This is a genomic window from Streptomyces sp. NPDC018833, from assembly GCF_044390825.1.
Lineage (GTDB): Bacteria > Actinomycetota > Actinomycetes > Streptomycetales > Streptomycetaceae > Streptomyces.
Genome location: NZ_JBIRZM010000022.1, coordinates 1 through 56,587 on the forward strand (window position 1 = coordinate 1; position 56,587 = coordinate 56,587).

49 protein-coding genes and 2 pseudogenes (1 of these 51 cut by a window edge) are annotated in these 56,587 nt (G+C 70.6%); 29 read left to right on the forward strand and 22 right to left on the reverse strand.

The features are described from left to right. Positions 1 to 184 precede the first annotated feature (184 nt). Positions 185 to 709 (reverse strand): hypothetical protein, encoded by a 525-nt coding sequence (locus tag ACH5AF_RS31510; RefSeq protein ID WP_398906420.1) that lies wholly within the window; start codon positions 707 to 709, stop codon positions 185 to 187. Between the two features lie 169 nt (positions 710 to 878). Continuing rightward, entirely contained in the window at positions 879 to 1,382 is a 504-nt protein-coding gene (locus ACH5AF_RS31515) for a MarR family winged helix-turn-helix transcriptional regulator (protein WP_398906422.1), read from the reverse strand. A gap of 75 nt (positions 1,383 to 1,457) precedes the next feature. Here ACH5AF_RS31515 and pip point away from each other — a divergent pair, with 75 nt between their 5' ends. The 4 genes from pip (at position 1,458) to ACH5AF_RS31535 (ending at position 6,861) form a co-directional block, all read left to right on the forward strand. Beyond that, positions 1,458 to 2,411, forward strand: coding sequence for a prolyl aminopeptidase (pip, locus tag ACH5AF_RS31520; protein ID WP_398906424.1), 954 nt, complete (start codon positions 1,458 to 1,460; stop codon positions 2,409 to 2,411). A 232-nt stretch (positions 2,412 to 2,643) separates the two neighbouring features. Further along, positions 2,644 to 3,630 (forward strand): SCO0930 family lipoprotein, encoded by a 987-nt coding sequence (locus ACH5AF_RS31525; protein ID WP_398906426.1) that lies wholly within the window; start codon positions 2,644 to 2,646, stop codon positions 3,628 to 3,630. Between the two features lie 259 nt (positions 3,631 to 3,889). Beyond that, complete coding sequence (locus ACH5AF_RS31530; protein ID WP_398906604.1) at positions 3,890 to 4,702, forward strand: SAM-dependent methyltransferase; 813 nt, start codon at positions 3,890 to 3,892, stop codon at positions 4,700 to 4,702. Then, the gene (locus tag ACH5AF_RS31535) at positions 4,699 to 6,861 is read left to right on the forward strand and encodes a putative bifunctional diguanylate cyclase/phosphodiesterase (RefSeq protein WP_398906427.1); all 2,163 of its coding nucleotides are present in this window, start codon (positions 4,699 to 4,701) and stop codon (positions 6,859 to 6,861) included. Before ACH5AF_RS31530 ends, ACH5AF_RS31535 begins: the two co-directional genes overlap by 4 nt. A gap of 406 nt (positions 6,862 to 7,267) precedes the next feature. Here the strand turns inward: ACH5AF_RS31535 and ACH5AF_RS31540 are convergent, their stop codons facing one another. Then, on the reverse strand, positions 7,268 to 8,149 hold the full coding sequence (locus ACH5AF_RS31540) for a LysR family transcriptional regulator (RefSeq protein ID WP_398906430.1): 882 nt from the start codon (positions 8,147 to 8,149) through the stop codon (positions 7,268 to 7,270). Positions 8,150 to 8,243: 94 nt separating this feature from the next. On the opposite strand from ACH5AF_RS31540, the gene ACH5AF_RS31545 reads away from it, so the two are divergent. The 3 genes from ACH5AF_RS31545 to ACH5AF_RS31555 are packed head-to-tail and all read left to right on the forward strand — an operon-like array spanning position 8,244 to position 11,735. Further along, a complete protein-coding gene (locus ACH5AF_RS31545) occupies positions 8,244 to 8,951 on the forward strand; it encodes a succinate dehydrogenase (protein ID WP_398906432.1) in 708 nt (235 codons plus the stop codon). A 1-nt stretch (position 8,952) separates the two neighbouring features. After that, a complete protein-coding gene (locus tag ACH5AF_RS31550; RefSeq protein WP_398906433.1) occupies positions 8,953 to 10,992 on the forward strand; it encodes a fumarate reductase/succinate dehydrogenase flavoprotein subunit in 2,040 nt (679 codons plus the stop codon). Beyond that, positions 10,989 to 11,735: a succinate dehydrogenase/fumarate reductase iron-sulfur subunit gene (locus ACH5AF_RS31555; protein WP_398906435.1), complete on the forward strand. Its 747-nt coding sequence runs from the start codon at positions 10,989 to 10,991 to the stop codon at positions 11,733 to 11,735. The genes ACH5AF_RS31550 and ACH5AF_RS31555 overlap by 4 nt, the downstream gene beginning before the upstream one ends. Here ACH5AF_RS31555 and ACH5AF_RS31560 read toward each other — a convergent pair. Then, the gene (locus ACH5AF_RS31560) at positions 11,725 to 12,744 is read right to left on the reverse strand and encodes an MBL fold metallo-hydrolase (RefSeq protein WP_398906437.1); all 1,020 of its coding nucleotides are present in this window, start codon (positions 12,742 to 12,744) and stop codon (positions 11,725 to 11,727) included. The two genes, ACH5AF_RS31555 and ACH5AF_RS31560, sit on opposite strands and share 11 nt — an antisense overlap. Before the next feature lie 84 nt (positions 12,745 to 12,828). Next, on the reverse strand, positions 12,829 to 13,671 hold the full coding sequence (locus tag ACH5AF_RS31565; protein ID WP_398906607.1) for a serine hydrolase: 843 nt from the start codon (positions 13,669 to 13,671) through the stop codon (positions 12,829 to 12,831). A 101-nt stretch (positions 13,672 to 13,772) separates the two neighbouring features. On the opposite strand from ACH5AF_RS31565, the gene ACH5AF_RS31570 reads away from it, so the two are divergent. Next, positions 13,773 to 14,717: a LysR family transcriptional regulator gene (locus tag ACH5AF_RS31570; protein WP_398906609.1), complete on the forward strand. Its 945-nt coding sequence runs from the start codon at positions 13,773 to 13,775 to the stop codon at positions 14,715 to 14,717. A gap of 327 nt (positions 14,718 to 15,044) precedes the next feature. Here ACH5AF_RS31570 and ACH5AF_RS31575 read toward each other — a convergent pair whose 3' ends face one another. From ACH5AF_RS31575 to ACH5AF_RS31585, 3 genes are all read right to left on the reverse strand, one after another. Continuing rightward, on the reverse strand, positions 15,045 to 15,521 hold the full coding sequence (locus ACH5AF_RS31575; RefSeq protein WP_398906439.1) for a hypothetical protein: 477 nt from the start codon (positions 15,519 to 15,521) through the stop codon (positions 15,045 to 15,047). 148 nt (positions 15,522 to 15,669) lie between these two features. Further along, a complete protein-coding gene (locus ACH5AF_RS31580) occupies positions 15,670 to 16,260 on the reverse strand; it encodes a flavodoxin family protein (RefSeq protein WP_398906440.1) in 591 nt (196 codons plus the stop codon). A gap of 227 nt (positions 16,261 to 16,487) precedes the next feature. Continuing rightward, the gene (locus ACH5AF_RS31585) at positions 16,488 to 16,856 is read right to left on the reverse strand and encodes an HGxxPAAW family protein (protein ID WP_398906441.1); all 369 of its coding nucleotides are present in this window, start codon (positions 16,854 to 16,856) and stop codon (positions 16,488 to 16,490) included. A 107-nt stretch (positions 16,857 to 16,963) separates the two neighbouring features. Between ACH5AF_RS31585 and ACH5AF_RS31590 the strand changes: the two genes are divergently transcribed. The 8 genes from ACH5AF_RS31590 to ACH5AF_RS31625 all read left to right on the forward strand — a co-directional run bounded on the left by ACH5AF_RS31590 (position 16,964) and on the right by ACH5AF_RS31625 (position 29,444). Beyond that, complete coding sequence (locus tag ACH5AF_RS31590) at positions 16,964 to 17,470, forward strand: MarR family transcriptional regulator (protein ID WP_398906442.1); 507 nt, start codon at positions 16,964 to 16,966, stop codon at positions 17,468 to 17,470. A 951-nt stretch (positions 17,471 to 18,421) separates the two neighbouring features. Beyond that, positions 18,422 to 18,694 (forward strand): HGxxPAAW family protein, encoded by a 273-nt coding sequence (locus tag ACH5AF_RS31595; protein WP_398906443.1) that lies wholly within the window; start codon positions 18,422 to 18,424, stop codon positions 18,692 to 18,694. Between the two features lie 745 nt (positions 18,695 to 19,439). Continuing rightward, complete coding sequence (locus ACH5AF_RS31600) at positions 19,440 to 21,173, forward strand: protein kinase (protein ID WP_398906445.1); 1,734 nt, start codon at positions 19,440 to 19,442, stop codon at positions 21,171 to 21,173. Between the two features lie 20 nt (positions 21,174 to 21,193). Continuing rightward, complete coding sequence (locus tag ACH5AF_RS31605; protein WP_398906447.1) at positions 21,194 to 21,931, forward strand: hypothetical protein; 738 nt, start codon at positions 21,194 to 21,196, stop codon at positions 21,929 to 21,931. Between the two features lie 661 nt (positions 21,932 to 22,592). Continuing rightward, positions 22,593 to 22,904 carry an ATP-binding protein gene (locus ACH5AF_RS31610; protein WP_398906449.1) on the forward strand — a complete coding sequence of 104 codons (312 nt, stop codon included), beginning with the start codon at positions 22,593 to 22,595 and terminating at the stop codon, positions 22,902 to 22,904. Positions 22,905 to 23,044: 140 nt separating this feature from the next. Next, positions 23,045 to 25,852, forward strand: coding sequence for an ATP-binding protein (locus tag ACH5AF_RS31615; protein ID WP_398906450.1), 2,808 nt, complete (start codon positions 23,045 to 23,047; stop codon positions 25,850 to 25,852). 41 nt (positions 25,853 to 25,893) lie between these two features. Beyond that, positions 25,894 to 26,703: an SDR family oxidoreductase gene (locus tag ACH5AF_RS31620; RefSeq protein ID WP_398906452.1), complete on the forward strand. Its 810-nt coding sequence runs from the start codon at positions 25,894 to 25,896 to the stop codon at positions 26,701 to 26,703. Continuing rightward, the gene (locus ACH5AF_RS31625; RefSeq protein ID WP_398906454.1) at positions 26,700 to 29,444 is read left to right on the forward strand and encodes a LuxR C-terminal-related transcriptional regulator; all 2,745 of its coding nucleotides are present in this window, start codon (positions 26,700 to 26,702) and stop codon (positions 29,442 to 29,444) included. Before ACH5AF_RS31620 ends, ACH5AF_RS31625 begins: the two co-directional genes overlap by 4 nt. Before the next feature lie 282 nt (positions 29,445 to 29,726). On the opposite strand, the gene ACH5AF_RS31630 is transcribed toward ACH5AF_RS31625, so the two are convergent. Further along, positions 29,727 to 30,401 (reverse strand): enoyl-CoA hydratase-related protein, encoded by a 675-nt coding sequence (locus ACH5AF_RS31630; RefSeq protein WP_398906455.1) that lies wholly within the window; start codon positions 30,399 to 30,401, stop codon positions 29,727 to 29,729. A gap of 959 nt (positions 30,402 to 31,360) precedes the next feature. Here ACH5AF_RS31630 and ACH5AF_RS31635 point away from each other — a divergent pair. Beyond that, positions 31,361 to 31,552: a hypothetical protein gene (locus ACH5AF_RS31635; RefSeq protein ID WP_398906457.1), complete on the forward strand. Its 192-nt coding sequence runs from the start codon at positions 31,361 to 31,363 to the stop codon at positions 31,550 to 31,552. 18 nt (positions 31,553 to 31,570) lie between these two features. On the opposite strand, the gene ACH5AF_RS31640 is transcribed toward ACH5AF_RS31635, so the two are convergent. Then, entirely contained in the window at positions 31,571 to 31,861 is a 291-nt protein-coding gene (locus ACH5AF_RS31640) for a transposase (RefSeq protein ID WP_398906611.1), read from the reverse strand. Between the two features lie 19 nt (positions 31,862 to 31,880). Between ACH5AF_RS31640 and ACH5AF_RS31645 the strand changes: the two are divergent. Both ACH5AF_RS31645 and ACH5AF_RS31650 read left to right on the forward strand, forming a co-directional pair. Next, positions 31,881 to 32,522 (forward strand): annotated as a pseudogene (locus tag ACH5AF_RS31645) (tetratricopeptide repeat protein); the annotation flags it as partial. After that, positions 32,522 to 33,124, forward strand: coding sequence for a DUF998 domain-containing protein (locus ACH5AF_RS31650; protein WP_398906459.1), 603 nt, complete (start codon positions 32,522 to 32,524; stop codon positions 33,122 to 33,124). The pseudogene ACH5AF_RS31645 and the gene ACH5AF_RS31650, both read left to right, overlap by 1 nt. Positions 33,125 to 33,449: 325 nt before the next feature. On the opposite strand, the gene ACH5AF_RS31655 is transcribed toward ACH5AF_RS31650, so the two are convergent. The 3 genes from ACH5AF_RS31655 to ACH5AF_RS31665 form a co-directional block, all read right to left on the reverse strand. Continuing rightward, positions 33,450 to 34,670 (reverse strand): alpha/beta hydrolase, encoded by a 1,221-nt coding sequence (locus ACH5AF_RS31655; protein WP_398906462.1) that lies wholly within the window; start codon positions 34,668 to 34,670, stop codon positions 33,450 to 33,452. A gap of 138 nt (positions 34,671 to 34,808) precedes the next feature. Then, positions 34,809 to 35,483, reverse strand: a complete 675-nt coding sequence (locus ACH5AF_RS31660; protein ID WP_398906464.1) for a response regulator — start codon at positions 35,481 to 35,483, stop codon at positions 34,809 to 34,811. Continuing rightward, positions 35,480 to 36,613, reverse strand: coding sequence for a sensor histidine kinase (locus ACH5AF_RS31665; protein ID WP_398906466.1), 1,134 nt, complete (start codon positions 36,611 to 36,613; stop codon positions 35,480 to 35,482). Before ACH5AF_RS31665 ends, ACH5AF_RS31660 begins: the two co-directional genes overlap by 4 nt. Positions 36,614 to 38,068: 1,455 nt before the next feature. Between ACH5AF_RS31665 and ACH5AF_RS31670 the strand changes: the two genes are divergently transcribed. Together ACH5AF_RS31670 and ACH5AF_RS31675 are read left to right on the forward strand one after the other, a co-directional pair. Further along, positions 38,069 to 38,539, forward strand: a complete 471-nt coding sequence (locus ACH5AF_RS31670) for a hypothetical protein (protein WP_398906467.1) — start codon at positions 38,069 to 38,071, stop codon at positions 38,537 to 38,539. Between the two features lie 422 nt (positions 38,540 to 38,961). Then, the gene (locus tag ACH5AF_RS31675; protein WP_398906469.1) at positions 38,962 to 41,607 is read left to right on the forward strand and encodes a LuxR C-terminal-related transcriptional regulator; all 2,646 of its coding nucleotides are present in this window, start codon (positions 38,962 to 38,964) and stop codon (positions 41,605 to 41,607) included. Positions 41,608 to 41,772: 165 nt separating this feature from the next. Here ACH5AF_RS31675 and ACH5AF_RS31680 read toward each other — a convergent pair. Then, positions 41,773 to 41,949, reverse strand: a pseudogene (locus tag ACH5AF_RS31680) (IS5/IS1182 family transposase); the annotation flags it as partial. 26 nt (positions 41,950 to 41,975) lie between these two features. Between ACH5AF_RS31680 and ACH5AF_RS31685 the strand changes: the two are divergent. Next, a complete protein-coding gene (locus tag ACH5AF_RS31685; RefSeq protein WP_398906471.1) occupies positions 41,976 to 42,446 on the forward strand; it encodes a GNAT family N-acetyltransferase in 471 nt (156 codons plus the stop codon). A 406-nt stretch (positions 42,447 to 42,852) separates the two neighbouring features. Here ACH5AF_RS31685 and ACH5AF_RS31690 read toward each other — a convergent pair whose 3' ends face one another. Beyond that, positions 42,853 to 43,890 (reverse strand): MsnO8 family LLM class oxidoreductase, encoded by a 1,038-nt coding sequence (locus tag ACH5AF_RS31690; protein WP_398906472.1) that lies wholly within the window; start codon positions 43,888 to 43,890, stop codon positions 42,853 to 42,855. A 106-nt stretch (positions 43,891 to 43,996) separates the two neighbouring features. Between ACH5AF_RS31690 and ACH5AF_RS31695 the strand changes: the two genes are divergently transcribed. Further along, positions 43,997 to 44,491 carry a hypothetical protein gene (locus ACH5AF_RS31695; protein WP_398906474.1) on the forward strand — a complete coding sequence of 165 codons (495 nt, stop codon included), beginning with the start codon at positions 43,997 to 43,999 and terminating at the stop codon, positions 44,489 to 44,491. 27 nt (positions 44,492 to 44,518) lie between these two features. On the opposite strand, the gene ACH5AF_RS31700 is transcribed toward ACH5AF_RS31695, so the two are convergent. Continuing rightward, a complete protein-coding gene (locus tag ACH5AF_RS31700) occupies positions 44,519 to 44,734 on the reverse strand; it encodes a dodecin (RefSeq protein WP_398906476.1) in 216 nt (71 codons plus the stop codon). Between the two features lie 415 nt (positions 44,735 to 45,149). Beyond that, entirely contained in the window at positions 45,150 to 45,737 is a 588-nt protein-coding gene (locus ACH5AF_RS31705; protein WP_398906478.1) for a tetratricopeptide repeat protein, read from the reverse strand. Positions 45,738 to 45,905: 168 nt separating this feature from the next. On the opposite strand from ACH5AF_RS31705, the gene ACH5AF_RS31710 reads away from it, so the two are divergent. The 3 genes from ACH5AF_RS31710 (at position 45,906) to ACH5AF_RS31720 (ending at position 49,448) form a co-directional block, all read left to right on the forward strand. Continuing rightward, complete coding sequence (locus ACH5AF_RS31710; protein ID WP_398906480.1) at positions 45,906 to 47,153, forward strand: extracellular solute-binding protein; 1,248 nt, start codon at positions 45,906 to 45,908, stop codon at positions 47,151 to 47,153. A gap of 607 nt (positions 47,154 to 47,760) precedes the next feature. Next, positions 47,761 to 48,582, forward strand: coding sequence for a GNAT family N-acetyltransferase (locus tag ACH5AF_RS31715; RefSeq protein WP_398906482.1), 822 nt, complete (start codon positions 47,761 to 47,763; stop codon positions 48,580 to 48,582). Then, positions 48,579 to 49,448, forward strand: coding sequence for a lysophospholipid acyltransferase family protein (locus ACH5AF_RS31720; RefSeq protein WP_398906484.1), 870 nt, complete (start codon positions 48,579 to 48,581; stop codon positions 49,446 to 49,448). The genes ACH5AF_RS31715 and ACH5AF_RS31720 overlap by 4 nt, the downstream gene beginning before the upstream one ends. Here the strand turns inward: ACH5AF_RS31720 and egtD are convergent. Genes egtD through egtA form a run of 4 tightly spaced genes read right to left on the reverse strand, consistent with a single transcriptional unit; the run spans position 49,343 to position 53,644 of the window. Continuing rightward, entirely contained in the window at positions 49,343 to 50,305 is a 963-nt protein-coding gene (gene egtD, locus ACH5AF_RS31725; protein ID WP_398906486.1) for an L-histidine N(alpha)-methyltransferase, read from the reverse strand. The two genes, ACH5AF_RS31720 and egtD, sit on opposite strands and share 106 nt — an antisense overlap. Next, positions 50,302 to 51,057, reverse strand: a complete 756-nt coding sequence (egtC, locus tag ACH5AF_RS31730; protein ID WP_398906487.1) for an ergothioneine biosynthesis protein EgtC — start codon at positions 51,055 to 51,057, stop codon at positions 50,302 to 50,304. The genes egtD and egtC overlap by 4 nt, the downstream gene beginning before the upstream one ends. Continuing rightward, positions 51,057 to 52,373 carry an ergothioneine biosynthesis protein EgtB gene (gene egtB, locus ACH5AF_RS31735; RefSeq protein ID WP_398906489.1) on the reverse strand — a complete coding sequence of 439 codons (1,317 nt, stop codon included), beginning with the start codon at positions 52,371 to 52,373 and terminating at the stop codon, positions 51,057 to 51,059. Before egtB ends, egtC begins: the two co-directional genes overlap by 1 nt. Further along, positions 52,370 to 53,644: an ergothioneine biosynthesis glutamate--cysteine ligase EgtA gene (egtA, locus tag ACH5AF_RS31740; RefSeq protein ID WP_398906491.1), complete on the reverse strand. Its 1,275-nt coding sequence runs from the start codon at positions 53,642 to 53,644 to the stop codon at positions 52,370 to 52,372. Before egtA ends, egtB begins: the two co-directional genes overlap by 4 nt. A gap of 139 nt (positions 53,645 to 53,783) precedes the next feature. Here egtA and ACH5AF_RS31745 point away from each other — a divergent pair, with 139 nt between their 5' ends. From ACH5AF_RS31745 to ACH5AF_RS31755, 3 genes are all read left to right on the forward strand, one after another. Continuing rightward, positions 53,784 to 54,623, forward strand: a complete 840-nt coding sequence (locus ACH5AF_RS31745) for a TIGR02452 family protein (RefSeq protein ID WP_398906493.1) — start codon at positions 53,784 to 53,786, stop codon at positions 54,621 to 54,623. 236 nt (positions 54,624 to 54,859) lie between these two features. Then, positions 54,860 to 55,882: a LacI family DNA-binding transcriptional regulator gene (locus tag ACH5AF_RS31750; protein WP_398906495.1), complete on the forward strand. Its 1,023-nt coding sequence runs from the start codon at positions 54,860 to 54,862 to the stop codon at positions 55,880 to 55,882. Between the two features lie 184 nt (positions 55,883 to 56,066). Beyond that, positions 56,067 to 56,420 carry a hypothetical protein gene (locus tag ACH5AF_RS31755; protein WP_398906497.1) on the forward strand — a complete coding sequence of 118 codons (354 nt, stop codon included), beginning with the start codon at positions 56,067 to 56,069 and terminating at the stop codon, positions 56,418 to 56,420. Positions 56,421 to 56,573: 153 nt separating this feature from the next. Here ACH5AF_RS31755 and ACH5AF_RS31760 read toward each other — a convergent pair whose 3' ends face one another. Continuing rightward, on the reverse strand, positions 56,574 to 56,587 hold the 3' portion of the coding sequence (locus ACH5AF_RS31760; protein ID WP_398906499.1) for a MaoC family dehydratase. The gene runs 385 nt beyond the window's last position; the window shows 14 of its 399 coding nt (coding positions 386–399); the start codon falls outside the window, past its right edge; the stop codon is at positions 56,574 to 56,576.

Here is a 56,587-nt window from a genome sequence, read left to right on the forward strand (position 1 = left end):
GTCCCGTGCTCGCCCCCGCGGGCGTCCCCGTCAGCGCTGGTCCCCTACCCCCCACCCGCCCGCCGCCCCCGGCGCGCCGGCCGCGGTTCTGCCCCCCCCGGGGGGCGACGGGCGGTTGGCTCCGACTGGTTGCGGAGCCGGTACGGCGGGTACGGCAGGGAAACAGCACGGCGGTGGCCGCTCATCAGTGACGGCGATCCGACGAGCGCCTGCGGACGACGAAGACGGTCGCCGTGGCCGCAGCCGCGACCAGAGCGCCGCCCGCCGCGATCTCGGCGCCGTTCATGCCCTCGAAGCTGCCGCCGGTGCCACCGCGGACGCCGGAGGGGGCGACGGTCGTGACGGACCGGGTGGAGCTCGCGGTCGGCGTGGCGGTGCCGCCGGAGATGGTGAGATCGAGCGTGCCGATCCGCCCGATGCAGTTGAACTGGACCGAGTACACGGCGCCCGGCCTGGCGTCCCAGTCGACCACGGCCGTGGCTGCGCCGTTTTGGGGAATCGTGACGGTGTCGAAGATTCCGGACGTCACGGTGGTCGTGCTGGGGCAGCCACCCGCGGTGAGGGTGACACGGCCGCCCGCGGCGACGGTCGAGGGCGTCACGGCGAAGTCGTACGGAGTGTTGTTGACGGCCAAGGCTGCGGTGGGAACGGTCAGGGCGAGTGCGGCCGCTCCGAGCAGAGCGGCGGACGCGGCACGTATCGCGCGCATGGTCGGACCTCCGGGTCCCCGAGGAGCAGTAGCGGAACCGTTCCGCAGAGGTCGGGGAGTGCTCCTCGATCACCGAAACGCTAAGAGCGGCGGGGCACGCACGCGATCGGTGTAGGGCAAATGGGGCATGATGCTGCGCCAGGCGGGCGAAAGGCAGCATGTCGGGGTGTCAGTCCCGGCCGCGGATGGGATGGGGGAGCGCGGCCGCGATCCGTTCGCGCATCGGACGCCGGTCGAGCGCTTCGAGCGCCTCGGTGATCAGCTCGCTCAGCGGGTGGGACAGCTCGGCCTCGAACGCTGCCGCGGCGGCCGAGGTCGCCTCCCACTCGGTCTCCAGGGCGGGCAGCAGCTCCCGGGCCGCGGGGGTGAGCGACGTGAGGCGGCGGCGTGCGTCCTGGCCGGGACCGACCCGCACGAGCCCCTCGCGGGCCAGCTGCGCGACCGTCTGGCTCGCGGCCGAGTGCGTCACGCCGACCGTGGTGGCCAGGTCCTGGATCGAGGAGGGGCCGTCGGCTGCGAGGGTGCGCAGGAACGGTACGTAGCGCGGGCGCATGCCCGCGAGGCCCAGGTCGGCGTGGACCGCCGCGACATCGGCCTCCAGGCGGCCGAGCAGCAGACGCAGCCGGGTTCCGAGCAGTTCGGGGCCGGGATCGTCCGGTGCGGAGCGGGTCATGCCCATAATGTAACAGCGCTGTTGTATTTTGGGGGCCGCCGCGGCGGACCGCATCAGGGGAGAGGACGCCTGGTCATGGCTGAGCTGTATCCGCCCGTCGAGCCCTACGACGAGGGCATGCTGGACGTCGGCGACGGCAACCTCGTGCACTGGGAGGTGTGCGGCAATCCCCACGGCACGCCCGCGCTCGTCGTGCACGGCGGGCCGGGGTCGGGCTGCACGCCGGGGATGCGGCGGTACTTCGACCCCGACGCCTATCGGGTCGTCCTGTTCGACCAGCGCGGCTGCGGGCGCAGCACTCCGCACGCGGCGGAGCCCGGCACCAGCATGCGGCACAACACCACCGCGCACCTGCTCGCCGACATGGAACTGCTGCGGGTCCACCTCGGGGTCGAGCGCTGGGTGCTGCACGGCGGGTCGTGGGGCTCGACGCTGCTGCTCGCCTACGCCGAGCGGTATCCGGAGCGGATCGCCGGCATTGTCATCAACTCCGTCACCACGACCCGGCGTTCCGAGATCGACTGGCTCTACCGGGGAGTCGGGCGCTTCTTCCCGGAGCAGTGGGACCGGTTTTGCGCGGGCGTGCCCGAAGCCGCGCGGCCCGAGGACGTCGTGACCGCGTATGCACGCCGGATGGACGACCCGGATCCCGCCGTACGGGAGAAGGCGGCCGCCGACTGGTGCCGGTGGGAGGACGCCGTACTGTCGCTGGAACCGCACGGCGGACCGGACCCGTACAGCGGACGGCCCACGAAGGCGCGGCTGGCGATGGTGCGGATCGCCTCCCATTACTTCGCGCACGGCGCATGGCTGGAGGAAGGCGCACTACTGCGGGACGCCCATCGGCTGGACGGAATCGAGGGCGTGCTCTTCCACGGCCGTCTGGACCTGAGTTCACCGCTGGACACCGCCTGGGAGCTGGCGCGGCAGTGGAACGCCTGCGAGCTGGTCGTCATGGCGGATTCGGGGCACAAGGGGAGCGACGAACTGCGCTCGCGGGTGCGGGCCGCACTCGACCGCTTCCGCTGACGCGGCGGCTCGGGAGCGACACGCCGCATCGTTGAGTTGAGTTCAAGCCATTTCCCGTGCGGTGGCTCAGGGGGCGAATTCGCCTGGTGCCAACGGGATTTCCACCATTCGTGTCCACGGCTTCGAAGTTTTTCTCCCGCGCATTGAACACGGGCACGTCTTCCGTCCGTACCTAGGGCCATGAACGGCGCCTCCGGGCGCCGCACCGGATGGAAGAACTACGGGAGTGGACATGAACACCTGGCGGAACGCCTCGCTCGCGGTGACCGCGGCGGCCGTACTCGCGCTGACGACGGCGTGCGGTCAGGACCAGGGCACCCAGACCCCCAACGGCCAGGCGGTCGGCGCCGCGAACCCAGCGGCGCCCGGAAGCGGAGGCTACGACTCGGACGCCGGGTACGGCTCCGGCGCCGGCGGCGAGGCCGCCGCGGCGAAGCCCGCGGGCCAGCTCGCCGTCTGGGAGAGCAAGGACCTCGGCAAGGTCGTCACGGACAGCGAGGGCTTCACCCTCTACCGGTTCGACAAGGACACCGCCAAGCCGCCGAAGTCCAACTGCGAGGGCGACTGCGCGAAGGCATGGCCCGTCGTGGCCGCAGGCGGCGCGACGGCAGCCCCCGGTGTCGACCCGTCCCTGATCGGCGAAGTGACCCGGGCGGACGGCTCCAAGCAGCTCACCATCGACGGCTGGCCCATGTACCGCTACGCCAAGGACACCAAGGCCGGTGACGTCAACGGCCAGGGCGTGGGCGGCACTTGGTACGCATCCGCCCCGGACGGCAAGAAGGCGGCCCCCGGCGGAGGCGCGGGCGGTGGCGAGGAGGCAGGCGGCGAGGAGGCAGGCGGCGAGGCCGCGGATCTCGCGGGCCTCTCCGTGCGCAAGGACCCCAAGCTCGGCGAGATCGTGGTCGACAAGAACGGCATGACCGTCTACCGCTTCATGAAGGACTCCGCCTGGCCCATGAAGACGGCCTGCACCGGCGACTGCCTCGAGAAGTGGCCCGTCGTCGAGCCCGTCGACAAGAACGACACCGTGGGCATCCTCAAGAAGGGCTTCGTCACCTTCGACCGGCCCGACGGAATCGAGCAGCAGACCATCGACTGCTGGCCCATCTACACCTTCTCCGGCGACGCCAAGCCCGGCGACACCAATGGCCAGGGCGTCGGCGGCACATGGTACGCCGTGTCGCCGGAGGGCAAGCCGGTCGGAGCGCCCAAGTAGTCCCCACATCGCGCCTCCGGCCCCGCCGGCCCGCCGTTCACCTCCCGGGTGTGACGGCGGGCCGGCCGCATGTGCTGGGGGCCCTTACCGGGGGCCGGTGACGATCGGTCATGACCCGCGTACATGACCCATACGTGTGACCAAGAACGGACCGCTAATTTCCGTTTGGGGTCGCCCTCTTGGCGGGCGATCAGTAGCCTCGGCTCGAACGCTGGCCATGGACATGGCCGACCGCCGTGGCGACTTGTTGGAGACATCGATGGAGCGTCCCGCCTGGGCCCCGCAGAGCATCGACATATCGGTGCCGAGCGTGTCCCGCATTTACGACTTCTACCTGGGCGGCTCGCACAATTTCGAGGCGGACCGGGAAGCGGCGCGCAAGGCGATGCGGTTCCTGCCGGGCCTTCCCAAGATCATGCAGGCGAACCGGGCGTTCATGCGCAGGGCCGTGAATTACGCGGCGGGCCGGGGCGTCACCCAGTTCCTCGACATCGGCTCCGGCATTCCCACCTTCGGCAATGTGCACGAAGTGGCCCGCGCGGCGAACCCCGGGGCCCGCGTCGTCTACGTCGACCACGACGCCGTGGCCGTCGCCCACAGCCGCAACCTCCTCGACGGTGACGAGCGGTCGGCCGTGGTCTGCGCCGACCTGCGCAAGCCGCGGCAGATCCTCGACAGTCACGAGGTCACGGACCTGCTCGACCCGGAGCAGCCGGTGGCCCTGCTGCTCGTGGCCGTCCTGCACTTCCTCCCCGACGAGGACGACCCGTACGCGGCGGTGGCCGAGCTACGGGACGCGCTCGCCCCCGGCAGCCTGCTGATCCTCACCCACGCCTCGTACGAGGGGATACCGGTCCCCGAGGATGTGGCAGGCGGCGCCGTCGGCGTCTACGAGGACATCCGCAACCCCCTGATCATGCGCACCCGCGAGCAGATCGCGGCCTTCTTCGAAGGATTCGAAATGGTCGAGCCCGGCCTGGTCGCCATGCCGCACTGGCGGCCCGACGCACCCGTCGACCAGGAGGACCCGTACGCCTTCTCGGGCTTCTCCGGGGTGGGGCGCAAGGCGTGAAGCCGTCGTCGCAGGCGACCGGTACCGAGGCGGAGCCGGACGCTCTTGAGGACAGACTCAGGCGGTTCGCGACGATCTGGAGCCGGGCCATCTTCCCGGTGACGGCCACGTCGATGACACGACCCGAGTTCGAACAGCACCTGCTGCCCGTCGCGCGGGACCTGTGCCGCGCGCTGCGCGAGCGCCCGTTCGACACGCAGGCGGCCCAGCTGATCGGCAGGGCGCTCGTCGACGCGCACTGCACGAACCCCGACGCACTCAGCCGCACGCTCGGCGTGGTCGACTCCTACCTGGTCCTGTACTGCGGCGACTCGGAGCAGGCCGCCGAGGAGAACAGGGCGCGCTGCGCCCGGCTCCAGCACGCGGTCGCCGCCGGATTCGCCCATGCCCTGCGCGAACGTACCCTCGCCGAGCAGGAGGCCATCGCCCGTTCCTCGCTGCTGGCGCGCAACGACGCCCTGGATGCGATGCACGCCACCGAGGTCCGCTTCCGTGCGGTGTTCGACGGGGCCGCGATCGGCATCGGGATCGCCGACCTCGACGGCAATCTGCTGGAGGTCAACGACACCCTCATGCAGATGTTCGGCGGCCTGGAGCACCATGTGCGCGGCCGGAAGGTCACCGAGTGGGTGCATCCCGAGGACCGGCCCCAGGTGTGGGAGCTGTACGGGGAACTGGTGCGGGGCGAGCGTGAGCACTACCGGACGGAGAAGCCGTTCTACCGCAACGACGGAACGGTTCTGTGGACCAACCTCACCGTCTCACTGCTGCGCGACGCCGAAGGAGCCCCGCAGTACCAGCTGGTCCTGCTGGAGGACACCACGGAACGCCGGCTGCTCAACCTGCGGCTGCGCTACGAGGCCACACACGACGCGCTGACCGGGCTGCCCAATCGCAGCCTGTTCTTCGAGCGGCTGGACAAGGCCGTCTCGGCGGGCAACGGCACCCGGTTCGGGCTGTGTTATCTCGACCTCGACGGCTTCAAGGCCATCAACGACAGCCTCGGGCACGCGACCGGCGACCGGTTGCTCGTGGAGGTGGCGGACCGGTTGCAGAGCTGTGCCACCGCGCCGGGCGAGATGGTCGCGCGGCTCGGCGGGGACGAGTTCGTCGCGCTCACCACCGGCCCCGACACCGAGCGCGAGGTGGATGAGCTGGCCTCCCGTATCCTCGGCGCCCTCGCCACCCCGGTCGCCATCGACGGCCGTGAGTTCACCGTGCGCGGCAGCATCGGCATCGTCGAGGGACCGGCGGGCGAGCGGACGAGCGCGGAGGTGCTGCGCAGCGCCGACATCACCATGTACCGGGCCAAGTCGGCGGGCGGCAACCGCTCCGAGCTGGCCGACCCGGAGGCCGATGCCCGCGCCATCACCCGGCACGGGCTGACCAACGCGCTGCCCGCCGCGCTGGAGCGCGGCGAGTTCTTCATCGAGTACCAGCCGCTGGTCCATCTCGGCGACGGCAGCGTGCACGGCGCCGAGGCACTCGTGCGCTGGTGCCACCCGCAGCACGGGGTGCTCGGCCCGGACCGGTTCATCCCGCTCGCCGAACGGACCGGGCTGATCGTGCCGCTCGGCCGCTGGGTGCTCCAGGAGGCCGTACGACAGGCCCGGTACTGGAGCAGACGGCACACCGACGGCGGCCCGCTGCGCATCAACGTCAACCTCTCGCCCGCCCAGCTCCAGCACCCGGGGCTCGTCGCGGACACGGTCGACGTACTGGAGCGCTCCGGCCTGGAGCCCGGCGCCTTGTGCCTGGAGGTCACCGAGTCCGCGCTCATCGGAGCCGACGAGGACCTGCTCAAGCCGCTGCGGCAACTGGCCGAGATGGGTGTGGACATCGCGCTGGACGACTTCGGCACCGGCTACTCGAACCTGGCCAATCTGCGCCGGTTGCCGGTGAGCGTGCTCAAGCTGGATCGTTCCTTTACACAGGGCATGCAGCAGCACCCCGCCGACCCCGTCGATCTGAAGATCGTCGAGGGCATCGTGTCGCTGGCGCACAGTCTCGAACTCGCCGTGACCGTGGAGGGCGTGGAGACCGGCGCCCAGGCCGAGCAGCTGCGCGAGATCGGCTGCGACACGGCTCAGGGCTGGTACTACGCCCGGCCCGGCGCGCCGGACCGCATCCACGCGCTGGTCCTGTCGGACGCGGTCTGACCCCGGGGCGCTGCCCCAGCGGGGCTTGTTGTGTGCGACGCGCTCGTTGGGGCTCCGCCCCAAGCCCGGCGCCTCAATCTCCCCCTACAGCCTAGCGGCTGTGGGAGGTGCCCCCAGCGGGGCTGACAAGTCAGCCCGTCCGGCGTTTGAGGACACCGCGCGAAGCGCGGTACGGGGTCCGGGGCTTGCCCCGGTTTCAGGATGGGGGTACCGCCCACGGCCGCAGGCCGTAGGGGGAGGGCGGGGTGGGGAAGCCGCCCGGTGGCCCGCCGGCCGCGGTCCGGACCTGCCGGCCCCGGTCCGGGACTGTTCCGGGCGCCGGAGGCCCCCCGGCGCTCCGCCGGGGCCGTCCCGGGCGCGGCCGCTCTGGCGCTCGGATCACCGGCCGCCCTCCGGCCGCACGCGCTCAGGCCCGCGAGTCGAGCAGCACCCGCTGCAGCTCGCGGGCCGACCGCGGCGGCGCCACGTCACTGCGGTGGGCGAGTGCGATCGTGCGCCGCAGGCCGGGAGGGGCGAGCGGGGTCACCCGCAAGCCGCCTCGGGCACCCTCGGCGACCATGCTCGGCACGACGGCGACGCCGAGGCCGGCCCGTACGAATCCCAGCACGGCGTCCATCTCGCCGCCCTCCACCGTGAACGTCGGCTCGAAACCCTCTGCCCGGCACGCGGCGACGGTCAGCTCCCGCAGGTCGTAGCCGTGCCGGAACATCACCAGCGGTTCGCCCGCGAGGTCCGCGATCCGCACCGGCGCCGCCGGGGCAGCGGCCGCGGGCGCGGAGATCACCACGAGGTCCTCCCGCAGCAGTTCCACGGTGGTGAGCGCCGGCGAGGGGGAGGGGAGGGGCAGCACGACGAGCGCCAGATCGAGGGAACCGCGGGCCAGTTCCCGTACGAGATCGTGCGAGCCGGACTCCTCGATCAGGATCTCGATGCCCGGGTGCAGATCGTGGAAGGTCCGCAGTACCTGGGGCAGCAGCCCGGTGCACAGGCTGGGTGTGGCGCCGAGGCGGACCCGCCCCCGGCGCAGCTGGGCCAGCTCCTGCACCTCGCGGCGGGCCGTCTCCGTGTCGGCGAGGATGCGGCGGGCCAGCGGGAGCAGCGCCTCACCGGCGTCGGTCAGGGCGATGTTGCCCCGGGCTCGGCCGAAGAGATCGGCACCGAGCTCCTGCTCAAGGGCCCGGATCTGCTGGGACAGGGACGGCTGGGAGACATGGACGCGCTCGGCGGCGCGCGTGAAGTGGCGGGCTTCCGCGACCGCGACGAAGTAGCGGAGCTGCTGGAGCTGCATGCCACCACAGTAGAGGGTTGATAGGGGATGACTATCGATATGAGCCGGATCATGTCTTGGACCTCTCATGGTGTCCGGCCCTAGCGTCGACGGCATGGCTCTGGCAACGCGGACGGAACCGCAACCGTCCAGGACGCGCACCTTCTGGGCATCGACCATCGGCAAGAAGACCGTCATGGCCGTCAGCGGTCTGATCATGCTCGGCTATCTCGTCGCCCATATGTTCGGCAACCTCAAGATCTTCTTCGGCCCGGGGGAGTTCAACGAGTACGGCCACTGGCAGCGCACCATGGGCGCTCCCGTCCTGCACGAGTCGTGGGCCCTGTGGCTCGTCCGCGTCGTGCTCCTCGCCGCGGTGATCGGGCACGCCGTATCCGCGTACCAGCTCAGCAGGCGCGACATCAAGGCGCGCCCCAGCCGCTACGTCCACAAGCGGCCCCGCGCGAGCTACGCCACGCGCACCATGCGCTGGGGCGGCATCATCCTCGCCCTGTTCATCGTCTGGCACATCCTGGACCTGACGACCGGCAGCGTGCACACGGGCGGCTTCCAGGAGGGGCACCCGTACCAGAACGTCGTGGACACCTTCTCCACCTGGTACGGCAACGCCGTCTACATCGTCGCCATGCTCGCCGTCGGACTCCACATCCGCCACGGCTTCTGGAGCGCCGCCCAGACACTCGGCGTCGGCAGCGCCGCCCGCGACCGCGTCCTCAAGACCGCCGCCAACGTGCTGGCGCTCGCGCTGACCGCCGGATTCCTCTCCGTACCCGTCGCCGTCATGACCGAAGTGGTGAGCTGAGATGAGCTTCCTCGACTACCGGACCGGCACTCCGCTGGCCGACACCAAGGCGCCCGGCGGGCCCGTCGCCGAACGCTGGGACACGCGGCGCTTCGAGGCAAGGCTCGTCAACCCCGCCAACCGCCGCGGCCACACTGTCATCGTCGTCGGCACCGGGCTCGCCGGCGGGGCCGCGGGCGCGACACTCGCCGAACAGGGCTACCACGTCGAGCAGTTCTGCTACCAGGACTCCCCGCGGCGCGCGCACTCCATCGCCGCCCAGGGCGGCATCAACGCGGCCAAGAACTACCGCAACGACGGCGACTCGATCCACCGCCTCTTCTACGACACCGTCAAGGGCGGCGACTTCCGCGCCCGCGAGTCCAACGTCCACCGGCTCGCCCAGATCTCCGTCGAGATCATCGACCAGTGCGTCGCGCAGGGCGTCCCGTTCGCCCGCGAGTACGGCGGACTGCTCGACACCCGCTCCTTCGGCGGCGTCCAGGTCTCGCGCACCTTCTACGCCTGCGGGCAGACGGGCCAGCAGCTCCTCCTCGGCGCCTACCAGGCACTCTCCCGGCAGATCGCCGCCGGCAACGTCACCCTGCACGCCCGCACCGAGATGCTCGACCTGATCGTGGTCGAGGGCCGCGCCCGCGGCATCGTCGCCCGCGACCTCGTCACCGGCGAGATCTCCACGTACTTCGCCGACGCCGTCGTGCTGGCGACCGGCGGCTACGGCAACGTCTTCTACCTGTCGACGAACGCCATGAACTCCAACGCGACCGCGATCTGGCGCGCCCACCGGCGCGGCGCGTACTTCGCCAACCCCTGCTTCACCCAGATCCACCCCACCTGCATCCCCCGCACCGGCGACCATCAGTCCAAGCTGACGCTGATGAGCGAGTCGCTGCGCAACGACGGCCGCATCTGGGTGCCCAAGGCGCGCGGCGAGACCCGCCCGCCGCACGAGATCCCCGAGGACGAGCGGGACTACTACCTGGAGCGGATCTATCCCTCCTTCGGCAACCTCGTGCCGCGCGACATCGCCTCGCGCGCGGCGAAGAACGTCTGCGACGAAGGACGCGGCGTCGGCCCCGGCGGCCAGAATCAGGGGGGCGGAGCCGAAGGCTCCTCGGTTGAGGGCGGTGGTGGGCGACGGGAGGGCGTGTACCTCGACTTCGCCGACGCCGTCGCCCGCATGGGCCGGGCGAAGGTCGAGGAGAAGTACGGCAACCTCTTCGACATGTACGAGCGGATCACCGCGGAGAACCCGTACGAGGTGCCGATGCGGATCTACCCCGCCGTGCACTACACGATGGGCGGACTGTGGGTCGACTACGACCTCCAGACCACCGTCCCGGGCCTCTTCGCCATCGGCGAGGCCAACTTCTCCGACCACGGAGCCAACCGGCTCGGCGCCTCCGCCCTCATGCAGGGCCTCGCCGACGGTTACTTCGTGCTCCCCTCCACCATCAACGACTACCTGGCCCGCAACCCGCACAAGGAGCCGGTCACCGTCGAACACCCGGTCGTGCGGGAGGTCGTGGCCGAGACCGAGGACCGGATCAGCCTGCTGCTCTCCGTCGACGGCGACCGCACCCCTGACTCCTTCCACCGCGAGATCGGTGAACTCATGTGGGAGTACTGCGGCATGGCCCGCACCGACACCGGTCTGCGCAAGGCGCTGGAACGGATCCCGCAGATCCGTGAGGAGTTCTGGTGCCGCATCAAGGTCCCCGGCAGCGGCGAGGAGTTCAACCAGTCGCTCGAGAAGGCCAACCGCATCGTCGACTACCTGGAACTCGCCGAGCTGATGTGCCTCGACGCACTGCACCGCACCGAGTCCTGCGGCGGCCACTTCCGCGAGGAGTCCCAGACGCCGGACGGCGAGGCGGCCCGCAAGGACGAGGAGTTCTCCTACGCCGCGGCCTGGGAATACCGGGGGTCCGGGGGTCGTCCCCCGGGAGAGCACAGCACCGACACGGGCCGAGCCCCCGTCCTCCACAAGGAAGGCCTCGTCTTCGAGTACGTCCACCCCACCCAGCGGAGCTACGCATGAAGCTCAACCTGCGCGTCTGGCGGCAGAAGAACGCCGACGCCCCCGGCGCCATGGCCACCTACGAGGTGGACGGGATCTCCCCGGACATGTCCTTCCTGGAAATGCTCGACACCCTCAACGAGGACCTCATCCTGCGCGGCGAGGAGCCGGTCGCCTTCGACCACGACTGCCGCGAGGGCATCTGCGGCGCCTGCTCGCTCGTCATCAACGGCGACGCCCACGGCCCCGAGCGCACCACCACGTGCCAGCTCCACATGCGCTCCTTCCAGGACGGCGACACCATCGACGTCGAGCCGTGGCGGGCGGCCGCCTTCCCGGTCCTCAGGGACCTGGTCGTCGACCGCACCGCCTTCGACCGGATCATCCAGGCCGGCGGCTACATCAGCGCCCCCACCGGATCGGCACCCGAGGCCCACGCGACGCCGGTGCCGAAGCCCGACGCCGACCTCGCCTTCGAGCACGCCGAGTGCATCGGCTGCGGCGCCTGCGTGGCGGCCTGCCCCAACGGCTCGGCCATGCTCTTCACCTCGGCGAAGATCAACCACCTCAACGTGCTCCCGCAGGGCGCCCCGGAGCGCGAGACCCGCGTGCTCGACATGGTCGCCGCCATGGACGCGGAGGGCTTCGGCGGCTGCACGCTGACCGGCGAGTGCGCGACCGCCTGCCCCAAGGGCATCCCCCTGCCGTCGATCGCGGCGATGAACAAGGAGTGGCTGCGGGCGAACCGCAAGGTCAGGAGGTAGGCGTCAGGTCCGCCCCGAAGACCGTCGCGTAGTCCGGGACGACCACCCGGGAAGCGGGGCTGCACCGGCGGACCTCGGCGACGAAACCGTCGAGGTCCATCACCGGATCCCGCAGCGGCGGCTCGCTCAGCGGCCTCTCGAAATGGTCCCAGTGCACCGGGACGACGGTCGCGGGGCCGCCGAGCGCACCCAGCAGCCGCGGGACATAGCGGTGCGTCGCCCGGCTGGAGGGCACCGCCGCCATCAGGACGTCCGGGCGCAGCCCGGCCACCGCGCGCTCGTCGACGTCGCTCGCGCCCATGAAGAACACCGAAGGACCGCCCGCCACCGACAGCTGGAACGCCAGCGTGTCGCCCTCCGGCAGGTCCGTGACGGTGCGCGGGGCGCGCGGCGGCGGCGCGTTCAGCGTGCCCGGGGCGAAGTACGACCAGTTCGCGTTGCGGCTGTGCCGACCGGAGACCACCTCGACCGTGTAGTCGCCGAAGTCCAGCACCTCGCCGCCCTTGACGACGCTGATCCGCGCAGCGTCGACCCCGAGGGACCGCAGCACGTGGTACGTCGTCTCCGTGCCGAAGACCCGTGCGCCCGTGGACTTCGCGATGTACGGGACATCGTTGACGTGGTCCCAGTGGGTGTGGCTGACCAGGACGGTCTCCGGCCTGCCCGCGTGCCGGGCCACCAGGTCCTCGTCACAGGTCAGCTCCGTCGCCGGGTCGAAGCTGCCCTTCGGGCCGAACAGGCCGGTCTCGAAGCGGGTGATGTACGGGTCGAAGAGGACGCCGCGGCCGCCGATGTCGACACGCCAGCCCGAGGTGCCGAGCCAGCGCAGGGTCGCGCTGTCCGCCCGGATCCGCTCGGCCGCGCCGCCGCTCCGTTCCGCCGCCACTGCCGCCTTTGCTGCGGCGGGCAGCAGGGGCGCCGTCGCTCCGAGCGCGGCGCCGCGCAGCAGCGTCCTGCGGACGAACGACCGTCGGCCGCCTTCCTCCGTGGTGTTCTCGAATTCGCTCATGGCACGCAGAAGATCAGCCCCGGGCCCTGCGCGTCCAAGACCGGAGCCGCCCACGACCCATACCGTCAGGTGTATGACACCTGGTCACCTGCTCCGTCCACCGGACGGGGCGCGCAGGAAATCCACCGCCGTCCACGCGGCCGTGCCGATCGCCACGTCCGTTCGCGTGCGGTTCGCCACCGGATCGGGCGTACGGGCGAAGACCGCGACCGCGTACCGCCCGCCGTCCGGGTACGCGGCCACACCGACCTCGTTGTGCAGTCCCGGCAGCGTTCCCGTCTTCGCCGCGATCCGCACGCCGTCCCCGAACCCCGCCGCGAGGCGGTGCCGGAATACCTGACCTGTCATCAGGTCCCGTACGTGGGCGCACGCCTGCGCGGGACCGGCCTCGTCGCGCCAGATCATCCGCAGCAGCCGGGTCATGTCCCGGGGTGTGCTCGCGTTCGTACGCGCCGGGTCGAAGACGCCGAGGGCGCCGACCTCGGCGGGGGACAACGCCGGGAACAGGGCGGCGAACTCCCGCTCGTTCCGCGCACCCACCTCAGCGAGCATCGACTCCAGCAGCTGCCGGGGGCCGCCCACGATCCGGGTGCGCACGAGCCCGAGCTCCTTCGCCAGCAGGTTCAGGGTGTCCACGCCCACCCGCTCCAGCAGGAGATCCGCGGCCGTGTTGTCGCTGACCGACATCGCGAAGTGCGCGAGGTCCCGCAGGGAGACCTCCACGTCGTCCAGGCACCCCGCCGTGCCCCAACCGCCGAGCCGGTGCCCGGCCGTGACCAGCACCCGCTCCCGCGGATCGAGCTGACCGGCCGCCGCCTGCCGGGCGAACTCCAGCACCAGCAGCACCTTGAACACCGAGGCGACCACGACCGGTTGGTCGGCGCCGCACCCCACGTCCCCGCCGTGGTCGATGTCGAGCGCGTGCATCCTGCCCTCCGCACCCGCCGCCGCGAACACCGCGCCCAGCCGCTCCTCGATCCGCACCCCGAGCCCCCGTTCCCCTCGCCTACTCTCGTCCCGTGGATCTCCTGCGCCACCTGCGTATCTTCCTCGCCGTCGCCGACGAGATGAACTTCGGGCGGGCCGCCGAGCGACTCGGCATGGCCCAGCCGCCGCTCAGCCGCGCCGTCCGCAGACTGGAGGACGAATTCGGCGCCGAACTCTTCGACCGCTCACGGCGACAGATCCGGCTCACCCCGGCCGGCACGGTCCTCCTGGACGAGACGCGGGACCTGCTGGCGCGCGAGGAACGCACCCGGGTCCTGATACGGCGTGCCCGCGACGGCGATCTCGGCACCCTGCGCGCCGGAGTGCCGCCCGACACCTCGGCGGCGGTCCTCGGCGCCCTCCTCGCGGAGTGCGCCGACCGGGCGCCCGCGCTGCGGGTCGACCTCCAGGAGGTGACGACGGACGAGCAGGTACGCCTGCTGGCGTCCGGCGGGCTGGACGTCGGCCTGGTGCACGCCCCCGTCGACGCCACCGACATCGTCCTCGGTCCCGAGACCGGCGTCGACCTCGGAGTCGTGCTGCCGAGGACCTCGCCCCTCGTCCGGCTGCCCGAGGTGGCTCTCGCCGAACTGGCGGGCCACGACCTGGTCCTCTTCCCGCGCTCCACAGCCCCCGGCTGGTACGACAGGACGCTCGGCATCTGCCGCGCGGCGGGGTTCGTGCCCGGCCGCGTACGCCACGCCCGTAACCCCGAGTTCCTGATCGGGCTCGTCACGGCGGGCCACGGAGTCGCCTTCGACCAGGGGCCGGTGGCCCGCAAGGAGCCCAGGGTGGCGTGGCGGCCACTGGCCGGGCGGCCGCTCACCCAGCGGATCCGCGCGGCCTGGCCGCGGCGGTCACCGCACCCTGGCGCGCGGGAGTTCGCCGCGGTCGCGGCCGACGTGCTGGCGCGCGACCACACGACGGCGGTGCCGACGGGCGACGCGGGGGAGGCACCCCGCCCGTGGTCCGTGGTCTTCGGCTGAGCGGGGCCCGGCCCTGCCGAGGGCCTCTGCCGCCGGCACGCGCCCTGACCTTCGCACGCCCCCGGCCCTGCACGGGCGACAGACTCTTGGAGCGAGGCCAGGTCGACCGGCCCGCCATTCGGGCCGGGACTGGCGTGCCGTCAGCCGGCGGGGTGCGCCGGCCTGGAACGGGGACCGCCCCCGGCCGGAGGTTCCGGTCGGGGCGGTCGGGTCGGGGTCTGCGGCCAAGCGCCGGGTCTGCGGCCAAGCGCCGGGTCTACGGCGGGGCGCCGGGGAGGCCGCCGACCGTGAAGGTGTCGTAGATGTCGAGGAGGTCCTCCTCGGCGTTCAGCCAGAGGTCGGCGGCATCCGGCAGACCAGGGCCGTCAGTCGGAGCAGGGCGGTGAGGCCCGGCAGGCGGTCGCCCTGATCGGCAGGCAACGGCTCCGCCTCGGGCCACTCGTCGGCGAGCGCCCGCAGGCAGTCCCGCCGGGCCCGGGCCTCGTCAGTGTCCGGCCGGTCGTCCGCGACGTGCCACAGGCCCGCGGTTGGGACGGGCCGGCACGCGGCGACGAACCGCCGCCGCAGTGCCGGGTCAGCTCCCCGCCACGAGGCGGGGAGGGGCCGGCCGACCAGGGCCGTCGCGGCCTTCTCCTCCGCCTCGGACAGGCGGTCCGCGTGGCCTGTCGACGGGTCGTACTGACGGACGCCCATCAGGATGACGCCGGACGGCGTGTCCGCGTCCCGCTGGTGGGCAGCCAGCCAGTTGTAGCGGGCCGAGGCCGTGCCCTCGCGGACGTTGCCGTGCTCGTCGGTGTCGGCCACCGACAGCGGCTTCGCCGGGTCGAGCGGCAGGGCGACACCGGCGTCGCCGTGCAGGTCCCCGCGCGGCCACAGCAGGCGCCGGTCATCCAGAGCGAAAGGGCCCGTCCCTCGGTGACGGGCCCTTCCGCTCTGTGCGGCCGTGTACGGCTCAGACGGCGACGGCCGCCCGGCCTGCGATGAACGTGCGAGCGGTCTCCGCCACCCGGCCGCCGAGGTGCTGTGCGGTCGCGATGTCGGCCTTGTGCACGCCCTCCGGACCCTCGTCGGAGTTCGTCTGGGCGGCGGCGCCGAAGAAGAAGCCGAGGCGGTTGAGGTCGTCCTCGGAGCCCTCTGTGGAGTTCCATCCGGGCTTCAGACCGAGGTTCACCCAATGCATGCCGTGCTGAGCGGCAAGCGTCGCGAAGTACTGCAGGGTGTGCAGCTTGTCGCCGCTCTTGGAGCCGGAGTTGGAGAAGCCGGCCGCCAGCTTGTTCTTCCAGGCGTCAGTGAACCAGCGCTTGGAGGAGTCCTCGGCGAACTTGTGGAACGCACCCGAGGCGGTCCCCATGTAGGTGGGCGACCCGAAGACGATGGCGTCGGAGCGATCGAGCAGCTCCCACTGGGCCTCGTCGATCTCGTCGACCTTGATCAGGTGGACGGTGGCACCGGCGGCGGCCGCTCCGTCGCGGACGGCCTCGGCGATGACGGCGGTGTGGCCGTAGCCGGAGTGGTAGGCGATCGCGACAACAGGGGTGGTCACAGTAGAAGGCTCCTCGAAAGGGATGTGCTCGGCGTTGAACCCCAGAGAAGCACTAACTTTTATAAAGCGCAACCCCAGGGTTAGCGCTCGTGCCCCGAATGCGGGTGGTCTTCGACCGTTCGGCCCTTCTGGCCCGGGCTTGTCCGGCATGAAGCGGGCCGTGGAGCGGCAGCCGGTCGGCATGGGTCGGTTGGTCGAGCACTGGACGGTGCTCGGTGGCGAGTTGGCTACGACGGTTGTCCCGCGGGTGCGGGCTCGACCGCGACGGTAGGGGCGGCGACCGGGGCAGCGGCGGGGCTGCGTCCCGCCAGGCGGCAGCCGAGGCAGTCGGGGTGGCCCCGGCGTGCCGCCGTGTCGCGGACGCGCCAGGGCTGCTGGGCGACCGGCCGTGGTCCAGTGGCCTTGCCCCACCCTGCCAGGTGAAGAAGCCAGCTGCTGAGCGCGGCGAGAGCGACGACGGCGCCACCCAGCACCAGTCCCGTGGTCGAGCCGGCGACGAACGCCACCGCCATCTCCGTGCTGCCGACAGTGGCTATGGCGGTGCCTGCCCAGCCGGCGACCGTGTGGCCCATGTCGTGGTCTCCGTGCATGCTCATGGCCGTCTCCTCGGAAAATGGGATGCTGGAGCGGCTGGCCGGGGCTCACCCGCTCAGGGATGGCTTATCTCGCGAGATAATTTACTTAGATGCTAAGGGGATGTTTGGTGCAGGGCAAGGCGCGTCCGGCGGCGACCGCTGATCAGGCGCTGTACGCGATGGACCGAATGATCGCGACCGCGCAGTTCGGACAGCAGGACATCGCGCGGCGGCTCGGCCTCAATGTCACGGATCTCACCTGTCTCGGCTTCCTCATCGAGGCCGCCACGGCCGGCGAGTCCCTCGTGGCGGGCGACCTCGCCGACCGGGCCCGGCTGACCACCGGAGCGGTGACTGGTGTCCTCAACCGCCTTGAGAAGGCCGGCTACATCCGTCGCCAGGCGGACCCGCGGGATCGCCGACGGGTCCAAGTGGTCATGGAGGAGTCCGCACTTGAACGCATCCTCGAGGTCTACGGCCCCTTCTACGAGCGCCTGGGCATGCTCTTCGCCGACTACAGCCCGGACGAAATCGCCGTACTGGCGGATTGGTTCACTCGCGCCAAAGCCCTGTTCCAGGATTCATTGGACGAGCTCCGCCAAGGCGTCTCCGAGTGGCCCCCGCCCGAACGCTGAACGCCGCACGGCTTCCCGCGCACGTGGCGCCGGACCACCGGCTTCAGCTGCTGGCGTCGCGGAAGCAGCGATGGTGAGGGCGGTATGGCGGCGAGCTTTTCGGTACTGCAAACGGTCTTTTGCGTGACAGTGGTTAGTTCGTGGTGGTGTGTGGCCTCGTCGTTTGCAGTGGCTGGTGCCGGCTTGGTGTTGTCTGCGGCGGCGCCAGGTGGACCAGTGCAGGGCGTGCTGGATGCCCGGGCGGGGTCGGGTGAGCCGGCTGATCAGGGCTGGGAGTTCGGCAGGGTGAGGTGTATGAGCTGGGAGGATCCGTTTCTGCTTCTGCTGGCGTCCGGCTCGCGGGCCCGCAGTCGGTGATTTCGCGCGTGACGAGTGCCACATGCAGGGGCGTGCCGGTGAAGCAGCGTTTTGCAGCACGGGTGCTGTCTGGGGGTGGATGGGACGAGAGAGCCTGTCTGCTCCGGTCCCGGTGGCTGGAGGCTGGGGCTGTTTGATCTACAGGAGTGCTGATGACTTCCATCGGTTCGCACAAGCGGAAGCGCGGGTGGGGGGCTGTGGTTGCAGGCGCTGCGGTGCTCGCGACGGGGGCGGGAATGGCGGTCGCATCGTCCGTAAGCGCATCGCCGGTGTCGGCAGCGCCCGCAGGCGCCTCCGTCCGGATGGCCTCCGCGGCCGGTGCCGTGCAGGTGGTTGCGCCGGGTGAGGGGATCGCGGTGCCGGAACGAACGACATCACCATCACCGTCCAGGGTGCCGACGGCGCGATCCTGGCGTCGCTGGCCAAGTCCGGCAAGGGCTGAACCGCCCTACAACCCCTACCGCCCCATAAGGGTCACGGAGGTTTGTCTCAACTCCACCAGCAGCGGCGTGCGGACGCTCCAGTCAAAGACTTCACCCACTCATCTGGCGCCTGGCGGGGCTTCGAGTCATGAGCGCACATGGTGATGTAGACATGGGTCACACGGTGGCTGAGTGGACCGGAACCTCCTTCGCAACCTTGGGCTTTGGCGTCGCTGGCCTTGGCATCGTCGTTGTCTCCGGTCCTGTGATCGTCGCGGGCGTCGCGGCCATCGCCCTGTCCGTGATCGTCACCTGGGTCCTCCACCTGGCCGGTTGGGGCAAGCCGAGCGGCCCTCGTCCGGCTGACCAGTGGGACTGGCGCGTAAAGGACCTCACTGCTCGTCGTGGGCAACCCAACTGCGTTGGCTGCCGGATAGCCGGATAGCCGGACGGCGGGCAGCGGCCGCAGCTGAAATCGGTAAGTCGGTGCCCGAAACAGTTGGCGCCCAGCTGTAGAGCAGTGCTCTGACAACCAGTGCCATCCCCGGGCGTCGGGATCAGATCGCCAACCGAGCCCTTCGTGCAGGCAAAAGCGGTCGACCGCCGACCTTCGACGAGACCGCGTACCGGGGACTCGTCGAACGGTGCTGCACGCGGCTCATGCAGTTCCGTGCCGTGGCCGAGAGCTCACGGCGGCAGTCTTCTCGATCGCCGGCCGCCAGTTCAACGACTATGCGTCCAGCCCCCTCAGAACCGCCGCCCCGCGGGAGGGTCGCGAGTCAGACGTGCTGTATGTCAGCGAGGATCCCGTCATCACGTGGGTTGGCACCGCCGTCGGCCCACTGGCTGGTTGCATAGCGCCACCGCTGAATTTCGCCGTCACAGGCGGACGGTGAGCGCGTCCTCGACGATCGAGGATCTTCCGCCGAATCCCACGGGCCAGCCGATGGGCTGGTGGCCAAGATCAATCCGCGGCGACCGCTGTACCGATGTCCCACGACCGGTGCGGCAGAAGTGAGTAGCGATCACTCATGCGCACCGGCTCCCGTACGGTCACGCTGAACCGTGCTGCCTGTTCCTGGCCTCCCCTCCGCGGCGGAGCGTGGGGCACGGAGCATCACCGCCCGGCACGGGCTCACAGTGAAGAAAGGCAGACGGGTCACGTGAAGAATTGGTCGATTTCCGGCTTCGTGGAGACTCGTGAACTGGGGGCCGGCAGCAGCGGACGTGTGGTGATGGCTGTGGAGCAGTCCACGGGTGACCCGGTGGCGATCAAGTACCTGGATGCCCGGCTCGCAGGGGACTCCCGATTTCTCCATGCCTTCCGCACCGAGGCGGGGCTTCTGAGGGACCTGCGCTCTCCGCATGTGGCCCGCTTCCATCGGTATGTGGAGAGCGAGGAGGGCGCCGCGCTGGTGATGGAACTGATCGACGGCCCTTCCCTGAGGACGCTGCTCCGGCAGGAGGGAGCCACCACCCCGGAGGCAGCTCTGACGGTCCTCAAGGGCTCGCTGCTCGGCCTCTGTGCCGCGCACGGGGCCGGCATCGTGCACCGCGACTACAAGCCGGAGAATGTGCTGGTCACGGGCGAAGGCCTGTCAAAGCTCGTCGATTTCGGGATCGCGGCCCGCGACGGGAGCACCCCCAGCGGGGCAGGAACCCCCATGTACATGGCACCTGAGCAGTGGCAGGGAGAGGCAGCCTCCCCGGCCACGGACGTGTATGCCGCCACCGCCACGTTTTTCGAGTGCCTCACCGGGGTGCGGCCGTTCCACGGTGAGCACCTGGCGGAGATTGCCGTGCAGCACCTGTCGGCGGAGGTACCCGTCCGGTCCGTGCCGGAGCCGGTTCGGCCCCTGATTGAGCGCGGTATGGCCAAGCGCCCACTGGACCGGCCGGCATCGGCAGCCGACTTCCTCGCTGAACTTGAGGCGGTGGCTGTCGCGGGCTATGGGGACGAGTGGGAGGAGCGGGGCCTCCACGCACTGGCGCTCTGCGCTGCGGGACTGATGGTGGGCTTGTCGGAGCCTTTCGCCGGTGGGGGCGAGGAGGCGACGACGTCACTTGCCACCACGGACCTTGACGGGCCGGATGGCGCCCAGGCCGTACGGCGGCCCGGTCGGCCCCGGTCCGGGGGCGGCGCCGTGCCTGCCGGCCGGTCCGCCGGGGCGGCACGTCGCCTGCGCGTCCCTGTACTCGTCGGCGCAGGCGTGCTGATGGGTGTGGCGGTGCTGACTGCCGTCGTGGTGAGCGGGGGTCCCTCCTCGCATGAGGCGTCCTCGTCGTCACCAGGGTCCAGGACCCGTCCGGTGCCCGGCAGGACGACTTCGCCGTCCGCCCCAGGGCCGGCGGAGGTTTCGGCGTCCGCCTCCTCCTCGGTGTCCCCTTCCGTCTCCACTTCACCTGGCCCACCCTCGGGCGGAGCCGATGCGACCCCCTCCGGAGGAGGCACCGCAGGCGGTGCGGCTGGGGAGGGGAAGTCCGGCGCGCCCTCCCTCGAACCCGTCGGTCCGGGAGAGCCGGCAGCGGCCACTCCCACCGGTGGCGGGCTGCAGACGCCCGCGGCGGGCTCCGTGGCGGTCAGCGGTGCGGAGATCACCCGGCTCGGTCCGGCGTCGTCGGGGCGCGCAGCCGATGCCACGATCGCGGTGACCACGACAAGCCCCGAACCAGTCACCCTCACCCTGACCTGGTACAACAGCGACGAAAGTGACACTCCGGGAGAGCAGGACGGCGCCACGGAGACCTATGTGCTCAAGGGACGCACCTCGTACGACCTCCGCTACACGCACACCTTCCGCAGCGACAGATGCCCGCGGTACTGGGGCCTGCGGATATCCACGACGCCGGGAGCCGGGTCAGGTGAGCCGTACCGGGACACGGGCGCCCTGGCATGCATCATCGAATTCCCCGAACTGGGCTGAGCGCTGTGTCTGGAGCTACCATGCCGGATTCCCCCGACTGGCCCGCACAGCGTCGGGGCGGCCCCGTGGGGCGGCCGCCCGCGCCCCAGGCCCCGGCCGACGACGACCCTGAGTACCTGACGACAGGCTGGAGTGTCAGCTCCGGCGACTCCTCCGCCTCCCGGAGCGACGTCCTTCCCACAGCCCCGACGTTGTGGAAGACGGGTCTGTACTCCCTGAGCCCTCCCGGGGCGGGCGGTCAGGCGCCGACGGTGCGACTGGCCGACCGGGAGCAGGCCGGCGGAACCGCCGTCACCGCCGTGTGGCGGGGTGGCCCGCAGGTCATCCCGCCACGCCGGCGCCGAAAGGGCGCGCGGATACGGAGATGGGTTCTGCCGGTCCTGCTCGTCGCGGCCGTGACCGCGGTCTTCCTTGCGCTGCGGGTTCTCCCGGAGCAGGCTGCCACCCAGGTCACCCAGGTCACCGAGGTCACCGTTCGCGCCGAGCCAACCGAGGTGGGCTGCAACGGCACCGCCGAGGTGGTCGCCACGGCGAGGACCAACGGTGCCCCCGGCATGATCCGCTACCGCTGGCTCCGCAGCGACGGCACCGTCTCCGGGGAGCTGAACCAGTCCGTCTCGGCCCACCAGAAGGAGGCGCGGCTCGTCCTGCGCTGGACCTTCAACGGCCGGGGCACGCAGCGGGCCGGCGCCGTCGTCGACATCCTCTCCCCGACCCCGCACACGGCCAAGGCTGCCTTCACCTACCGCTGTCGCTGAAGCCGCGTGCCGCAGTCCGGGAAGCCGTCGCGCTGCTACGGCCGGTCCGGCAGGTCTCGCGCTGGTGCCGTCACCGGCGCGCGATCAAGGTCCGTTGGTGTCTGCGTTGTGTTTCTCCCTGTGGCTGGATTCGTGGGCCTCCTTGCCGATCCCATCGGCGGCGCGTGGTTGTGGGCTGGCTGACTCGGGGTGGGTGGGGCAGGGGGAGCGCTGGGACTGGCACTGTCGATGATCGTCCTGCGGACCGACGATGCCACCACAGCGGCCAGCCTCTCTGCCATGGCCGAAAGGCGTGGGACCAGAAGATCGCCAGACGGCACAGGACAGGAACGAGTCATGAGTGCTCTGCTTCACCCTGCCGCCTGTCGGCGAAACCGGATGGCGATGTCAAGGGGGGATGCCAGGGGTGGCCCGGGTGCCGACGGTGCGTCCGTGGCCGTACAAGGGATGAGACGACGGAAGCCGGATACCGGCCCTCCCAGAAGATGTCCAGGATGCCTCGCCATGTACCACCGAAGCAGCGCAGCAGTTGTCCGTCACCTCTTCAAGCCGTTCGCCTCGCGAAACCTTGGCAGGCGGCAACTGCGCACCGGCGATGGCTCGACGCCGGGGCGACGGGAGGCTGCGGGCATGGAGTCTTTCCTCCGTACAGGACGACGCAATGGTGATTGTCTCCGAGCTCGTCAGTAACGCCATCAGGGTGGGGGGCCCGGTGCCGGTGGACATGTGTGTGACGCGGTGGTCGTCGGGGCGGCCCGTGCTGCGTATCGATGTGGTCGACGGCGGCCGGCGACTCCCCGCACGCACGAGATGGGGCAGCTTCCCGGATGACGCCGCATGCCACGGCCGGGGACTTCCCCTGGTCGACATGCTCGCCGACCAGTGGGGAAGCGAGCACAGGCCGGATGGGCATCACGTGTGGGCATGCGTCCGCGACTGCAGCCGCGATGACAGCGCGGGAGCAGTCGCATGATGCCGACAGGCAAGACATGTGTCGACCCTGCTCGTACCGTGGGGGTGAGTGGACCTGCCCGAGTGGTTCGCGACCGTACGGATACCGAGCTGGGACGACGCCGCCTCGGAAGGTCTGACCGACCGATTGGGAGACGGCGCGTGCTCCTCGAGCGTGACGACGAACTGCAGACCCTCAGGGCCGCCATCAACAACCTGGGGGAGGCGGTGCTGGTCCGGGGCGGCCCCGGTCTGGGCAAGACGGTGCTCCTGCACCAGGCCGAGGAACTCGCGAAAGAATCCGGGCTGCAGGTCCTGAGCGCACGCGGTACGGAGATGGAAAGCAGCTACGCATTCGGCGCCGTGCGTCAGCTGTTTGAGAAAGCTCTTGCCGACCGTCCCGGCCTCCTGGAAGAACGCGCGATTGCCCCGGGGCTTGCCGCTGTCCACACAGAGACAAAGGGAGCGGGGCCTGGCGATTTCGCAGTCCTGCACGGCCTCTACCGTCTCACCGCCCTACTCGCGCAATCCGCGCCGCTCGCCCTTGTCGTCGATGACCTGCACTGGGTGGACAGCGAATCGCTGCGGTTCCTGGCCTACCTCCTGCCGCGGCTTCGTGGCGCCCCCATCGTGGGTATCTGGAGCACACGCCCGGCCACCGGGAGTGCTGATGCCGCACTTGCTCAGCTGCTCGAAGACCCAGCCTGCCGTGTGCTGAGGCCTGCCCCCCTGACCCTGCCGGCGGCCGGGAGGCTGCTCGCCACGGATCTCGGACTCCACCCCGAGGCGGCCTTTGTGGAGGCATGTCACACCGCATCCGAAGGCAATCCGCTCTTGTTGTCAGAACTCGCCCGTGTTGCAGCAGCCGACCGCCTCGCACCAACGGCCGTCAACGCCCGCCGGATCGCCGGCCTGGGTGCCGAGGCGGTGCGGCACCGAGTCTCCCTGTGGTTCGGCCGCCTCACCATGGCGGCGGTGAGCGTCGCACGCGCCATTGCGGTACTGGGCAGCGACGCCACACTGCGCCATGTCGGCGCTCTCGCCGGCCTGAGCCTGGATTCGGTTGCAGAGGCAGTCGACGTGCTGAGGGAAGCCGACTTGGTTGTCACGTCCTCTGCCTCTTCCAGTCCCGTCGACCAACTACGGCTCGAATTCGTACATCCCTTGGTTCGCGAGGCCATCTACGAGGACATGGGGATGGTGGCCCGGATCAACGGGCACCGTACGGCGGCCGCACTGCTCCTGGCAGCTGGTGCTCCCACCGAACACGCCGCGTCGCATCTGATGCGCACCCCACCGCAGCATTCTTCCCACCATGCGTTCGTCCTGAGGCGCGCGGCCGATGAGGCAATGCGGCGCGGGGCGCCCGCAGCGGCCTTGGACTACCTGCGTCGATGCCGCATGGAGGCCGTGCCTGACCAGGACGAGCGGGAATTGCTGATGGCCCTGGTGACCGCAGCCGAACTCGTAGACGGTGACACGACCGTCACATACGTCGATGAGTTGCTGAGGACAACGCGGGATCCCATGGAGCGGACTGCGCTGATGGTGAGGGCGGGCAACGCTCTGCACGGTCTTGGGCGCGCGGATGAACTCACGGCCATGGCCGCAAAGGCAATCAATGAATTGCCCAACACTGATGAGGCTGCGCCCATGAGGCAGTACATGGACGCCTGCATTGTCGCATCGTCATTGCTGGGTCAAGGGCAATCTCGAAGAGTGCAGGAGATCCTCGCTTCCTGGAGACAGGATCCTCCGCACGAGGGCTGGGCCGGTGCCGTCGTGGACGGGGTATGGGCAGGCGTTGAGCTGCATTCATGCTCCCCCCGCGCCGTGGACCTGGCGCATCGGGTTCTCACAGGGAATGACGTTCTTGAGGGGTCATTGGCCTCGGCTTGGTTCGCGCTCATCCTTGCGGACGACGAGTCCGCCCTGGCCAGCATGGAAGAGGTGCTGCAGGACACTCGCCGCCGCGGAGCGTCCCGTGGCCTGGCAGCAGTGCTGTGCTCACGCGCATTGGCACGGCTGCGAATGGGACGACTTGCGGGGGCACGGAGCGACGCGCAGGAGGCGGTGGGCGCTGCGCTTGCCTGTCGTCACCGTCTGCTGCACATGCTGGGCCTGCACGTGCAGGCGGAAGCCGACCTGGAAAGCGGCAGGACGCAGCAGGCTGCGCAACTGCTCGCCGGATCGGCGGCCATGCAGGTGAACGAGGTACCGCTGAACATCTTCACGGCTCCGCTCAAGGGAACCTACTGTCGGCTGCTGTCCACTCAAGGTGCCTTCGAACAGGCAGCTGAGGCATGGCAGCGGCTCGGAGCCACCTACCAGAACGAAGCCATCCGCGGGCGCAATCCCGCTTTTCTGCCCTGGCGGTCCGCGGCCGCCGAGTGCCTGATCACGATGGGACGCATGGCGGAGGCCGAACGGCTGGCGCTGAGCGAGGTGGAGGACGCCCGAACGTGGCGCGGTCCAGGAGCCCTCGGAAGGGCGCTCCGCGTGCTTGGACAGACGCGGAGCGGGAAGCGGAACCTTGCCTGCCTGGCAGAGTCGGACGCTGTGCTGAGCCGCTCTCCGGCGGCCCTTGAGCGGGCGAAGACCCAGCTTGCCTGGGGGGCCTCACTACGCCGGGCCGGACAACGAGGCGATGCCCGGCGATTGCTGGCCCAGGCCCTCGCTCAGGCCGTGCGAAGTGAGGCCTCGGCCCTGGCGGAAGAAGCCAGGCGGGAACTTCGGGCCGCCGGCGGCAGGCCGGCTCCGATCGGAGCGCGAGGAATCGCGTCTCTGACGCCGGCCGAACGACGCGCTGCCGAGCTGGCATCGCGAGGGATGAGCAACCGCGAAATCGCCGACCAATTGTTTGTGACCCCCAAGACGGTGGAGGGACACCTTGCGGCCGTCTACCGCAAGTTGGAAATGGACCGTCGAGGACTGATCGCCGACCGCGCCGCGCTGTTCGGCTGCGTTTGAACACACGACGCTACGAGCTCGAGAAGAAGAAGGACAACCAGATGCACAAGATCACTTTGGTTACGGGCGGCACGGGAAACCTGGGCGGCCATGTCGTCACACAGATGGTGGGCCAGGGCCGGCCGGTACGAGCTCTCTCTCGACGCCCGCCGGCCGCGGGAGAGGCTCCCGGCGTTGAGTGGTGCCAAGGTGACCTGGCTGCAGGAGAAGGGCTGGAGCGCGCACTGGAAGGCGTGGACACCATCGTGCACTGCGCCACGGACGGTCGCACACGCCGCGGCGACGTCGTGGCCGCGCAGAACCTGGTGGAAGCCGCCGCTCGTGCCGACGGTCCTCACATTGTGTTCGTATCCATCATCGGTGTCGACCGTCATCCGCTGGGTTATTACCAAGCCAAATACGACACCGAACTGCTTATCGAAGCCTCGGGGCTGCCCTACACGATCCTGCGCGCCGCCCAGTTTCACGACATGCTTCACTACGCCCTTCACCAGGCATCCCGTCTGCCGGTCATGCCCGTACTGGCCCGCACGAGCTTCCAAAGCGTTGACACGGCACACGTCGCCTCCCGCACAGTGGAACTCAGCACTGGAGACCCGTGCGGACGCGTCGCGGATCTCCCAGGGCCGCACACCCTGACGATGACCGACATGGCCCGGACCTACCTCCGGCTCACCGGGCGTCGGCGACCGATCCTGCCGCTGGTCGCGCCCGGCAGTGTCCCCAGGGCATACCGGCAGGGTCTGCACTTGGCCGCAGCGCCCCAACCCGGTAGCCGCTCCTTCGAAGACTTCCTCAGAGAAGGCCCCGCCGTGAAGGTGCCCGCAGCGGCTCGAAAGACAGCTCGTTGAACGACGACAGACTCCCTGCATGCCATGCGTCACCGTCCGACTTCGCCGGCTGGGAGCGACCTTGGCCCCTCATCGGACGCGACGGGACGCTCGATGTCTTCACCCGGGCACTGCGCCATCGCCGCGTACAGGGAGTCCTGATCCACGGGCCCGCAGGCGTGGGAAAGTCCCGGCTCGCGGAGGAATGCCTCGGCCGTGCCGAACAAGCCGGATTCCGCACTGCCTGGGTGGTCGCCACCGCGGCGGCGGCTGCCGTACCGCTGGGCGCCATGGCGCACGTGATCCCCGTCGGCGTCGACCTGTCGGATCCAGTCTCCGCATTCGCTGCAGTGGACGCCGCCCTCGGTCAAGGCGGCCAAGGCAGGGTGGTCATGCTGATCGACGACCTCCACCTGCTGGACGCGACCTCCGTGATGCTACTGCGACAGCTGATGGATTCGGGCACCGTGCTTCTCATCGGCACTGTGCGGACCGGCGAGCCCTTCGACATGGCATCAGCCTTCGGCAGCGCAGACGCGATCCACAGGGTGGACATCGAGGCATTCACGGAAGACCAGGTCGCCGATGTACTCCGCGCCGCGCTCGGCGGACCGGTGAGCGGACACAGCGTCCACGAGCTGTACACGGCCAGCGGGGGAAACGCCCTTTACCTGCGGGAGTTGGTCCTGGGTGCGCTCAGGAGCCGGTCACTGCAGAGCGACGGTGAGGTCTGGCAACTGACGACCGGCCGGCGGCTGGCAACCCCCCGACTGAGAGAGCTGATCGAGGCCAGACTGGCTCAGGCTTCAGAGGCTGGTACCGGAGCACTTGAACTGCTCGCCTTGTGCGAACCGGTTGCCCTGGCCGACGCGCAGGCCGTTGCCGGACTGGCGGAGCTCATCAAGCTGGAACGGCTCGGTTACCTGAGAGTGGTCACAGAGGGCCGGCGCCACGTGGCACTGCTTGCCCACCCCCTCTACGGCGAAGTCGTGCGCGACGCAATCCCCCAGCTGCGCCGCCGCACCATCCTGCTCGGCCAAGCCCAACGAGCCGAAGCACGTGGCGCACGCCGACAGGACGACCCGCTGCACATCGCCTCATGGCGACTCGCCGCAACGGGAACCGCCGACCCTGAACAACTGAACCTCGCCGCCACCCTCGCCCGTCACAGTCACGACTACCCGCAAGTGATCCGGCTGCTCCAGGCACTGCCCCTGAGCGAACACACCGTACACAACCGCCTGCTGCTCGCCGATGCACTGTTCGAGCGGGGAAGCCCAGGTCAGGCGGAACACGTACTCGACCAGGCGAACGCGCTGGCAACCACGGAGAAGGACAAACTTGCCGTGGTCGTGGCCCATTCGGTAAACGCTCTGTGGGGCATGGCACATGCGTCACGAGCGCTGTCTGTGAGTACCTCGAGCCGCGCATACCTGACGTCACCGGAAGCGGCCAGGATCCTCACCGTCAACGAAGGCTGCATCCACGCCGCATGCGGCCGGCCCGCCGAAGGCCTCAAACTGCTGGACGCCCTGGAGCAGGGGGCCGACGCGGCGCCGGACATCAATGTCTGGCTGATCGCAGCAGCCGTCAAGACCAGAGCGCTGCAGATGACCGGCCAGATCACGCAGTCCCTGTCGTGGGCCGAACACGCCTACGCCACACATCAACGTGTAGACAGAAGAGCGCTCGCAGCACCACATCCGGCGATACAGCAGGCACCAGTGGTCCTTGCGCTCGCCGAAGACGGTCGGATTCGTGACGCCCGAACGCTGGGCAGGCAGCTTTTCAGCGAACTCGTCAATTCGGAAGCCAGGCTGGCCCGCATGTGGGTCGCCTTCTTCCTGGCCCGCACCGAATGGCTGGCCGGGCACGCCACATCCACGCGACGCTGGTACGCCGAGTGCATCGCGCTCGCCCGCTCGCACCACAAGACTCGGCCGATGCGAGAGGCGCTGGGCGGACTCGCCGCCTCCATCGCCCTCCTCGGCGACGCTGATGCGGCCGTCGCAACACTGGCCGGCCTTGACGAGGCCGATGCCTCGATGGTCGAGCGCGAGTACGTCAGCGCGATCGCTTCCCCGGGCAGAGCCCTCGGTGAGGCATGGACGCTGGCGGCCGCCGGACACTTGGCGGGGGCCCGCAAGACCTTGCTCCACGCTGCGAGCAGCCTCAAGAACAGCGGAAACCTCTCTTCAGAAGGTCTGCTGCTCATGGACGTGGCACGGCTCGGAGGGGCGGCGGATGTTGTCGGCCGACTCGCGGCCATCGCCTCCCAGTCCGACGGCCGACTAGCCCGGGCTCATGCGGCCTTCGCTGCCGGCCTGGCAGGGAACAACGCCGAGGCTCTGATGCGGATCTCGGACGAACTCGAGGACCTCGGCTGCGACCTTCTGGCCGCGGAGGCTGCCGGAACGGCAGCCTCCGTATATCGCAGGACAGGGAGTTCACGGAACGCCACCGCGGCCGCCGTGCGGTCGAGCGCTCTCGCGGAGCCCTGTGAAGGCGCGCGCACTCCCATACTGGCCACGGCTGACATGACAGTGCCGCTGACCCGTAGGCAAACGGAGATCGCATGGCTGGCTGCTGCCGGGGCTACCAGTCAGGAGATCGCGGACCAGCTGGTGTTGTCCATACGGACGGTGGACAATCACCTGGGGCAGGTTTACAGCAAGCTGGGAGTGACAAGCCGTCGCGAACTGGCTCAGGTGCTGTCGTCGGCGCCCGCTCTGAAGGCGCGGCAAACCACCGGCACGCCGTGACATGCGCTGAGGCGCTCGGACCCGGGTGGGTGCCCGTGAAGCCGGTGGCGGTGCCGTCCCGGAAAGCCCCGCCGATCGCGACATCCACACCGCCGGCCCTGAGGCCTTCCGGACTCAGGCAGACCCGGAGCTTCAGGCACGTCTGGATGCCGCTCCAAGCCGTCTCGTGCTCGGTCCGGTTGATCTTGAGGGGACCTGGCCGGCGCTCGCCGTTGGCCATGGCTCGCCGTCCGTTTCCCCGGAGTGAGGTCAAAGAGCCGACGCGATGCGCTTCGTCGCACGTCAAAGGGTGTTCGCAGCGTCGTCGGTCAGCACGTCCAACGCGTCTGCGAACAGCCGGGCCTTGATCGTGCCCAGTGTCTTGGCGTCCTTCCCTCCCATGCTGCGCGCAAGGTCGGTCGCGGCAGGCAGCAGTCCGTCCTCGGTGGTGGCCATATGGACCAGACCTGCCGTCGCCGCGTGGTCTCCTCCGTAACGTCGTCCGGTGGTCATGGCCTCGTGCACGACGGGCCGGGGGAGACGTGCGGTGATGAGCGCCGTCATTCCCGGACTGAAGGGGAGGTGCAGGTCCACTTCCGGCAGACAGAAATAGCCACGATCGCCGCGCATGACGCGGAAGTCGTGAGCGAGGGCGAGCATGGCGCCGGCCGCGAAGGCGTGGCCTTGGATGGCGGCGATGGTGAGGACAGGAAGCGACAGCACGCGCGCGAACAGCCGGTGCGTGGCGATCATCAGATCGTTGAGCAGCGCGGGGTTGGCCCCGATCCAGTCCAGGTTGAGCCCTGTGGACCAGCACTTGCCACTGGCCACAGTGATGAGTGCCCGGGGTGAGTTCGTTGCCTCGAGCCGGTCGAGCGCCTGGTTGCACGCTGCGATCCAGTCCAGGTCGAACCGGTTCTCGTCGTCGCCGAGGTCCATGAGGTAGGTGTTGTCGTCCATCTGCTGGAGGGCAGGCATGGGATCGTCCTTTCGGTTGGTGTTCTGCGTGGTCTCGCAGGGGGGTTCAATCGACACGGGTGCCGCTCGGCCGGTTCCCGCCGACGTTCCGGCTTGTGTGTACGGGAAGCCGTGATCGGTACCGTCGCAGGGCGCGCTTGCGGCAAAGGAGGTCGAGAATGAACGCGGCCGCTGGTGAAGCCGACGGCGTACCGGCCCGGCCGTCCGCGAGGCGCCTCAACTGGTGCCTGACGAATGTCTGTCGTCCTGCGGCGGCCAGCGTCTTGTCATTCCGTGCCTGGGCCATTGGCTCGGGTTCCGCAAACCGCTTTGAACGCCTGCCCAGCTCCATGGGAACGGCCGAAGGAGACCAGGCCACGCCCGGCACGTCGGACTGAACCTGCCGACCGGGGTGGTTGATCTGTATCCACGCTCGTGCGCCGCCCGACTTCGCCGCCTCGGCCCACAGCCGAAAGGGCTCCAACGGCGTTCTCGACTCCCTCACGACGCCGGCCGGACCAGTCAAGGCCCGCGCGTCGATCACGACGTTTCCCGTGATGATCAGCCCTGCTCCGCCTTCGCTCCACCGGCGATGGGGCCGGTGAATCCGCGGACCCGGCAACTGGCCAGGACCTGCCGGATTCTCTTCCACGGCCGCCCCGGCGAGCCGGTTCGGAGGGAGCACTCCACCGGCAAGCCGGAGAGGCGTGAAGAGTTCGTTCATGAATCCGGGGACGCCTCCCTGTGAGTCTGTGCAGGTATTGGCCTGAGGTTCAGGGGTTGCCGTGCTCGAGCGGAACGCCCCCCATCACGACACGGCCGTGAGGGAATGACCTGGGTAGTCGGTACTCATCTCGGCCCGCAGTTGCCGGTCTGTGTTGCCGAGCCATGGCCCCTTGAGTACCGACTGCTCATACCGGCGGGCGAGCGAACGCCGTAGCTTCCAGGGGTCCGCGGAACGACACACGGAAGGAAAACTCATGGAATCCGGATCGCACAATCACAACGAAATCGTCCTCGAAGTCCCCGAGGGGTCATCGCTTCCCGACCAGAAGGCCGCGTCAGATGCCCAGGAGGCGGTCACACTCAGCGCGGGGCCGATCGGCTGCAATCGCAACGAAATCGGTGCGCTCAACCACAACGAGATCGTCCTCCCGCAGCCCATCGCCTGACGAGGGCGGGCACGCCCCTCACGTGTGCCGGCGGCGCGGCGCCCTTGCTCGGCGGCGTAGCAGATACGTCCACAGGAAAACGGCACTCGGGGCGTGGTGTCGGACGCGGCATGCAGGCTCACTGCGACCTGGCAGTTGGACTGCTTGCCCAAGGCACCCGCACCACTGCCGAGCCACGGCCACCGACATCTTCCCGTCCTTGGGGAACGACACATCGTCGATCACCCACACCATCGGATCGACGACGGGAACCGTCTTGACGGCCACCGCGCGCAACACCGCCACGTGGTCCCACGGCGACTGATTCACAAAATATGTCGGGGACTTCGACAACGCCGAAACCCGTTACCGCAGAGCGCTGGACATCTATGAGGGAACATTCGGCTCCGATCACGACACAGTAGCCACTGTCTGCCACAACCTGGGGGGTCTTTCCCATGCGCGCGGTGATTTTCTTGAAAGAGAGCCATGGGCCGCCCGCGCCGTACGGATCCGCACCCGGCTCCACGGCCCCAACCACATCCTGACCGCACTCGACACCGCCGCGTGGGCGGCGCTCCTGGACGGCTGCGGTCGTGCGGATGACGCCGAACGTTGCCTGCGACATGCGCTTGCCGTCTTTCACGACACCTACGGCACCGAGCACTACGAGATCGCGGTCACCTTGCACAACCTCGCGGCACTGCAGCACCGACGCGGCGATCTGGACCAGGCCGCGTCGAACTGTCTCACTGCCCTGCAGCTCAAGGAGCGCTTGCTCGGCTCAGGTCACCCGGACCTTTCGACGACGCTCGCCAACCTGGCGGCGCTCCACGGGACCCTCGGCGACACCGAGAAGGAGCAAGAACTGTACGAGCGGGTGGCCGCTCTCCTGACGCACAAGGTTCGCGAAACACACCCGACGCTGACACTGGCGCGAACGGCACTCGCCCGGCTCGCCGCCGCTCCCCATCTTCGAAGAAGGCCGTGATGAAGAGATCCCCGTCCGCGGCGCGCGCAGCGCTGGCAGAGGCCGCCATCTGGCTGTCCGCCGTGTCGGTGTCACTGCTTCACCTCCTGCCGACAGGTCTCAACCCGCTGACCGACATGGTCAGCGAATACGCGCTCGGTCGGTTCCCGCTGTTGGCGGACGCCTGCTTCCTGCTGGTTGCCGCTGCCGCCCTTGCACTGGCCGCATGTCTGCGCGGCGTCCTTCCATCGGAGCGTGCGACCGTCACGGGAATTGCTGGACTCACCGTCACGGGTCTCGGCTCCGCCGCGCTTCCTTTCTTCCTCACGGATCCAGAATCGCCCCCCTCCTCAATGCACGGAAAGATTCACGTGGCCGCTGCACTGGTTTCCATGGCAGCGCTCATGGCGGCGATATTCACTCTCGCAATGCGCTTCCGGACCCTCCCGCGATGGAATCGTCTTGCCCTGCCGAGCCTCATCTGCGCAGTCGTCATGAGCGCAAGCTTTCCGCTCATGCTCCTGCAGGTCTTGCCAGGACTCACGGAACGCATCCTCATCCTGGCGGGGATGCTGTGGATCGCCATGACATCCCGCTTCCTTCGTGGAACGGGAGCGAGCTGATGGAGCATCACTTCTCTTATGGCCAACGGAATCATCCATGCCCGAATCGGTGAGGAAGACGGCGACGATTCCCCCTCCGAAACCGGTCGCCGCTCGCCTTGCAGGCGTCGCGAGGTCCCCGCTTGGTCCGGGGCCGGCGCGCGGCAGCCGCGCGCCGGCCCCGGAACTCTGTGCGGCTCTCGGTCCGGGCACGCGGGCCGGAGGTCACTCCCACTGATTCGGCGCTGATGCCCGTGATGGCGGATGGCTCGGTTCTGGGGCCGGGCCATCCGCCATCCCTCTGCGAGTACTGCTGGGACCCCATCAAGGGCAGGTCGGCGCAGAGTTATCGTGTGAGGAAGTCGAGGAGGATCTGTCGGCTGGTCTGGGAGGTAAGGCTGCCATAGGCGTCGTCGAAGGCGTGTTCGGCGAACGGCAGTTTCTTGACCGTGGTGTCGACGCCCTCGGCGCGTAGGGCGTCGGCGAGGTCGTCGATGGTGGTGGGGGATGCGCTGCGGTCGCGGTCGCCGACAACGAGGAGGGTGGGCTGGAGCCCTGCGGTGACATGAGTGGTGGGCGAGACGGCGTGGTAGCGGTCCGGGTGCTGTTCGGGGGTGCCGCCGGTGAACAGTTCGGCGGCCCGGCGCGTGCCGGCGACGTCGCGTTGCCACATGCCGGTGACGTCGGTGCCGGGGTAGAACCCGACGACGGAGTGCGGGGGCTCGGGAGCGCGGCCGTCGCCGGCCTTGATGGTGCCGTTCTTCAGGCGCCAGGCGGCGTCCAGGGCGAGGGTTCCGCCGGCGGACATGCCGCCCAGGGAGATTCGGTTGGGGTCGATGCCGTAGTGGCCGGCGTGGTCCTCGGTCCAGCGAAGTGCGGTGACGAGGTCCTGGGGGGCTTTGTCCCAGGTGGGCCGGTCGGGGCGGGCGAGGCGGTAGTCGACGGCGATCGCAGCGACGCCGTGGTCGGCCAGCCACCGGGCGGTGCCGCGCAAATCGCTCTTGTCGAAGGTGTGGAAGCCACCGGCGTGCGCGAGCACGATCGCCGGGACCTTGCCCGAGCGGGTCTGTGCGGCCTTGGGCAGGTAGAGGTCGGCCTTCAGCTTCTCCCCGTCGCGCTTGGCATAGGTGGGGGAGTCGTCGGGGACGGCGTCCGGATAGGCGAGCTGGGTGATGACCTCGCCGAAGGAGATTCGGGTGTGCTCCTTGCTGGCGGTGGCGTACTGGACCGCGCCGATCACCAGGGCGAAAGCGGCCGACACAGCGGTGAGCGCGGTTAGTGTCCGACCCCAGTGGACAAGACCGCTACGCCATGCCAGCACACCGAGGCCGAGGCCGACGAGAGCGAGCAGCGCGATGTGGAACGGATACTGGCCCCCCAGCACCGGCCCGATGACGCCGACTTTCGGGATCGCTGGTATCCAGGCGCCCAGCACGATCGCTCCGTCGAGGAAGGCGATCAGCGAGGCGATCAGCGCCAGGACGACGCGGAGGATCCTGCGGACGGGCCCGGGGCGTGCCTGGCGGCGGGCCGACCGGGTCGGGGCAGCGGGCTGAGGCGTGGACATGTTGGCGCTCCGTGAGGTGGGATCACCGGCGGATGCATCAGGCTCTGCCGGACATGGCACCAGCGTCCCGGCCGGACCCCTGGCCGGCGTCCCCCTGCAGAGCCAAACCGCCGCCTGGCTCCCGGGGGGTACGCGTGATCACCGCGGTTTGGAGCCGGGCACCACCAGACCGTTTTCGTAGGCGAGGATGGCTGCCTGGGTGCGGTCCCGAAGCTGCATCTTGCTCAAGATGCGGCCGATGTGGGTCTTGACCGTCTCCTCGGCGACCACGAGTTTCCGCGCGATCTCCGCGTTGGACAGGCCGAATGCGACCTGAACCAGGATCTCGGTCTCCCGCGGCGTGAGCCGTTCGATCCGCGCCCCGGGTGTGGGCCGGGGACCGGATGTGGCGCGGGCGAACTCGTTGATCAGCCGCATGGTCATGTCCGGGGCGAGCAGGGCGTCACCGCGCGCGACGATCCGCACCGCCTCCGCGAGCTGGTCACCGGAGGCGTCCTTGAGCAGGAAACCCCCGGCGCCGGCACGCAGCGCCTCGTACACGTACTCGTCCAGGTTGAACGTGGTCAGGATCAGGATCCTGGTAGCCGTCTCGGGGTGTGCGGTGATGCGGCGGGTGGCCTCGATGCCGTCCAGGTTCGGCATCCGGATGTCCATGACGACCACGTCCGGCCCGAGCTTCTCGGCGAGCGCGACGGCCTGTTCGCCGTCCTCGGCACACGCGATGACCTCGAGGTCCGACTGGGCGCCGAGCATGACCGAGAACGCGTCACGGACCATGGCCTGGTCGTCGGCGATCAGCACGCGGATTGTCACGGGGTCGACTCCTTGCCGGTGGGTGGGGCGGGGACAGGGAGCACAGCATGGACCTCCCAGCCGCCGTCGGACGCGGGGCCGACGCTCAGCTCCCCGCCCAGCATCGCGGCACGCTCGCGCATGCCGGTCAGGCCGTGCCCTGCGCCGGGTGACGGTCCGGACGCCACAGGCACGGCAGTGTTGGTGACGCTCAACGTCAGCGTGTCGCGACCGTATCCGATCCGCACGACGACCTCGGCGCCGTAGGCGTGCCGCAGGGAGTTGCTCAGTGCTTCCTGAACGATCCGGTACGCGGACAACTCCACCCCTGGCGGCAGGGCCCGCGCCGTCCCCCGGACCTGCGAGGTGACGGTCAGCCCCGCGGCGCGGACCGAGTCCAGCAGGTCGTCGAGTCGAACCAGGGAGGGCTGCGGTGCGGTGCCGGCTGCGCCATCGCCGGGAAGCTCGAAGCGCAGCACGCCCAACAGGCGGCGCAGCTCCGTCAGAGCCTCCAGTGCGCTCGCCCGGATCGACGCGAACTCGTTGACGAGTTCCGCGGGCGGATCCGGCACACGGTAGCGGGCAGCGTCGGCCTGAACGGAGATCAGGGACATGTGATGGGCGACCACATCGTGCAGCTCACGGGCGATTCGGGCTCGTTCCTCCAGCACGGTCCGCGCGGCCCGCTCGTGGGCGGTCGCAACGAACTGCTCAGCCAGCCGGGCACGATCCTCACGCCGCCCCCGCCTGATCGACCCCGAGACCGGCCCCACAACGAGCAACACGGTGCCAAAGGCGGTCACGGGCCAGTCCCCGACCGCCGCCCCGGACAGCTTCAGAACCAGCATGAGCAAAGCGGTGACAGCGATCGCCACAGCCGTCGAGAGAGGAGGCACCCGAAGCGACAGCAGGAACAGCACCATGGCCTGCACTGCCCACACCCACAGCCAGTTGTCGTGGGTGGGCGGATGCCCCACCACGACAACGACCGTCATGGCCATCGCGAGCCACCACGCCGGCGTCGGCCACCGCAACGCCACCACCACGGTGGCGGCGTGCACCGCAGCCAGCACATGTGCGGTGAGATCCGCGCCGGTCCCGCCCAAGGCCACAGCGAGCAGAAACACCGAGACCTGCGGCAGCCGGCTCAAGGGGCGGGGCCAGGACAGCGGCGGCAACGGCCGGGCCCTCGCGGTCAGCAGATCCGCCCGAATCCCCGACCTGTCCGGCACCAATACGCCAACGCTTTCCTTTATTCGGATATTTTCGGGCACAACGGGCATCCTCCGAGGTCAGTGTGTGGCAGTGCCGCACCGACGGTAGACAGCGAACCTTCTGGGCACATCCCCCCACAGAGCTCACCACCGCATGGCTTCCCGGAGTCATGCGCTGCTGGACGGGGGTTGCCAATCCCGCGTACTTCGGCGGCGAGCCTGTCGGCGAGGTCGCGGCGGGCGCGTTTGAACCGGCCCTTCAGGTAGCGCTCCACGGTCCGCTGTGAGACACCCAGCCGCTCTCCAACGCGCCAGGTCGAGCCCTTCAGCGCCATGAAATGGCGAAGGCGATGGTCCGCCGCGCGATCGCGAAGAAGGTCCCGTTCGGCTGGGTACCCCCGGATGCCGCCTGCCGCTACAGGAAGGTCTGGCGGCACGAGTGCGAACAGGCCGAGTCTGCCAGTCATGGATTATCAGCCACCCTCTTCCCTGGTGGCTGATTCCCGTGCATGCTGTGCGGACCCCGCCTGGTGCGCCAGGCGGGGGCCAGTCCCTCCCGGCCCCCCCCACGGGAGGGCGGTCTCATGCCCGCCACCGGATGCGACGCTGACCCGCCTACCGCCCTCGCGGTGCAGTGCTTGCCGGGGAAAGGTGTCTGCCCGAGCCGCTCAGGGCCGTGCAGAGGGCGCAGGGTGGGCTGCGGCCACGGGTACGAGCGTGTGACGACCGTGGTGGAGCCGTGAGCAACCAGAGGTAACGCTGCGCGCAGACTTCACCGCTGCTGCGGCAGCCGAGCGCGTCCTGGGCCGCGAGCCTGAACTCGACGACATCGCCCTGGTGCGCTCACCGGACGAACTGGCCGGTCTGGCCGGTCCGCACGCGGACTACTTGGAGCCGATCGTCCGCCGCTTCCCCGGGGGCCGCTGAGCTCAGGTGCCGGCGAGGAAGTCACGTCCCCGCTCGTCGAGCTCGGCCACGCACCGCAGGCCACGGGCCCGGAAGCGTGCGAGGTCGCTTCGCATGCGAGAGACGCCCTTCGGGTGCGGACGGAGCGGACACCGCCCTGCACCCGTGCGCGGGTGCGGACGTTCGGGCTTTACCGCCGGGAGCCGGCAACGTTTGCTGGGCACCGCTGGGAACGCTCCGTCAGCGGCGGGAAAAGCATTGTTAGTTCTGGGAGCGCGCCGGTACTTGCTTCCGGCCGTCTCGTGTGCTGGTCGGCTCGGAGTGAGTGATCATGGCCGGACTCCTGATCTCTGACCCCAGCCGTGAAGAGACCGCCAGGGCAGGTCCGGAGCGCCGCAGGCGTAACCCCGCTGCCGAAGGTGCCGCCGCGTACCTCGCTGTCCGCCGACCTCACCACCGTGACTACCCGAGAGGACCCAACACCTGATGTCCATATGGCCTTCGATCGTTGCCGTACTCGGTACCCTCGCCGGCGCCCTGACCGCCGGACTCCTCCAGCACCGTTCGGCACGCACCGCACGCGCCGAGGAGCGCGTCGACAGCCACCGCCAGGACCAGCTCGGCGCCGTCACCGACTTCGCGGCCGCCCTGGACGCGCACCGCTCGGCGATGTTCCATCGGGAGCGTCTGGCCCTGAGCGAGGCAGGCACCGAGCACCAGCTGGAGGCCCAGACGAGGTCCCACGACACCCGGGCGGCAATCACCGCGCCCCACATCCGCCTTCAGGTCCTGGTCCCCGAGCTGGCCGGCCCCGCCCAGCAGGCCGCAGATGCCACGTACGCGCTGCGCAAGGCCATCGACCGGGCCGAGCTGGACGCCCGGCGGCATGCGGCCAAGGAAGCATCCGTCGCCTTCATCGCCGCGGCCGCCACGCTGCTGAGCCCCGACAACCGCTGACTGAGGGCGACCACTGCCAGCGTCCTGGCCGTCCGGTCGTGCCGGTCCCAACACCGGCCTGGCCGCGCCTCTGGGATCCCGCTACACGGACACCGCCACCGGGTCGCCGATGTCTGAAGACCACCGGATCCCGGATGACCACCGGATGGAATTGAGGAAGGGCACCCCCCCACATGGGAGCTGGGCAGGGGCTCCGGAAGGCGGTTGCGAACCGCGGGCCGTGAGACGCGGAGCGCAATGCGGTTTCGGCTGACAGGTCCTGGTCTGTAGGGTCTGTCCGACGGCTTGCTTTCACGGTCGGTCCCCGCTCTGCGGAAGCCGCCCGCCGGCTGGCGTGACAGCCAGGTGCTGCCCATGGTGGGAGCGGGCCGCCGTGACCCGGCGGTGTGCCGGCCGTCAGGGCGCACATCCCGGAGGATTCCATGTCTGCTCGCACCCCCTGCCCCGACGTGTCGCATGGGCGGTGGCCCTTCGTGGGGCGTGAGGCCCAGACGGTCCTGCTCCGCGACGCGTGGCACGATCCCGGCTGCCACGGAGTGATCATCTATGGGGACGCGGGCGTGGGGAAGAGCCGTCTGGCCGAACGGTTCTGGGAGGAACTGGTGGCAGGCGGCTTCCGGGGCGGCAGGACGGTGGCCACCGCGGCGGCGGCCACGATTCCCCTGGGCGCGGTCGCGCACCTGCTGCCCCCGGGTCTTGACCTGTCGGATCCTCCCGCTGCCTTCCGGACAGCGGTCAAGGCCTTCGAGACCGGGGGGCGCGGCCGCTTCGTCATGCTCGTCGACGACCTCCACCATCTGGACGCGGCCTCGGTTGCGTTGGTGACGCAACTGCTGACCGCGGGGGTGATGTTCCTCGTGGCCACTGTCCGATCGGGACATGCGGCCGTCGACGCGGTACGGGCCCTGGACCAGTGCGACCGGATGCGAAGGATAGACCTGACGGTGCTTCAGCCCACCGAGAGCGAGGCCGTGCTCTCCTCCGTCCTCGGCGGAAGTGTCGAGCGCCGGTCGAGCCTTGAGCTGCACCGGGCGAGCAACGGCAATCTGCTCTTCCTGAGGGAACTGGTGCTCGGCGCGCTGGAACGGGGCGACCTGGCCCGTCATGGAGAGCTGTGGCGGCTGTCGGGTCCGCCGACCGGCACCCGATGGCTCGCGGAGCGGATCGAGGACAGGCTCGCGACCGTCGACGCGGCCGGCCGCCGCGCTCTCCAACTGCTCGCGCTCGCCGAGCCGCTCAGTGTGAGCGACCTCACCGCCCAGGTGTCCCCCGCCACGGTGGCCGAGCTGGAAGCAGCCGACCTGATCCACGTCCAGGCGGACGGCCGGCGCACCAGCGTGACGCTCGCGCACCCCCTGTACGGCGAGGTCATCGGCGCACAGCTTCCCGTCGTCTCGCGTCGCAGCCTGCTGCGCGGTCTGCTGGAGAAGCTGGAGTCCCGGGGGACGCGCCGACGAGAGGACGCCCTGCGCATGGCCTCCTGGCAACTCGCGGCGACCGGGTCCGCGGACCCGGAGCTGATCATCCTGGCGGCCGGGCTCGCCCGCCACGGACACGACTACGAGCAGGTACTGACCCTTCTGCAAGCGCTGCCCGACACACACCGGTCGGTCAGCACGCGGATCCTCGAAGGAGAGGCCCTCTACCAGTTGGGCCGCCTGAGCGAGGCCGAGCAGATGCTCTCGCACACCTACGCCCTGGCCCGCACCGACGAGGAGCGGCTGATCATCACCCTGGAGCGCACACAGAATCTACTGTGGGGCGCGGGAAGTGCCGAGGAGGCACTCAAGGCCCATGCCGAAGGGCGCGCCGGCATCAGCGACCCTCGCCTGCTCGCCGCCCTGGACATCGACCAGGGAGCGATCCACGTGCTCGGCGGACAGCCGCAGGCCGGGCTGCGCCTCCTGCGGGGAGGGGAGGCCATACCGGACGACCGGGCGCGCACCTACGGCCTCGGGATGAAGGTGCTCGGGCTCGGGTCCACCGGCCGCACCGCCGAGGCCATCGAGCTGGGGCACGTCGCCTACGAGGAGCACGTGCGCGCCAGCACACGCGTCGTCATCCAGCACCCTTCGGCGTCGCTGTCCGCCCTGTCCCTGGCGTATGCGGCAGCCGGCGATCTCGAGAACGCCCGCCGCACCGCGGAGAGCGGCCACGCGAGCGCGGTCGAGGCGGGCGCGACCCAGCCTGCCGCCTGGCTCGCGTGGGGTCTCGGGCGCATCCACTGGCTGGCCGGCCGGGCGGCGGACTCCCGGCGCTGGTACACCGAGGCGCTCGCCGTCGCCCGTCAGCAGAACGTCTTGATCCTGCTGCGGCTCGCCGCGTCCGGACTGGCGGCCGCGGCCGCCCTCACCGGCGACACGGAGACCGCGGAGTGCGTCCACACGGATTTCGACAGCTATCCGGAGTTTCCGTTCATGGCCGGGGAGGACGCCCTGGGACGCGCCTGGCTGCTGGCCGCCAAGGGTGACCTGGTGGCCGGCCGTGAGATCCTGTTCCAGGCCGCAGCCCGGGCCCGAGATGCCGAATACAGCAGCTCCGAGATGCTCCTGCTGACCGAGGCGGCACGGCTCGGCGGCGCCCGGCAGGTCCGTGAACGCCTCGCCGAGCTGGCCGCCTGCTGCGACGGGGCCTTTGCCGGTGCGCGGGCCGGCCTGGTCTCCGCCATGGCCGCCCGAGACGCCGAAGCGCTGCTCGCGGCAGCCGAACGGCTGCACGCCATCGGGGCCCACCTGCCGGCGGCCGAGGCAGCGGCCGACGCGGCCGGAATTCTTCGCGGCAGCGGCTCGGCGCGGGCGGCCACGGCGGCGGAGGCACGGGCGAGCCGGCTCACCCGGCACTGCCAGGGTGCCGTCACCCCGCTGCTGGCGCTCACCTCCGCGCCCACGCCCCTGACAAGGAGGGAATCCGAGATCGCGCTTCTCGCCGCGTCCGGGTTGTCCAGCAAGGAGATGGCCAATCGGCTGACGCTCTCCGTGCGCACGGTGGACAACCATCTGCGCCGGGTCTTCACCAAACTGGGCATCACCACCCGCCGCGAGCTGCCCGACGCACTGAGACGGGAGTGAGGCCCTCGGGCATCCGGACTGGACCTACGGGCGCACTCACCGGACTGTCCTGGTCCCGAGCCGAAGTGGCCGCACGCGGGGGCCGGTGTTCGTACCCACCGCAAGCCAGGGCCTGGCAAGCAGTCGTGTTGTCACCAAGATCCCTGCATGTGGTGGAGGCCAGCTCTGGGCGGGGTCGCGCCGTACTGCCTCAAGCCTGGCGCCGTGGTCGATTGCCTTGGCGCGGTAACCGGTGTCGGCCCATGCCTTGCTGACGCGGGGATGGGTTTTCACGCTGTTCGAGAGCAGGTGAATGCCGCCGGCGTTGTCGGAAACGCTCTCGGCGGTGGCCCGGACGGCCAGTCCGCGGAGGGCACTAACATGTCGACATGCTGATCCGGCCAACCACTTTTGAGGATCTCCCGGAGTTGGTCGCCTGGGAGCGCGATACGGACACCCAGGGCTGGCTGGGTAAGACTGGCCAGGCCTGGCACGGGAGCGCCCTGACAGATTCCGATCAAGACCATCTCGTGAGTGATCGCGACGGAGTTCTGTCCGGGTTCGCTGTGCTGGCGGGTGTCCGCCGCGCCGACAGGGTTGTCGAGATTCGGAGAGTGGTGGTGAGCCCTGCACTGCGTGGCGCAGGGTTCGGTCGAGAACTGCTCAGGGGTTTGCTCACGCGAGCCTACAAGTATCACGAGGCCAGCTGCGTTTGGCTGGATGTCAAGGTCGGAAATCTGCGTGCACGAAGCCTCTATGAGTCCGAAGGCTTCACAGTCAACGACGCCCATCCGGTAGCCGGTGCGGAGACAGATGACGTGCCCGCAGCTTTGATCATCATGGTTCACCGACGCCGATGAACAAACGGAACCCTGGCTCGGTTGCTGCCCGGGTTTCCTCGACCAGGTGCTGGTGCGAGGTGGTCTTGCGGGCCAGGCGTCGGGTCATGAGAGTGACGGCGGCGCACGTGATGAGTGTCTCGGAGTGCTACTCGTCGCGTAGCAGAGCTGATCGAGCCCCGCACGCCCTGGCACTGCCTCGGCCGCGGCGAACTCGGCACCGCGGAACGGGTCGACTGGTTCAATTTCCAGGCAGAGGATCCTCACCCCGGACCGAACGACGGGTCCGACATCACCACCACCGTCCAGGGTGCCGACGGCGTGATTCTTGCGTCGTTGGCCAAGCCCCGCACCCGAGCTGACCCCTCCAGGGAGCGGCCATGCCCGCCGGCGGGGCCGTCTGCACGAGTCCAGGCGTCAGCGCCGGTCAGGCCGCAGTGGACCCGGCCGGGACGGCCCCGGGCAGATCCGCGACGCGGGCGAGGCGCCGGAAGGAACCGAGCAGCGCGTCGCGGTCGTACGTGCTCGTCGTCACCAGCACCTCGTCCGCGCCGGTGTCCTCGATCACCGTCTCCAGGGCGTCCGCCACCTGCTCCTCCGTGCCGGCGATGTGGCCATCGAGCCCCGCGCGGTAGAAGCCGCGCTCCTTGTCGGTCATGGTCAGCGCCTCGATCCGCTCCGGCGGCAGCAGGGGCGGGAAGACGCCGTGCGTACGCGAGTACGCCATCGACCACGCCTCCGGCACGAGCAGCCGGCGAGCGTCCTGCTCGGTCGCGGCGACCGCGACCGTGCCGGCGACGACCACATACGGCCGCTTCGACCACTCGGACGGCTCGAAGCCGCTGCGGTAGCCCTCGACCGCGTCCAGCAGCTTCTTTCTGCCCCGCAGGTCACCGATGACCAGCGGAAGCCCGGCCCGGGCGGCGATCGCGGCCCCCTCGCCCGTGGCGAGCACGTACGCAGGGACGCTGAGGCCCTCGGCGGGCCGGGCGTGCACCTGCGGATGCGCACGCTGCCCGCCCGTGAACCAGCCCAGCAGCTCGTCGAGCCGCGCCGCGAAGTCGTCGGCGTCCTTCTTGTTCCGGCCGAGCGCCCTGCGGATGCCGTCCGTGAAGCCGACCGAGCGCCCGAGGCCCATGTCGATCCGGCCCGGGAACAGCGACTCCAGCACCCCGAACTGCTCGGCCACCACGAGAGGTTGGTGGTTGGGCAGCATCACGCCGCCCGTGCCGACCCGGATGGTGGAGGTGGCCGCGGCCACCGCCGCGGCGAGCACGGTGGGCGCCGAACCGGCGACACCGGGCACGCTGTGGTGCTCGGACACCCAGAACCGGTGATAGCCCAGTGCCTCCAGCTCCTGGGCGAGGCGGACGGTGTCGCGCAGCGCGGCCGGCCCGTCGTGCCCCTCGCGGGTACGGGAACGGTCCAGTACGGACAGACGGGTGGCGGCGATCACTGAGCTCACGCCTTGTTCAACGCCCGTGCGCCGTGCAGATTCCCGCACCCCTCGCGCTCGGCCGCGTCCGGCGCCTCGCCGCGGCGCCCCGTCGGGCGCCGTCTAGTCTCATCGCGTGACGAGCAACAGCAGGCCGCTGGCCGTATTCGACCTCGACGGGACGCTCTCGGACGCCGGGCACCGCCAGTACCTGCTGGAACGCAGGCCGCGCGACTGGGACGCCTTCTTCGCCGCCGCACCCCAGGACCCGCCGCTGCCCGAGGGCGTCCGGATGTGTCTGGAGGCGGCCGTGGAGTGCGAGGTCCTGTACCTCACGGGCCGGCCCGAGCGGTGCCGTGCCGACACCCTGGACTGGATAGCCGCTCAGGCACTGCCCGAGGGGCGCCTCTTCATGCGGCGCAACGACGACCGCCGGCCCGCCCGCAGGACCAAGCTGGACATCCTCCGTCGGCTCGGCCGCGACCGGGAGGTCCGGCTGCTCGTCGACGACGACGAGCTGGTGTGCGACGACGCCGAGCGCGCCGGTTTCCGGGTCGTACGGGCACGATGGGGTGCGCGGAGCACGAGCGAGGCCATGAAGGACGCGCAGGAGCGCGAGGGACGCACCTGATACTCCCCGCCCGCCCGGGCGGGAGCGTCAGCCGCCGTCCTCCAGGCGGAAGCCGACCTTCAACCCGACCTGGTAATGCTCGATCCGACCCTCGACGATATGCCCCCTGATCTGCGTGACCTCGAACCAGTCGAGGCTGCGCAGCGTCTGGGACGCCCGCTCGATGCCGTTGCGAATGGCCTGGTCGACGCCGTCGGGGGAGCTGCCCACGATCTCGGTGACGCGGTAGGTGTGGTTCGACATGTGCGTCGCACTCCTCTCGGTGCATTGACTCCACGGTGCCCCACGGGAGGGCGTCCCGCGAGACGTCGCATCCAGGCGAGGTCCCGTGCGACCACCGAGGCCGCTCCCTCGAACGGGAGCCGGCGCGCCGACGCCGAGGGGCGCGAGGCGCCGCCCGGGCTGCCCGCGGCGGAGCCGCTGCCTGCGATGCCCGGGTCAAGCCCGGTTTGCGTGCCCGCACGCCGGCGGAGCGGCGGTAGCCGGTGCCGCTCCCGCGCCTGGAGGCCCGGCGGCCGCGGCGCGCGAAGCGGGCGGTGCGCACCGAAGCGCGCTCGTCGGGGCTCCGCCCCGAATGCGCGGGCGAGGCCCGACGTGCCGGCGCAGCCGGAGCACTGTCCGTACGTGCGCCGCCGGGCCCGCCCCGCCCCGCCCCACGTCACGCCGCCAGGAGCTCCGCGCGGAACGCGGCAGCCGTCCGGCGGGCCTCGCGCAAGCCGATGCGGACGAACTCTCCCTCCAGCTCGACGAGTTCGGCCAGGGGCTCGTCCTGCGGGCGGCCGCTGCGGAAGCGTGACCGGGCAAGGCCCAGGCGGGCCAGCGTCGCGCCCCGGGCCTCGTCCATCTCCTCGAACTCGCGCAGCGCCGACCCGTAGACCGCGCAGGCCTCCTCGTAACGCCCGGCCCGGAACAGGACGTTGCCGCGCATCTTGTGGTTGTACGCCAGCGCTCCCGCCAGCTCCATCTCCCGGCAGACGGCCTCGGCCCGCGTCAGCAGCCCGAGGGCCCGGTCCGTCGCGCCCCGCAGCGACAGCACGTCGGCCATGCCGCGCAGCGACCAGGCGCGCCCGCGGGCGTCGTCGGCCTCGGACGCGATCCGTACGCACTCCGTGAACAGCTCCAGCGCCGTGGCGTGGTCGCCGGTGTTCCGGCGCATCTGGGCGATGCCGGACATCGCCCACACCATGTGCCGCGACTCGCCGTGTGCCCGCGCCTGCCGCAGGAGTTGCTCGTGCAGGTCGGCCACGGCCGCTTGTAGTCGCCCTGTATCCGGCCGGTCTCGGCGCGGGCCGCCGTACGCGGGGTTGACCCACCCTTTGGTCCATACCAAAATCCAGCCACACCCGTGCGAGCGCGGAGCGCTTCCCCCCATGTCGGGTCCATCCTCCGTGCCCTCACACTGAAGGTGACCTCCGTGAAGAACCGCTCGCTCACTCTGTCCACCGCACTCGTGTGCGCTGTCGCCCTCGGCGGCTGCGGGCTGATGCCGGGAGGCTCCGCCATCAGGACCGTGCACGTGTGGCTGATGAAGGACAGCGTCTCGCAGGACTTCCTCGACCGCTTCACCGCAGCGTTCGAGGACAAGCACCCCGACATCGAGCTCGACGTCACCTTCCAGGAGTGGACCGGCATCGGGAAGAAGGTCACCGAGGCACTGGAGGGCGACGACGCCCCCGAGATCATCGAGGTCGGCAACACCCAGGTCGCCCAGTACGCCGAGAGCGGCGGACTGCGCGACCTCACGCTCGAGTCCGTCCGCGACCTCGGCAACGAGGACTGGCTGCCCGGCCTCGCCGAACCGGGCAGCATCAACGGCTCCCAGTACGGCATCCCGTGGTACGCGGCCAACCGGGTCGTCATCTACCACAAGGGCCTCTTCGCAAGAGCCGGCATCAAGGAGCCCCCGAAGACCCGTGCGCAGTGGCTGGAGATCTCCGAGCGGCTCAACACCGCGGGCACCGACGGGATCTACCTCTCCGGCCAGGACTGGTACACACTGGCCGGCTTCATCTGGGACGAGGGCGGAGAGCTCGCCGTGGACAGGGCCGGCGAATGGGAAGGCGCACTGCACACCCCCGCAGCCCTGCGCGGCATGGAGTTCTACCGACAACTCCAGTCGCACGGCTCTGGTCCGAAGGACGGCGACGAGGAGACCCCGCCCCAGGCCGAGGTGTTCGCCAAGGGCACGGTCGCCCAGATGATCGCGGTCCCCAGCGCGGCCACGGTCATCGAACAGGCCAGTCCCGCGCTCAAGGGCAAGCTCGGATTCTTCCCGGTGCCCGGCAAGAGCGCCAGGGAGCCGGGCGCCGTCTTCATCGGCGGCTCCGACCTCATCGTGCCGAAGAACTCGGAAGAACGGGCAGCCGCCGTCGAGGTGGTCTCCGCGCTGGCAAGCGACCCATGGCAGATCGACCTCGCCCGGACGATGAACTACGTGCCCAACAAAACCACGCTCGCCGATGAACTGGCGGGCCAGGAGGGCACCTCGGCCATGGCCGCGGGCGCGGTCAGGGGCAGGGCGACCCCCAACTCCCCGCAGTGGGCGAACCTCGAGGCCGACAACCCGATCAAGCCGTACATGACGGCCGTTCTGACGGGCCAGGACCCGCGGCGCGCCGCACGGGCCGCCTCCGACCGCATCACCGCCGCCCTGCTGCCCTGACCGGCGCCAGCGGGGACACGGGCGGCACCGGCGGCACCGGCAGCACCGGGGCACAGGCGGTACGGCTAGGCACGGGCGGCACCGGCGGCACCGGCGGCACCGGGGCACCGGCGGTACCGGGGCACAGGCGGTACGGGTAGGCCCCGGCGGCCGGGGGACGGACGGTGCGGGTCGGAACGAGCGGCACCGACGGCACGGCTCGTGAGTGCGACGGCGGGCATGGGACGGCACGGGCGGCAGCGCGGACACGGTCGGCACCGGCAGCACCGGGGCCACGGGCGGTACGGGTCGGCACCGGGAGGGAAGGACGGTACGCAAGGCTCGGCGCGGGTGCGGCGGCGGAGCATGGGTCGTCACCGACGGCACGGCTCGGCACATGTGCACGGGCGGTCACGGACGGCACGGCACCGGCGGCACCGGACAGCACCTGAGCGCACCCGACGGCACCGGAGGGTGAACGGATCCGTACACCAAATGCCCGGCATTCAGCGTCCGCACATCCACTCTCCGCCGGGCAGTCATGTCGAATCCAGCCGGCCACGGAAGAAGTAAGGAGCCGGGCCGCCGTACCCGCGGTCCGTCCCTTCGTCCGGCACAGGAGACCGCCATGCCAGCATCGCCCCTCGTCGCCACCGCCCCGGCGCCCGCCCTGATCCCGGCCCCCGCCCCCGTACCCGCCGAGAGCCCCGGGAACGACGAGCTCCGCTACATCGTCTCCCTCGCCCGGGACCAGGAGGACGTACGCGCAGCCCAGCGCCTGCGCCACCAGGTGTTCGCCGGCGAGATGGGCGCGCGCCTCGACGGCCCGGAGCCGGGGCTCGACTCCGACGCCTTCGACGCGTACTGCGACCACCTCCTCGTCCGCGAGGCGGCGACCGGCGATGTCGTCGGCACCTACCGGCTGCTGCCCCCCGAGCGCGCCCGCATCGCCGGTCGTCTGTACTCGGAGGGCGAGTTCGACCTCGCCCGCCTCGTGCCCATCCGTGACGACCTCGTCGAGGTCGGCCGCTCCTGCGTGCACCCCCTGCACCGCAACGGCGCCGTCATCGCGCTGATCTGGGCCGGCCTCGCCCGCTACATGACCCGCACCGGGCACAACTGGCTGGCGGGCTGCTGCTCCCTCCCGCTCGCCGACGGCGGCACGCTCGCCGCCGCGACCTGGGACACCGTGCGCGCCAAGAACCTCGCCCCCGAGGAGTACTGGGTCACCCCTCACAAGCTCTGGAAGGCGGACGGTGTCGCCCGCCCCGCTGGACGCGTCGAACTCCCGCCGCTGCTGCGCGGCTATCTGCGGCTCGGCGCCTGGGTCTGCGGCGCCCCGGCCCACGACCCCGACTTCAACGTCGCCGACCTGTACGTCCTGCTCTCCCTGCGCCGCACCAACCCCCGCTACCTGCGCCACTTCCTCTCCCTCGCCCCGGTGCGATGAGCGTCTGGCTGCCCACGGCGCCCTGCACACCCGAGGCCTGCGCCACCCACTCGGACAGGACGGCCGCCGCGCCGCTCGCCCTGCTCCGCCTGGTCGCCGGCGTGTCGGCCGTCCTCGCCGGGGTGGTGCTCTCCCCGTTCGCCGCGCTGCTCGGCCTGCTGTTCGGCGCGCGGGTGCGGCACGCGCTGACCCGGTACTGGGCGCGCGCGGTGCTGCGTGCCTTCGGCGTACGCATGCGCGTCACCGGCGTCCCGCACGGCGAACGCGCCTCGCTCGTCGTCGCCAACCACATCTCCTGGCTGGACATCCCCCTGATCGCCGCCGTGATGCCGGGCCGGATGGTCGCCAAGACGGAGGTGCGCCGCTGGCCCGTTCTCGGCCCGCTGGCGGCCCGCGGCGGCACGCTGTTCCTCGAACGCGACCGGCTGCGCGCCCTGCCCGCCGCCGTCGCCGCGATGGCCGACGCACTCCGCGGCGGTGCCCGTGTGATCGTCTTCCCCGAGGGCTCCACCTGGTGCGGGCGCGGGCAGGGCCGGTTCCGTCCCGCGGCCTTCCAGGCCGCGCTGGACGCGGGCGCCGCCGTCCAGCCCGTGCGCATCGGCTACGGGCCCACCGGCGCGGCGGCGTTCGTGGGGGACGACCCGCTGCCCGCGTCCCTGTGGCGCGTCGCGGCGGCCGGTGCCCTCACCGCGGAGATACGGCTGCTGCCGCCGATACTCCCCGGCTCTCGCACCGACCGCCGCTCACTCGCCCGCTCGGCTCAGCTCGCGGTGGACAGGCTCAGCGCGAACCGGCCCGCCTCGTCCGTCCACCAGTGCGTCAACGCCATGCCCGCACCGGCCAGTTCCGCGCGCACGCCCTCCTGACGGAACTTCGCCGACACCTCGGTGCGCAGCTCTTCACCCGCCTCGAAAGGCACCACCAGATCCAGCTCACGGATCTTCACGCTCAGCGCGGAACGGGCCCGCAGCCGCATCTCGATCCACTCGTGCTCCCGGTCCCAGACCGCCACATGATCGAAATCTGCCGGGTCCACGTCCGCGCCCAGCTCCCGGGCGATGACGGCGAGCACGTTCTTGTTGAACTGTGCCGTCACCCCGGCCGCGTCGTCGTACGCGCGCACCAGCACGGCCTCGTCCTTCACCAGGTCGGTGCCGAGCAGCAGCGAGTCACCCGGCGTCAGCAGATCCCGCACCGACCTGAGGAACACCGCGCGTTCGGCGGGCAGCAGATTGCCGATCGTGCCTCCGAGGAAGGCGACCAGCCGTGGTCCCGGTGTGCCGGGCAGCGCCAGACCCCGGGTGAAGTCGGCGATCAGCGCGTGCACATCGAGCCCCGGGCGCTCCGCGAGCAGCACCTGCGCCGCGCCCGTCAGCGCGCTCTCGCTCACGTCCACGGGCACATAGGTGTGCAGATCCGTCAGCGCGTCCAGCAGGAAACGCGTCTTCTCCGACGACCCCGACCCCAGCTCCACCAGGGTGCGGGCCCCGGTTGCGGCCGCGATCTCCCCGGCGCGCGCGGCGAGGATCTCCCGCTCGGCACGGGTCGGGTAGTACTCGGGCAGCCGGGTGATCTCCTCGAACAGCTCGCTGCCCCGGGCGTCGTAGAACCACTTGGGCGGCAGCACCTTCGGCGTGCGGGTCAGGCCGTGCAGCACGTCGGCACGCAGGTCGGCGTCCGTCGCGTCCTCGGGCAGGGTACGGGTCAGCAGGAACGGGCTCACTCGGTCGGCTCCTTGAGCTCGGTCAGCAGGAGATCGGCGCGCGTCGCGGTCAGCAGGGTCCGGTCCGGCACCTCCTGCCAGCGGGGATCGTCGTCGTACGGCTCCGAGGCCACGACCAGGCGGCCGCCGGAGCCGGCGAGGTACCAGAGGGTGTCGCCCCACGCGGTCGCCGCGATCGCGTGACCGTCGGTGAGGAGCAGGTTCAGCCGGCAGTCGCCGGCCGCCGCCGCCGTGTCGCGCACGGTGTCGGCAAGGGCCTGACCGAGGTTGTCGCCCGCCCGCAGGCGGTGGAGCACCAGTGCCCAGATCAGTGCGGAGTCGTTGCGTGCCTCCAGCGACAGCAGCTCGGTCGCCGGCAGTGACGCGGCCAGGCCGGCCAGGGAGCCCGGCCAGCCCCTCACCGCGCCGTTGTGACTGAACAGCCAGCGCCCGGAGGCGAACGGCGCGGCCGCCGCCTCGTTGTCCGCCCCGGGCTCGGTGGCGTCGCGCACCGCAGCGAGCAGCGCCTCGCTGCTCACCACCCGGGCGAGATCGGTGAAGGACAGGTCGGCCCAGATCGGCCCGGCGCGACGGTAGCGGGCGGGCAGCGGATCGCCCTTCGCGTACCAGCCGACACCGAAACCGTCCGCGTTCACCGTGCCGTAGCGCTGCCGGCGCGGCGCCCAGGACTGGCGCATCAGGGCGTGGTCCGGCTCGGTGAGCAGCGCGCCGAGCGGCTCCGGCGGCCCGAGATAGGCGAGGTGACGGCACATCAGGCGGCACCTCCCGTGCGTACCTCGGCGTCCCGCGCGGTGCGGAAGCCGGAGAAGATCTGCCGGCGCACCGGCAGGTCCCAGTTGCGGAACGTGCCCCGGCAGGCCACCGCGTCCACGGCGAACGAGCCGCCGCGCAGCACCTTGTGCGCGCTGCCGAAGAACACCTCCGAGTACTCGCGGTACGGAAACGCGGCGAAGCCGGGGTAGGGAAGGAAGTCGCTGGACGTCCACTCCCACACGTCGCCGATGAGCTGACGCACGCCCAGCGGTGATGCGCCCTGCGGGTAGCCGCCGGCCCGGGCGGGCCGCAGATGGCGCTGCCCCAGATTGGCGTGGAACGGCTCCGGATCGCCGTCGCCCCACGGGTAGCGCCGCGAGCGACCCGCCTCGGGATCGTGCCGGGCCGCCTTCTCCCACTCGGCCTCGGTCGGCAGCCGGCGGCCCGCCCACCGGGCGTACGCGTCGGCCTCGTACCAGCTCACATGCAGCACCGGTTCGTCCGCGGGGACCTCCTCGGTGATCCCGAAGCGGCGCCGCAGCCACACCCCGTCCGCACGCCGCCAGAACAGCGGCGCGCCGATGCCGTGGGCCCGGATCTGGCTCCAGCCCTCCTCGGCCCACCAGCGCCGCTCGGTGTACCCGCCGTCGTCGATGAACGCCTGATACGCGCCGCACGTCACCGGGACGGTGTCGATCCAGAAGGCGGGCACGTCCCGGCGGTGCGCGGGCCGCTCGTTGTCCAGCGCCCAGGGCTCCGTCGAGGTGCCCATGGTGAAGGGGCCACCGGGCACGAGGACCTCGGCGGGCAGCGGCTCCACCGGATGGTGTGGCGGCTCCGGAGCGGCGAGCACCGCGGGCCCCTTGCGCAGCTGATGGGTGATCAGCATCGTCTCGTCGTGCTGCTGCTCGTGCTGCGCGATCATGCCGAACGCGAAGGCGGCGTCGACGAGCGGCGCTCCCTCCAGCGGGGTCCGCTCCAGGACGTCCAGCACCCGGCCGCGTACGTCGGCGGCGTACACCCGTGCCTCGGCCGGAGCCAGCAGCGGCAGCGACGGCCGCGCGGCCCGGGGATGCTCGAAGGCGTCGTAGAGGGAGTCGATCTCCGGCCGCAGCGCCTCACGGCCGCCGACCGCGCGCAGCAGCCACTGCTCCTCCTGGTTGCCGATGTGCGCCAGGTCCCACACCAGGGGGGACATCAACGGTGAGTGCTGGGCGGTCAGTTCACCGTCGTCGACGCACGAGGTGAGGTGGGCGGTACGGGAACGGGCGCGGGTGAGCGCGTCGAGCGCGTGTTTCCGCAGTTCGTCGGTCATGTGACAGGCTCCCAGGCCACGGAGGGAACGCGCCGGTCGTCGGCGGGGCAGAGGCCCGGCAGGACATGGCGCTCGTTGAATGCGGCCACGCTCGCGCGCACGGCCTCGGACGCGCCGATGCGCTCCAGAGCCTCCAGCGCGGCGGCGAAGCAGGTGACGGCCGCGGCGTGCAGCTCCGGGTCGGTCAGCCCCCGCCTCGCGGCGGCGACCCACAGCGGGTTGCGCGGCGCGGGCCGCGAACCGGCGTACTCCGCAAGCGGTTTGACCGCCCGGTACACCGTCTCGGCCGCTTCCGGATCGTCGAACAGCGCGGTGGTGACGGCGAGCGGCACCATCCAGCCGTCCTCGCCCGGCTGGGCGTCGATCATGCGCAGTTCGAGGTGACCGCGCGGCCTGACCGGCGGGAAGAGCGTGGTCAGGTGGTAGTCGAGGTCGTCTCTCGTCGGCGGCCGGGGCGCCCCCGAGCGCAGCCACTGCCGGAACGTGAGCCCGTCCGGGCAGTCCCAGGCCCCCTCGGCGCGGCGCAGGCACATCACCGGCGCGTCCAGCGCGTGCGCGGCCCATGCCGACCGTGGATCCCGTAACGGGTCCGGCGCCAGGGGGCGCACGGGGTCGAGGGCGTCCCACACGGCCTGCCTGGCCGAGCGCCAGCCGGTGCGACGACCGGTGCGGAGCGGGGAGTTGGCGAAGGCGGCGACGAGGACCGCGCCCAGCAGATGCGCGAGAACCCAGCGTCGTGCGTGTCCCAGCGGGCCGGGTTCCTCCTCGCCCGCGTCCAGGCAGACCTGGACGGATGCCGAGCTGCACATCATCGTGCGCCCGGCCGGACCGGAACGGTCCAGATGCCGTTCCATCGCGTCGTACCGCGGATCGTCGAGAAGCCGGCGGGGCGGGTGCCAGGGATCGAGACCGGATCCCGTCGTGGCCAGGCCCGCGGTGCGCAGCACGGCCCGTACGGCACGCAGGTCGGCGGCGGTGGAGTCGATGCACTCCATCAGGGTCGCGGCGGGTCGTGAGCTGAGCTCCAGCTGGCCGCCCGGTTCGAACGTCAGGGCCGAGTCCAGCGGGAGGGCACGTACCTGGTCGAACGCCGCCGCGAGGCGCTCGGACGGTACACGGGTCCGGGGCCGGTCGAGGTCATGGACCAGCCACTCCACCTCCACCCCCACACGGCGGGGCGGGCCGGTCTTGAAGCAGATACATCGGAGCAGGTCCTCGGCCTCGTCCTCGGATATCGAGTGCCCGAAGCCGCCGGTATCTGGTGGATGCATAGATCGACTCCTCCTGTCGAGGGCCCCGCGGAAGGGCCTGATGTCAACCTAAAGCCACGTCCGCCGGTTCGCACAAGGGTGCGCTTGAGGAGCGGAAATCCGGTTGCCCGGTCCGCGCCCACCGGCGAGCATTGCAGCCATGAGCGCACGACTGCGGGGGATCGCGAAGCAGAACGAGGAGATCGTCGCGGCGGGGGTGTACCGGCTGCCGAACGGCCGTGAGATCCCGCTGGGGGACGACATCGCCGCTGCCGCGGACGGCACCCGGCTGTACGGTCCCGAGCCCATCGAGGTCACACCGGACACCGACCGCGCCACCGTCGTCGAGGTCACCGCCGAGAGCAGCACCGAGGCCGCCCGGAGGATGACCGCGGCGGCCCCGGGCCCCGTCGCGGTGCTGAACTTCGCCTCCGCGCGCAACCCCGGCGGCGGTTACCTGGGCGGTGCCCAGGCCCAGGAAGAGGCCCTGTGCCGGGCCTCCGCGCTGGACACCACACTCCTGCGCGCGCCCGCGTACTACGAGCACCACCGCACGGACCGCAGCGTGTTCTACTCCGATCGTGTCATCCACTCGCCCGCGGTCCCGGTCTTCCGCGACGACCGCGGCCGGCTCCTCGACAGCCCGTACCCGGCCGGATTCCTCACCTCCCCCGCGCCGAACGCGGGTGTGATCACCCGCCGTACGCCCGAGGATGTGCACCGCATCCCCGCCGCGCTCGCCACCCGTGCGGAACGGGTCCTGGAGGTCGCCGCCGTGACCGGATACCGGCGCCTCGTGCTCGGTGCCTGGGGCTGCGGCGTGTTCCGCAACGACCCCTCCGTCGTCGCCGGCGCCTTCCACGCGCTGCTGGGCCCGGGTGGCCGGTTCGCGGGCCACTTCGACGAGGTCGTCTTCGCGATCCTGGACCGTACGGCGGACAAGGGGACCCTCGGGGCCTTCCGCCGGGTCCTCACGGACGGGACCGTGGCCCAGCCGTAGACGTAGCACCGCCGCGCCACGGCGGGCCGGCGTGAGATCCGGCCATCCGCTGTTCCGGGGCCCCGGCCCGCACGGTGCCACGCGGCCGCGACCCGCGGACCCGTGGAGTCCCGCCCAGCCCGTAGGACCGGATCGACCTCCCAACGCCCGCCCCGGCAAGGGGAGTTCCGCGCACAAACAATTCCGGCCATCTGCCCCGACCGGTGTGCCACCGGTCTGGAAGTATGACGCGGGCGATGAGCCAGACACCCGAACTGCCCGTCCAACGCTCCGTCCCGACCAGTGCCGACGTCGCCCGGCTGGCCGGAGTCTCCCGGGCCACCGTCTCGTACGTCCTCAACAACACCGCGTCGGTCCGGATCAGCGAAGCCACCCGGCTCCGGGTCCGCACCGCCGCCGAGCAACTGGGGTACGTGCCGCACGCCGCGGCCCGCAGCCTGCGCGCCGGACACACCCGCACCGTGCTGCTCCCGACGGCCCATCTGCCGCTCGGCGAGTTGTCCCGGCCGTTCTCCGACGAGTTCCAGTGGGCGCTGCGCCGCCTGGACTACACCGTCGTCCAGTACGGCAGCCTCGGCCTGGAGGGTGACGAAGCCGCCCGCGCCTGGGCCGAGTTGCGTCCCGTCGCCGTCGTGTGCCTCGGGGACGCGGAACCGACGGCGCGCGGCGTGGAGGTGCTCAAGCGATCCGGTGCGCGCGCCGTCGTCACCCTCGGGCCGCGCGCCGTGGCGGGCGCGCACGCGCTCCTCATGGACCAGCGCAGGGTCGGCGGCTGCGCCGTCGGGCATCTGATCCGGCGCGGGCGGCGGGCCGTTGGGGTGGTCGTGCCCGAGGAAGCGGCGCTCCGCCCGTTCGCCGAGCCGCGTCTGGAGGGCGCACGCGCCGCCGCCGAGGGCACCCGCACGCGCGTCGTGCCGCTGCCCATGGCGTACCAGGAGGAGTCGGCGGCAGGGCTCGCCGCCCGCTGGCGCTCGCTCGCCCTGGACGCCGTCTACGCCTACGACGACGAGTACGCGATGCTGCTGATGCGCGCCCTTCAGGACGAGGGCGTGGACATTCCCGGCGAGACAGCCGTGATCGGCGCCGGCGATCTGTTGCTCGGCAGACTGCTGCGGCCCCGGCTGAGCACGGTGGGCATCGACATGGTCAGCGGGCGCAGGCTCGCCGAGCTCGTGGACCGCGTGGTGCGCGAACCCGGCACGAGGCCCGAACGGCACGAGCTGATGGCGGCGGGAGCGGTGCACCGCGAGTCGTCCTGACGGCGGCGGGGGCCGAGCGTTGCGAGTGCACCGACCACGGACGCTGAACCCCGCACCGCCGTGAGTCCACCCGCGGGCACGCTCATCTCGCAGGACTCGATTCGACACAGCCGGAGGAGCCATGTCGCTCCCGTCGACCGGATGGCATTAGAGCAGTTACAGCGGCGACTTTGAGGACGCCTGCGTGGAAGCCTCCGTACACACCGATGGCGACGGTGTCGGCCGTCGAGATCGCGGAGATCACCGCGCCTTGCTCCTGGAGGGGGCGCAGCCGTTCGGTGGTCATGCGGGTGGCCAGGTGCTCGCCGCGTTCCTCTGGGGCGACGCAGCCGGCGCCGAGGCATGCGCTGGGCACTGGGGAGCCGCCGAAGAACTAATTGACCAGCAGGCCGAGGCCACCGGCGACGACCCGGCCACCGCGGACAGCCACTTGGAGGTCGGCGTGCTCGCGCAGGTCGGTGATGTCGCCGACGCGGTGGCCGTAGGCGCGGGTGGCCAGCTCGTCGTACTGCTGCCACAGGCCGTCATCGGCCGTTAAATTGACACACCCCCGGACGGCGTCGGGTCGGGTGGGGAAGGTCCGCGTGAACGTCAGCACGCGCGTGCCAGCCTGGTTGTGGCCGGAGGTACGGCACGTGACGATCCCGGTGTCGGAGAGGCTCCTGGAGTGCCGGCGGCTGAGGATTTCCGTCTACGCGTAGAGCG

What these genes read in the sequence shown, in the direction of transcription:
- ACH5AF_RS31510 (WP_398906420.1), bottom strand. Translation starts at nt 709, where the DNA reads ATGCGCGCGATACGTGCCGCGTCCGCCGCTCTGCTCGGAGCGGCCGCA.
- ACH5AF_RS31515 (WP_398906422.1), bottom strand. Translation starts at nt 1,382, where the DNA reads ATGACCCGCTCCGCACCGGACGATCCCGGCCCCGAACTGCTCGGAACC.
- pip (WP_398906424.1), top strand. Translation starts at nt 1,458, where the DNA reads ATGGCTGAGCTGTATCCGCCCGTCGAGCCCTACGACGAGGGCATGCTG.
- ACH5AF_RS31525 (WP_398906426.1), top strand. Translation starts at nt 2,644, where the DNA reads ATGAACACCTGGCGGAACGCCTCGCTCGCGGTGACCGCGGCGGCCGTA.
- ACH5AF_RS31530 (WP_398906604.1), top strand. Translation starts at nt 3,890, where the DNA reads ATGGAGCGTCCCGCCTGGGCCCCGCAGAGCATCGACATATCGGTGCCG.
- ACH5AF_RS31540 (WP_398906430.1), bottom strand. Translation starts at nt 8,149, where the DNA reads ATGCAGCTCCAGCAGCTCCGCTACTTCGTCGCGGTCGCGGAAGCCCGC.
- ACH5AF_RS31545 (WP_398906432.1), top strand. Translation starts at nt 8,244, where the DNA reads ATGGCTCTGGCAACGCGGACGGAACCGCAACCGTCCAGGACGCGCACC.
- ACH5AF_RS31550 (WP_398906433.1), top strand. Translation starts at nt 8,953, where the DNA reads ATGAGCTTCCTCGACTACCGGACCGGCACTCCGCTGGCCGACACCAAG.
- ACH5AF_RS31555 (WP_398906435.1), top strand. Translation starts at nt 10,989, where the DNA reads ATGAAGCTCAACCTGCGCGTCTGGCGGCAGAAGAACGCCGACGCCCCC.
- ACH5AF_RS31560 (WP_398906437.1), bottom strand. Translation starts at nt 12,744, where the DNA reads ATGAGCGAATTCGAGAACACCACGGAGGAAGGCGGCCGACGGTCGTTC.
- ACH5AF_RS31565 (WP_398906607.1), bottom strand. Translation starts at nt 13,671, where the DNA reads ATGCACGCGCTCGACATCGACCACGGCGGGGACGTGGGGTGCGGCGCC.
- ACH5AF_RS31585 (WP_398906441.1), bottom strand. Translation starts at nt 16,856, where the DNA reads ATGAGCATGCACGGAGACCACGACATGGGCCACACGGTCGCCGGCTGG.
- ACH5AF_RS31595 (WP_398906443.1), top strand. Translation starts at nt 18,422, where the DNA reads ATGGGTCACACGGTGGCTGAGTGGACCGGAACCTCCTTCGCAACCTTG.
- ACH5AF_RS31605 (WP_398906447.1), top strand. Translation starts at nt 21,194, where the DNA reads ATGCCGGATTCCCCCGACTGGCCCGCACAGCGTCGGGGCGGCCCCGTG.
- ACH5AF_RS31610 (WP_398906449.1), top strand. Translation starts at nt 22,593, where the DNA reads ATGGTGATTGTCTCCGAGCTCGTCAGTAACGCCATCAGGGTGGGGGGC.
- ACH5AF_RS31620 (WP_398906452.1), top strand. Translation starts at nt 25,894, where the DNA reads ATGCACAAGATCACTTTGGTTACGGGCGGCACGGGAAACCTGGGCGGC.
- ACH5AF_RS31630 (WP_398906455.1), bottom strand. Translation starts at nt 30,401, where the DNA reads ATGCCTGCCCTCCAGCAGATGGACGACAACACCTACCTCATGGACCTC.
- ACH5AF_RS31635 (WP_398906457.1), top strand. Translation starts at nt 31,361, where the DNA reads ATGGAATCCGGATCGCACAATCACAACGAAATCGTCCTCGAAGTCCCC.
- ACH5AF_RS31650 (WP_398906459.1), top strand. Translation starts at nt 32,522, where the DNA reads ATGAAGAGATCCCCGTCCGCGGCGCGCGCAGCGCTGGCAGAGGCCGCC.
- ACH5AF_RS31655 (WP_398906462.1), bottom strand. Translation starts at nt 34,670, where the DNA reads ATGTCCACGCCTCAGCCCGCTGCCCCGACCCGGTCGGCCCGCCGCCAG.
- ACH5AF_RS31670 (WP_398906467.1), top strand. Translation starts at nt 38,069, where the DNA reads ATGTCCATATGGCCTTCGATCGTTGCCGTACTCGGTACCCTCGCCGGC.
- ACH5AF_RS31675 (WP_398906469.1), top strand. Translation starts at nt 38,962, where the DNA reads ATGTCTGCTCGCACCCCCTGCCCCGACGTGTCGCATGGGCGGTGGCCC.
- ACH5AF_RS31685 (WP_398906471.1), top strand. Translation starts at nt 41,976, where the DNA reads ATGCTGATCCGGCCAACCACTTTTGAGGATCTCCCGGAGTTGGTCGCC.
- ACH5AF_RS31700 (WP_398906476.1), bottom strand. Translation starts at nt 44,734, where the DNA reads ATGTCGAACCACACCTACCGCGTCACCGAGATCGTGGGCAGCTCCCCC.
- ACH5AF_RS31715 (WP_398906482.1), top strand. Translation starts at nt 47,761, where the DNA reads ATGCCAGCATCGCCCCTCGTCGCCACCGCCCCGGCGCCCGCCCTGATC.
- ACH5AF_RS31720 (WP_398906484.1), top strand. Translation starts at nt 48,579, where the DNA reads ATGAGCGTCTGGCTGCCCACGGCGCCCTGCACACCCGAGGCCTGCGCC.
- egtC (WP_398906487.1), bottom strand. Translation starts at nt 51,057, where the DNA reads ATGTGCCGTCACCTCGCCTATCTCGGGCCGCCGGAGCCGCTCGGCGCG.
- egtB (WP_398906489.1), bottom strand. Translation starts at nt 52,373, where the DNA reads ATGACCGACGAACTGCGGAAACACGCGCTCGACGCGCTCACCCGCGCC.
- egtA (WP_398906491.1), bottom strand. Translation starts at nt 53,644, where the DNA reads ATGCATCCACCAGATACCGGCGGCTTCGGGCACTCGATATCCGAGGAC.
- ACH5AF_RS31745 (WP_398906493.1), top strand. Translation starts at nt 53,784, where the DNA reads ATGAGCGCACGACTGCGGGGGATCGCGAAGCAGAACGAGGAGATCGTC.
- ACH5AF_RS31750 (WP_398906495.1), top strand. Translation starts at nt 54,860, where the DNA reads ATGAGCCAGACACCCGAACTGCCCGTCCAACGCTCCGTCCCGACCAGT.